General features: G+C 66.1%; 53 protein-coding genes, 2 tRNA genes and 1 pseudogene (2 of these 56 only partly in view). 30 read left to right on the forward strand and 26 right to left on the reverse strand.

What is annotated here, in order from left to right; genetic code table 11:
• The 3 genes from EP28_RS01365 to EP28_RS01375 form a co-directional block, all read right to left on the reverse strand.
• On the reverse strand, window positions 1-278 hold the 5' portion of the coding sequence (locus tag EP28_RS01365) for a ubiquitin-like small modifier protein 1 (protein WP_049982215.1). Its footprint begins 4 nt before the window's first position; the window shows 278 of its 282 coding nt (coding positions 1-278); its start codon is at window positions 276-278; its stop codon lies beyond the left edge, outside the window.
• 80 nt (window positions 279-358) lie between these two features.
• Entirely contained in the window at window positions 359-742 is a 384-nt protein-coding gene (locus EP28_RS01370; protein WP_049982216.1) for a DUF7971 family protein, read from the reverse strand.
• Window positions 743-803: 61 nt separating this feature from the next.
• Window positions 804-1802 carry a phosphate signaling complex PhoU family protein gene (locus EP28_RS01375; protein WP_049982217.1) on the reverse strand — a complete coding sequence of 333 codons (999 nt, stop codon included), beginning with the start codon at window positions 1800-1802 and terminating at the stop codon, window positions 804-806.
• A gap of 358 nt (window positions 1803-2160) precedes the next feature.
• Here EP28_RS01375 and EP28_RS01380 point away from each other — a divergent pair.
• The 3 genes from EP28_RS01380 (at window position 2161) to EP28_RS01390 (ending at window position 3996) form a co-directional block, all read left to right on the forward strand.
• A tRNA-Glu gene (locus tag EP28_RS01380) sits at window positions 2161-2271 on the forward strand.
• Window positions 2272-2368: 97 nt separating this feature from the next.
• Window positions 2369-2857, forward strand: a complete 489-nt coding sequence (locus tag EP28_RS01385; protein ID WP_049982218.1) for an Lrp/AsnC family transcriptional regulator — start codon at window positions 2369-2371, stop codon at window positions 2855-2857.
• The gene (locus EP28_RS01390; RefSeq protein WP_049982219.1) at window positions 2854-3996 is read left to right on the forward strand and encodes a pyridoxal phosphate-dependent aminotransferase; all 1143 of its coding nucleotides are present in this window, start codon (window positions 2854-2856) and stop codon (window positions 3994-3996) included. Before EP28_RS01385 ends, EP28_RS01390 begins: the two co-directional genes overlap by 4 nt.
• Before the next feature lie 47 nt (window positions 3997-4043).
• Here EP28_RS01390 and msrB read toward each other — a convergent pair whose 3' ends face one another.
• Entirely contained in the window at window positions 4044-4466 is a 423-nt protein-coding gene (gene msrB / locus EP28_RS01395; protein WP_049982220.1) for a peptide-methionine (R)-S-oxide reductase MsrB, read from the reverse strand.
• Between the two features lie 110 nt (window positions 4467-4576).
• On the opposite strand from msrB, the gene EP28_RS01400 reads away from it, so the two are divergent.
• A complete protein-coding gene (locus EP28_RS01400; protein ID WP_049982221.1) occupies window positions 4577-4813 on the forward strand; it encodes a CDGSH iron-sulfur domain-containing protein in 237 nt (78 codons plus the stop codon).
• Window positions 4814-4858: 45 nt separating this feature from the next.
• Here EP28_RS01400 and EP28_RS01405 read toward each other — a convergent pair whose 3' ends face one another.
• Window positions 4859-5944 (reverse strand): DNA topoisomerase IV subunit A, encoded by a 1086-nt coding sequence (locus EP28_RS01405; protein WP_049982222.1) that lies wholly within the window; start codon window positions 5942-5944, stop codon window positions 4859-4861.
• The gene (locus tag EP28_RS01410; protein ID WP_049982223.1) at window positions 5945-8401 is read right to left on the reverse strand and encodes a DNA topoisomerase VI subunit B; all 2457 of its coding nucleotides are present in this window, start codon (window positions 8399-8401) and stop codon (window positions 5945-5947) included.
• Window positions 8402-8708: 307 nt separating this feature from the next.
• On the opposite strand from EP28_RS01410, the gene EP28_RS01415 reads away from it, so the two are divergent.
• From EP28_RS01415 to EP28_RS01425, 3 genes are all read left to right on the forward strand, one after another.
• Window positions 8709-9422, forward strand: coding sequence for a haloacid dehalogenase type II (locus EP28_RS01415; RefSeq protein WP_049982224.1), 714 nt, complete (start codon window positions 8709-8711; stop codon window positions 9420-9422).
• A 54-nt stretch (window positions 9423-9476) separates the two neighbouring features.
• A complete protein-coding gene (locus tag EP28_RS01420; RefSeq protein ID WP_049982225.1) occupies window positions 9477-10556 on the forward strand; it encodes an aminopeptidase in 1080 nt (359 codons plus the stop codon).
• A gap of 193 nt (window positions 10557-10749) precedes the next feature.
• A complete protein-coding gene (locus tag EP28_RS01425) occupies window positions 10750-11031 on the forward strand; it encodes an amphi-Trp domain-containing protein (protein ID WP_049982226.1) in 282 nt (93 codons plus the stop codon).
• Window positions 11032-11068: 37 nt separating this feature from the next.
• Here EP28_RS01425 and EP28_RS01430 read toward each other — a convergent pair whose 3' ends face one another.
• A complete protein-coding gene (locus EP28_RS01430; protein ID WP_049982227.1) occupies window positions 11069-11626 on the reverse strand; it encodes a response regulator in 558 nt (185 codons plus the stop codon).
• A 411-nt stretch (window positions 11627-12037) separates the two neighbouring features.
• Between EP28_RS01430 and EP28_RS01435 the strand changes: the two genes are divergently transcribed.
• The 4 genes from EP28_RS01435 (at window position 12038) to EP28_RS01450 (ending at window position 15587) form a co-directional block, all read left to right on the forward strand.
• Window positions 12038-13261, forward strand: a complete 1224-nt coding sequence (locus EP28_RS01435; protein WP_049982228.1) for a proteasome-activating nucleotidase Pan2 — start codon at window positions 12038-12040, stop codon at window positions 13259-13261.
• 63 nt (window positions 13262-13324) lie between these two features.
• Window positions 13325-13885 (forward strand): pyruvoyl-dependent arginine decarboxylase, encoded by a 561-nt coding sequence (locus EP28_RS01440; protein ID WP_049982229.1) that lies wholly within the window; start codon window positions 13325-13327, stop codon window positions 13883-13885.
• A 124-nt stretch (window positions 13886-14009) separates the two neighbouring features.
• Window positions 14010-15161: a cobalamin-independent methionine synthase II family protein gene (locus tag EP28_RS01445; protein WP_049982230.1), complete on the forward strand. Its 1152-nt coding sequence runs from the start codon at window positions 14010-14012 to the stop codon at window positions 15159-15161.
• A 48-nt stretch (window positions 15162-15209) separates the two neighbouring features.
• A complete protein-coding gene (locus EP28_RS01450) occupies window positions 15210-15587 on the forward strand; it encodes a DUF5811 family protein (protein ID WP_049982231.1) in 378 nt (125 codons plus the stop codon).
• 19 nt (window positions 15588-15606) lie between these two features.
• Here EP28_RS01450 and EP28_RS01455 read toward each other — a convergent pair whose 3' ends face one another.
• Entirely contained in the window at window positions 15607-16437 is an 831-nt protein-coding gene (locus tag EP28_RS01455; RefSeq protein ID WP_049982232.1) for a M14 family metallopeptidase, read from the reverse strand.
• Between the two features lie 115 nt (window positions 16438-16552).
• Between EP28_RS01455 and EP28_RS01460 the strand changes: the two genes are divergently transcribed.
• Window positions 16553-16756, forward strand: a complete 204-nt coding sequence (locus EP28_RS01460; protein WP_049982233.1) for a hypothetical protein — start codon at window positions 16553-16555, stop codon at window positions 16754-16756.
• A gap of 41 nt (window positions 16757-16797) precedes the next feature.
• On the opposite strand, the gene EP28_RS01465 is transcribed toward EP28_RS01460, so the two are convergent.
• Entirely contained in the window at window positions 16798-17217 is a 420-nt protein-coding gene (locus tag EP28_RS01465; RefSeq protein ID WP_049982234.1) for a universal stress protein, read from the reverse strand.
• Between the two features lie 78 nt (window positions 17218-17295).
• Window positions 17296-17826 carry a CinA family protein gene (locus EP28_RS01470; protein WP_049982235.1) on the reverse strand — a complete coding sequence of 177 codons (531 nt, stop codon included), beginning with the start codon at window positions 17824-17826 and terminating at the stop codon, window positions 17296-17298.
• A 58-nt stretch (window positions 17827-17884) separates the two neighbouring features.
• Here EP28_RS01470 and EP28_RS01475 point away from each other — a divergent pair, with 58 nt between their 5' ends.
• Both EP28_RS01475 and EP28_RS01480 read left to right on the forward strand, forming a co-directional pair.
• Window positions 17885-18436: a transcriptional regulator FilR1 domain-containing protein gene (locus tag EP28_RS01475; RefSeq protein WP_049982236.1), complete on the forward strand. Its 552-nt coding sequence runs from the start codon at window positions 17885-17887 to the stop codon at window positions 18434-18436.
• Window positions 18437-18494: 58 nt separating this feature from the next.
• Complete coding sequence (locus EP28_RS01480) at window positions 18495-18758, forward strand: hypothetical protein (RefSeq protein ID WP_049982237.1); 264 nt, start codon at window positions 18495-18497, stop codon at window positions 18756-18758.
• 181 nt (window positions 18759-18939) lie between these two features.
• On the opposite strand, the gene EP28_RS01485 is transcribed toward EP28_RS01480, so the two are convergent.
• Window positions 18940-19013, reverse strand: a tRNA-Lys gene (locus tag EP28_RS01485).
• A gap of 193 nt (window positions 19014-19206) precedes the next feature.
• Between EP28_RS01485 and EP28_RS01490 the strand changes: the two genes are divergently transcribed.
• Complete coding sequence (locus EP28_RS01490; RefSeq protein WP_049982238.1) at window positions 19207-20670, forward strand: DHH family phosphoesterase; 1464 nt, start codon at window positions 19207-19209, stop codon at window positions 20668-20670.
• A 151-nt stretch (window positions 20671-20821) separates the two neighbouring features.
• A complete protein-coding gene (locus EP28_RS01495) occupies window positions 20822-21040 on the forward strand; it encodes a DUF8145 family protein (RefSeq protein ID WP_049982239.1) in 219 nt (72 codons plus the stop codon).
• On the opposite strand, the gene EP28_RS01500 is transcribed toward EP28_RS01495, so the two are convergent.
• A complete protein-coding gene (locus tag EP28_RS01500) occupies window positions 21037-22011 on the reverse strand; it encodes a nucleotidyltransferase family protein (RefSeq protein ID WP_049982240.1) in 975 nt (324 codons plus the stop codon). The genes EP28_RS01495 and EP28_RS01500 overlap by 4 nt on opposite strands.
• A 164-nt stretch (window positions 22012-22175) precedes the next feature.
• A pseudogene (locus tag EP28_RS01505) lies at window positions 22176-22469 on the reverse strand (DUF5779 family protein); the annotation flags it as partial.
• 105 nt (window positions 22470-22574) lie between these two features.
• On the opposite strand from EP28_RS01505, the gene EP28_RS01510 reads away from it, so the two are divergent.
• Complete coding sequence (locus EP28_RS01510; protein WP_049982242.1) at window positions 22575-23261, forward strand: DsbA family protein; 687 nt, start codon at window positions 22575-22577, stop codon at window positions 23259-23261.
• A gap of 26 nt (window positions 23262-23287) precedes the next feature.
• On the opposite strand, the gene truA is transcribed toward EP28_RS01510, so the two are convergent.
• Window positions 23288-24256: a tRNA pseudouridine(38-40) synthase TruA gene (truA, locus tag EP28_RS01515; RefSeq protein ID WP_049982243.1), complete on the reverse strand. Its 969-nt coding sequence runs from the start codon at window positions 24254-24256 to the stop codon at window positions 23288-23290.
• Window positions 24253-24714 carry a universal stress protein gene (locus EP28_RS01520; protein ID WP_049982244.1) on the reverse strand — a complete coding sequence of 154 codons (462 nt, stop codon included), beginning with the start codon at window positions 24712-24714 and terminating at the stop codon, window positions 24253-24255. The genes truA and EP28_RS01520 overlap by 4 nt, the downstream gene beginning before the upstream one ends.
• A gap of 819 nt (window positions 24715-25533) precedes the next feature.
• Here EP28_RS01520 and rdfA point away from each other — a divergent pair.
• Together rdfA and EP28_RS01530 are read left to right on the forward strand one after the other, a co-directional pair.
• Window positions 25534-26145, forward strand: a complete 612-nt coding sequence (rdfA, locus tag EP28_RS01525) for a rod-determining factor RdfA (protein WP_049982245.1) — start codon at window positions 25534-25536, stop codon at window positions 26143-26145.
• A gap of 67 nt (window positions 26146-26212) precedes the next feature.
• Window positions 26213-28171 carry an archaea-specific SMC-related protein gene (locus EP28_RS01530; protein ID WP_049982246.1) on the forward strand — a complete coding sequence of 653 codons (1959 nt, stop codon included), beginning with the start codon at window positions 26213-26215 and terminating at the stop codon, window positions 28169-28171.
• 65 nt (window positions 28172-28236) lie between these two features.
• Here EP28_RS01530 and EP28_RS01535 read toward each other — a convergent pair whose 3' ends face one another.
• Window positions 28237-30741 carry a heavy metal translocating P-type ATPase gene (locus EP28_RS01535; RefSeq protein ID WP_049982247.1) on the reverse strand — a complete coding sequence of 835 codons (2505 nt, stop codon included), beginning with the start codon at window positions 30739-30741 and terminating at the stop codon, window positions 28237-28239.
• A 74-nt stretch (window positions 30742-30815) separates the two neighbouring features.
• A complete protein-coding gene (locus EP28_RS01540; protein WP_049982248.1) occupies window positions 30816-31574 on the reverse strand; it encodes a helix-turn-helix domain-containing protein in 759 nt (252 codons plus the stop codon).
• A gap of 184 nt (window positions 31575-31758) precedes the next feature.
• Here EP28_RS01540 and EP28_RS01545 point away from each other — a divergent pair, with 184 nt between their 5' ends.
• Window positions 31759-32526, forward strand: a complete 768-nt coding sequence (locus tag EP28_RS01545; protein WP_049982249.1) for an IclR family transcriptional regulator — start codon at window positions 31759-31761, stop codon at window positions 32524-32526.
• Between the two features lie 323 nt (window positions 32527-32849).
• Here the strand turns inward: EP28_RS01545 and ddh are convergent, their stop codons facing one another.
• Window positions 32850-33788: a D-2-hydroxyacid dehydrogenase gene (ddh, locus tag EP28_RS01550; RefSeq protein WP_049982250.1), complete on the reverse strand. Its 939-nt coding sequence runs from the start codon at window positions 33786-33788 to the stop codon at window positions 32850-32852.
• Between the two features lie 158 nt (window positions 33789-33946).
• Between ddh and EP28_RS01555 the strand changes: the two genes are divergently transcribed.
• From EP28_RS01555 to EP28_RS01565, 3 genes are all read left to right on the forward strand, one after another.
• Window positions 33947-35560, forward strand: coding sequence for a thiamine pyrophosphate-requiring protein (locus tag EP28_RS01555; protein WP_255358260.1), 1614 nt, complete (start codon window positions 33947-33949; stop codon window positions 35558-35560).
• 119 nt (window positions 35561-35679) lie between these two features.
• A complete protein-coding gene (locus tag EP28_RS01560; protein ID WP_049982252.1) occupies window positions 35680-37938 on the forward strand; it encodes an NADP-dependent malic enzyme in 2259 nt (752 codons plus the stop codon).
• Between the two features lie 218 nt (window positions 37939-38156).
• Window positions 38157-41120: an FAD-binding and (Fe-S)-binding domain-containing protein gene (locus EP28_RS01565; protein ID WP_049982253.1), complete on the forward strand. Its 2964-nt coding sequence runs from the start codon at window positions 38157-38159 to the stop codon at window positions 41118-41120.
• An 89-nt stretch (window positions 41121-41209) separates the two neighbouring features.
• Here EP28_RS01565 and EP28_RS01570 read toward each other — a convergent pair whose 3' ends face one another.
• Entirely contained in the window at window positions 41210-42415 is a 1206-nt protein-coding gene (locus EP28_RS01570) for a CaiB/BaiF CoA transferase family protein (RefSeq protein WP_049982254.1), read from the reverse strand.
• Window positions 42412-43194 carry an enoyl-CoA hydratase/isomerase family protein gene (locus EP28_RS01575; RefSeq protein ID WP_049982255.1) on the reverse strand — a complete coding sequence of 261 codons (783 nt, stop codon included), beginning with the start codon at window positions 43192-43194 and terminating at the stop codon, window positions 42412-42414. The genes EP28_RS01570 and EP28_RS01575 overlap by 4 nt, the downstream gene beginning before the upstream one ends.
• A gap of 104 nt (window positions 43195-43298) precedes the next feature.
• Here EP28_RS01575 and EP28_RS01580 point away from each other — a divergent pair, with 104 nt between their 5' ends.
• Window positions 43299-44354: a 3-isopropylmalate dehydrogenase gene (locus tag EP28_RS01580; protein WP_049982256.1), complete on the forward strand. Its 1056-nt coding sequence runs from the start codon at window positions 43299-43301 to the stop codon at window positions 44352-44354.
• 177 nt (window positions 44355-44531) lie between these two features.
• Here EP28_RS01580 and EP28_RS01585 read toward each other — a convergent pair whose 3' ends face one another.
• Window positions 44532-44963 carry a universal stress protein gene (locus EP28_RS01585; RefSeq protein ID WP_049982257.1) on the reverse strand — a complete coding sequence of 144 codons (432 nt, stop codon included), beginning with the start codon at window positions 44961-44963 and terminating at the stop codon, window positions 44532-44534.
• Between the two features lie 373 nt (window positions 44964-45336).
• Here EP28_RS01585 and EP28_RS01590 point away from each other — a divergent pair, with 373 nt between their 5' ends.
• The 5 genes from EP28_RS01590 to EP28_RS01610 all read left to right on the forward strand — a co-directional run bounded on the left by EP28_RS01590 (window position 45337) and on the right by EP28_RS01610 (window position 50528).
• A complete protein-coding gene (locus EP28_RS01590; RefSeq protein WP_049982258.1) occupies window positions 45337-46473 on the forward strand; it encodes a Bug family tripartite tricarboxylate transporter substrate binding protein in 1137 nt (378 codons plus the stop codon).
• Between the two features lie 75 nt (window positions 46474-46548).
• Window positions 46549-47187: a hypothetical protein gene (locus EP28_RS01595; protein WP_080506018.1), complete on the forward strand. Its 639-nt coding sequence runs from the start codon at window positions 46549-46551 to the stop codon at window positions 47185-47187.
• Window positions 47188-48687: a tripartite tricarboxylate transporter permease gene (locus EP28_RS01600; protein WP_049982259.1), complete on the forward strand. Its 1500-nt coding sequence runs from the start codon at window positions 47188-47190 to the stop codon at window positions 48685-48687. It begins immediately after the preceding gene.
• Window positions 48688-49005: 318 nt separating this feature from the next.
• Window positions 49006-50205 carry a thiolase family protein gene (locus EP28_RS01605; protein ID WP_255358261.1) on the forward strand — a complete coding sequence of 400 codons (1200 nt, stop codon included), beginning with the start codon at window positions 49006-49008 and terminating at the stop codon, window positions 50203-50205.
• Window positions 50202-50528: a Zn-ribbon domain-containing OB-fold protein gene (locus EP28_RS01610; protein WP_049982261.1), complete on the forward strand. Its 327-nt coding sequence runs from the start codon at window positions 50202-50204 to the stop codon at window positions 50526-50528. The genes EP28_RS01605 and EP28_RS01610 overlap by 4 nt, the downstream gene beginning before the upstream one ends.
• 8 nt (window positions 50529-50536) lie before the next feature.
• Here the strand turns inward: EP28_RS01610 and EP28_RS01615 are convergent, their stop codons facing one another.
• A complete protein-coding gene (locus tag EP28_RS01615; RefSeq protein ID WP_049982262.1) occupies window positions 50537-50926 on the reverse strand; it encodes a VOC family protein in 390 nt (129 codons plus the stop codon).
• 99 nt (window positions 50927-51025) lie between these two features.
• Between EP28_RS01615 and EP28_RS01620 the strand changes: the two genes are divergently transcribed.
• A complete protein-coding gene (locus EP28_RS01620; protein WP_049982263.1) occupies window positions 51026-52009 on the forward strand; it encodes an NADPH:quinone reductase in 984 nt (327 codons plus the stop codon).
• A 13-nt stretch (window positions 52010-52022) separates the two neighbouring features.
• On the opposite strand, the gene EP28_RS01625 is transcribed toward EP28_RS01620, so the two are convergent.
• The 4 genes from EP28_RS01625 to EP28_RS01640 form a co-directional block, all read right to left on the reverse strand.
• A complete protein-coding gene (locus EP28_RS01625; protein ID WP_049982264.1) occupies window positions 52023-53279 on the reverse strand; it encodes a CaiB/BaiF CoA transferase family protein in 1257 nt (418 codons plus the stop codon).
• Window positions 53280-53332: 53 nt separating this feature from the next.
• Window positions 53333-54652, reverse strand: a complete 1320-nt coding sequence (locus EP28_RS01630; RefSeq protein WP_155118399.1) for an MFS transporter — start codon at window positions 54650-54652, stop codon at window positions 53333-53335.
• Between the two features lie 67 nt (window positions 54653-54719).
• The gene (locus EP28_RS01635) at window positions 54720-55481 is read right to left on the reverse strand and encodes an IclR family transcriptional regulator (protein ID WP_049982266.1); all 762 of its coding nucleotides are present in this window, start codon (window positions 55479-55481) and stop codon (window positions 54720-54722) included.
• A 442-nt stretch (window positions 55482-55923) separates the two neighbouring features.
• Window positions 55924-56634, reverse strand: partial view of a glycerate kinase type-2 family protein gene (locus EP28_RS01640; RefSeq protein ID WP_049982267.1) — the 3' portion only. It continues 645 nt past the right edge of the window; only the last 711 of its 1356 coding nucleotides appear in the window; its start codon lies beyond the right edge, outside the window; its stop codon occupies window positions 55924-55926.

Raw genomic sequence — 56634 nt, forward strand, 5'->3', positions numbered from 1 at the left:
ACGCCACCCGCGACAGGCGGGAACACGGAGAGCCTGTCGCCGTCGGCAAGCGACGTGTCGAGGCCGTCGAGGTGCAGCACCTCTCGTCCGTTCTTTAGGACGTTGATCTGCGGGGCCAACTCGCCGTCGACGATCAGTCGACCGGCCATCCCCTCGTACTCCGCTTCTAACTCGCGTAACACCTCGCCGACGGTCGAGCCATCAGCGAACGACTCCTCGACGGTCTTCCCGCCGGCGGCCTCGCGAAACGTGGCGAAAAATCGCAGTTCGATCTCCATGTACCAACATCGGGACGCGACGGCTTAAAAACGGGCGGCAGCGGAGAGCGCTACAGGTCCGGGAGCGGTATCCGCGGCCGCTACAGGTCGGAGAGACGGATCCCGTCTTCGACGAGCCGGAAGTTCCGCTCGCGGTCGAGGTCGTCGCCGAGCCACTCGTGGTCGTACAGCTGGCCGATCAGTTCGACGTAGAGGTTTCGCCACGCGATCGCGTAGATGGGCGATTGCCCCCACGCGCGCAGTTCCGGAACGAACTCGTGGTACGTGCTCGCCTGTTGTTCCATGCGCTCTACGGCGTCGGCGACGACCTCGGCCGCCGCCGCGGCGTCGTGTCCCTCGATCTCTTGGTTCAGCCGCGACTGGATGCCGGCTATCGCCCTGCGCATGTCGCGTTCTGCGGTTCCGTCCTCGTCGGGCAGCGACTCGACGACGCCCTTCGGTACGCCGAGGTCGATCTGTGGCATACTTCGCCGTTGGTCGGAACGGTGAAAAACCCACGCGAATCGGCCGCCGCCTCCCTCTCGATCACGGCGTCGGAGCCGCCTTCTGGAGGGCCGTCTCCGCGATGTTTCCGCCGTAGTCGGCCGACCGGAGCACCGAGTCCACGACGAGCCCGAGCAGTTGGGCGCGGGCCGGGTCGAGATCTCGGAGCAGTTCGTCGATGGCGCGCACGCGCTCGTCGATCGCTCTGACGCCCGTCCGAGCCTCGTTCGCGCGCCGTGTGGCCGATTCGCTGTCCTCGTCGAACAGCGCGTCCATGGCTGTGTCTATCACCTCGACGGCGTCCGCGTGGAGGTCGTCGACGGCGTCGACGACGTCGTCGGGAAGCGGGTCTTCGATGTTCAACGTTAGGTGTGCGATCTTCGTCGCGTGGTCGCCGATCCGCTCCAGTTGCCGGGCGCTGGAGTGGTAGTCGAAACACGCCTCACGCGGGAGTCCGAGTTCTTTCACGGCCTTCGGCGTGCGAAGCGTCGCCCGGAAGATCCGTGAGACGACGAGCCACAGCCGGTCGAGATCGTCGTCGCGGCCGATCACGTCGCGGGCGAGGTCGTGGTCGTGGTCTGAGAGCGCGGCGATCGCGTCTTCGAGCATCGAAAGCGAGATCAGCCGCATGCGCGTGACCGCGTTGTGGATCGACAGCTCTGAGGAATCGAGGAGGTCTTGGATAACGACCGTGTCACGCGTCTCCTCTAGCACCTCTAGTCCGACGAGGCTCTGTACCGCGTCCCGGATCATCGACCGCTGCTCTGTGGTGATGTCTTGGCTCGTCAGCTCGATGGTGTCGAATCCGCTGACGTACATGGTCGTCACGGCCCGAGCGAGCGCCTGTCCAGACAGATCCGAGATATCGAGCGTCCCGCGAGTTCGCTCCGACTCGGACCGCGGCGTGAGAAACAGCGAGTCACCGTCCGGGTGGAACTCGATTTCGGTTCCGGCCTCGACGTCGTTGTCGGTCGCCCACGTCTTCGGAATCGAGACCGTGTACGTCGAGCCGCCGGTGACCTGCACCTTCCTCGTCTCCATACATCCCACTATCTGTCTATTCACTATAAATCTGTCTTACGATATATACTCTCAAATGTCTCTATTAGCCGATCTAACGGGGCCTCAAGCGATACACCGGATAAGTGATCCCGTGATATCGTGTCTGATCGGTACTGTTCATATAACTATATAGTCCTACATAGTTTTACAGCGTCGTCTCGACCGACGTTCATACCGACCTCGCACGAGACGAGAGCAATCGGAACGGACCCGTCGAGCCGGTCCACAGGCGGAACCGAGGAGTGGAATCGACGGGGCGTCTCCCACCCTGTCTACGATTCACATAGAGGCGGGAGTTGAGAAGAGTTAAATCGGGTGCTCCGTTAGCGTAAATCGCGCTCGGTTGGTGTAGTCCGGCCAATCATGTTGGCCTTTCGACAGACTCGGTGTGACGGCACGCCGGTTTGGAAGACAGCCGACGACCAGGGTTCAAATCCCTGACCGAGCACTTCTCTGCGACGACGTCAACACGCCGAGCGGCCGCTGTTTCTCGTCCGTCTTGCGCGGGTCGCTACTACTAAACCGCCTCCGATCGATCGTCGGGTATGGACGCCGAGCGCGAGGTACTCGACGTGTTGGCGCGGAACGCCCGCGAGGACATCGACGACATCGCAGCCCAGACGGGCCTCGACGCGGCCGCCGTCGAGCGAGCGATCGAGACGCTCGAAGCGGACCACGTCGTCCACGGCTACCAAGCGGTGATCGACTGGGACCGCGTCGACGAGGGGAAGATACGGGCGGTCGTCGAGATCAACGTCGAACTCGACCGCGAGACGGGGTACGAGGAGGTCGCAGACCAGATCGCGAAGTTCCCGGCGGTCGACGCCTTACACCTCGTCTCCGGCGATTACGACTTCGCCGTGGAGGTGCTCGGCGAGACGATGCAGGACGTCTCGCAGTTCATCTCCGAGCAGGTCGCGCCCATGCCGGAGGTCACCCAGACGGTGACTCACTACATCATGGAGACGTACAAGGACGGCGGGGTGCGGTTCGAGGACGGCGACGACGACGACCGCCTCTCCGTGTCGCCATGAGGCTGTCGGACCGCGCCCGCGAGATTCCCGAGTCGGGAATTCGAAAGTTCTTCGAGCTGGCGGAGGCCCGCGACGACGTCATCTCGCTCGGGGTCGGCGAGCCGGACTTTTCGGCACCGTGGGCCGCCCGCACCGCCGCGATCGATTCGCTGGAGCGGGGGAAGACCTCGTATACGTCTAATCGTGGGATGGCCGCGCTCCGCGAGCGGATCGCCGTCCACCACGAGCGGTACGACCAGCGGTACGATCCCGGCGACGAGGTGCTCGTCACGACCGGCGCGAGCGAGGCGGTCGATCTGGCCCTCCGCGCGCTCGTCGATCCGGGAGACACCGTGGCGATCCACGAGCCGACGTACATCTCGTACGCACCCGGCGTCGAGCTGGCCGGCGGCGACCCGCTCGCCGTCCCGACCCGGGCCGAAGACGACTTCGCGCTGACGCCGGAGCGGCTGGAGGCTGCGGGTGCCGCCGAGGCCGATCTGCTCGTCGTCTGTTACCCGAACAACCCGACCGGCGCGACGATGAGCGACGAACAGTTCGCCGAACTCGCCGCGTTCTGCCGCGACAACGACCTGCGAGTGATCGCCGACGAGATCTACGCCGCGCTCACCTACGGCGACGACCACGCGTCGATCGCGACGCAGCCGGAGATGCGCGAGCGCACGGTCGTCGTCAACGGGTTCTCGAAGGCGTACGCGATGACCGGACTCCGCCTCGGCTACGCGCTCGGTCCGGCCGACGCGATTGACGCGATGAACCGGATCCACCAGTACACGATGCTGTCGGCCCCGACGACGCCCCAGTACGCGGCCATCGAAGCGCTCGACCGCTGTGACGACGAGGTCGAGGAGATGGTCGACGAGTACAACCGCCGCCGCCGGCTCGTCGTCTCGCGGTTCAACGAGATGGGGCTCGACACGTTCGAGCCGGGTGGGGCGTTCTACGCGTTCCCAGACTGCGGCGGCGACGACGAAGTCTTCGCGGAGGAGCTGCTGGAGGCGGAAGGGGTCGCCGTCGTCCCCGGGTCCGTCTTCGGTGCCGGCGGTGAGGGACACCTCCGCGTCTCGTATGCGACCTCGATGCGCGAACTGAAGGAGGCGACCGATCGGATCGCGTCGTTCGTCGACGAGCGCTGGTGACTCCTTGATCAGCTCGATTCGGGCGGCTCGATCCGCCGACTGATCGCCTACGCGTCGCCGTCGAACTCCATCGCGACGGAGTTGATACAGAACCGCTTACCGGTCGGTTCGGGGCCGTCGTCGAACACATGGCCGAGGTGGGAGTCGCAGGTCGCACACCGCACCTCCGTGCGTCGCATCCCGTGGCTCGTGTCGAGCGTCGTCATCACCGACTCCTCCTCAGCGGCGTAGAAGGCGGGCCAGCCGCAGCCCGACTCGTACTTGGTCTCGGCGTCGAACAGCACGGTCCCGCAGGCGGCACAGCGGTACTCCCCGTCGTCGGGATGGTGGTCGACGTACTCGCCGGAGAACTTCGCCTCCGTGCCGCTCTCACGGAGGATCCGGTACTCCTCTTCGGAGAGCCGTTCGCGCCACTCCTCGTCGGTCAGATCCCCGATGTCAGCGGGGTCGGGCTCGTCTGTCTCGCTCATACCGCGCGTACGTCCCGCACGCTCAAGGCGGTTGCGGCGGGCCTACTGACACCGGCGGGGCGCTTCAGACGGCCACAACTCGTTTCCCGGCGGCCGCCGAGAGTCGAGACATGGCACGCGAAGTCACGCACGAGGCGCGCGGACCGGCGAAGCTCGACGAGTCCGACATGGGCGACGACGACATGATCTACGTCTGTCAGTGCGGACTCTCCGGAACGAAGCCGCTGTGTGACGGGTCGCACAACGCGACCGCGGACGAGGAAGACGGCGTACGGTACAAATACGAAACCGACGACCCAGAGAGCGAGCGCCGCGAGATCGACGAGATCGTCTACGTGGACGAATGAGCGTCGTGTAGCCGCCGAGCGAGACGAACCGGGTGGTAGCCGGCCTCACAGAACGCCCATCTCGCCGAGCCGCTCGGGGAGGTAGGTGTCCGTCACGAAGTCGAGCCCCCGGCTCGCGAGCGACTGCTGTTCGGACTTCTTGCCGATGTCGAGCTGGAGTTCGATCTGCTCTTCCCAGTAGTCGGTCTGGAAGCGCGGGTCCTCAAGCTCTGATTCGAGGGCGTTCACGTCGGAGTCGGAGAGGGGATCGCTGGGAAGGTCGTACTCGACGATGTCCTCGGGCTGAATCCCGATAAACCGAGCCTCGGGCGTCGCGAGGTACTTCGAGAGGTGCGCGGACTTGATGGAGCCGTACGCGACGGAGCCGAAGATCCGATACGACCACGGGTCGCCGTCGGTGAACACCACGACGGGGAGATCGAGCTCATCGCGGAAGCGCTTCGTCAGCCGGCGCGTGGCGCGCGCCGGCTGTCCGCCGAGGTGAACGACAAGGGCGTCGTGCGCCTCGTCGAACCCGTTCTCGACGAGCCGGTCGCGCATCCCGCCGGTCTCGACGCAGAGGACGAACTCGGCGTCGTTATCGAGGAACTCGATCGTGTCGGGGTTGTTCGGAATCTGATAGCCGCCCTGGCCGACGTCAAGCTGGCAGTGGATGTCGCGGTCGCCGCGGTTGGTCTGCTCGCGGAGCCGCAGCGGCCCCATCACCTTCGCACCCGACTCTTCCGGGCGCATGTGGAAGTCCTCGCGTGTCGCGCCCGTGACGATCTCTAAGTCCTCCACGAGGTCGTTCGACTCGTCTTGGCTCTTGAACTGCGCCTCGTCGTTGTCCCACGACTCAGAGAGGTAGTACAGCTCACGCAGGGTCGACGAGCGGTCCTCGTCGAGCTGGTCGGCCAGGAACTCGATCGTGTAGGCGGCTTTCAACAGCTTGCGCGCGCCCCGGACCGAGTTGGCGCTCCGCGTCGACGTGCGGTCCCCGTAAGTCCAGACGCCGCTCGCCTCGTCGTACTCGATGTTGGTCTTCGTCCGCGTCGGCAGCTCCATCTCCGGTATCTCTCCGGCCGCGAACTGGTCGTAGAAGTCCGCGGCCAGGTCGATCAGCTCGTCTCGTGCGTCGTTTTGGGTCGTCATTTACGCGTTCACCGTGAGTTTCTCCGTTTCGACGCCGCCGACACTTACCTCGAAGTCGGCGTCGTCTGCTACCCGATACGTCAGCTCTCGCTCGTCGCCCGCGGGGATCTCAGGCGTCCACTGGACGAACCACTCGCCGTCCATGTCCACGACCGTCCCGTCGGACAGCTCCGTCGGTTCCGACGAGACGATGTCCGTGATCTCCACCTGCTCGTTCACGCCCGAGTGGTTCTCGACGACGAGCGTCACCGTCCCGTCGTCGACCTCGCGCTCGACGCTCACGTTGTTCATGATCCGCGCGAGCGCCCCGCTGATGTCGGGGCGGGGGCGCTCCGTCACCTCCGAGACCTTGTCCGCCATCTCGGGCAAGATCGTCCCGAGGACGTTCTGTTTCTCGCGGCGCTGCTGCATCGAGCGCCGTTTTTTCAGGAACGACTTCAGCTCGCGGGCCGCCTCCCTGATCGCGAGTTCGATCTCGTCTTCGATCGCCGGGACGTTCGCGATCGCGTCCTTCGACTCGCTCGTGAACGGGACGTTCGTCGAGGCGACGTGGATACTTATGACGGCCGGGCCGTTCGGCATCCCGGAGCCGCCCGGCTGGTCGAGTCCGTAGTTGCGCCAGCCGATCGACTTTATCACGTCGGTCGTCGCGCACGCGCCCCGCTGGTAGACGAGCGGGACGCGGTTCGCGAAGCGCAGGAGGTCGACCGACCCCTCCGCCGGGATCTCCCCGCCGTAGGCGATCCCGGCCTCGACGATGAACGGGTCGCCGCCGTGGACCTCCGCGTCGCGGGTCGCGGCCGCGTAGAAGTCGGCGTCATACTCCTTTCGCAGCCCCGCCTCCACGAGCTCGGCCGTGATCGGGGCCAGACAGTCGGTCGGCGGCGCGAGGATGTCCGTCTCGCGCATCGCCTCCAGTAGGTCCGCCGCGGCGTCGCGGTCGTCGGCGATCTCCCGCACCTTCGGAGGGTCGTCGGGGACCGTCCGCGCCCGCGACCACACCGCGTCGGCGACGTTCTCGCGTGCGGTCTCGCCGAACGTCGCATCGTGCTGTTCGGCGACAAAGCTCGCGGCGTCCGCGACGAGCCGGTCGAGGTCGTCACGCGTGATCCGAAACGCGTCGCCGTCGAGGTTCAGGAACCGCCGCGCGAGCGCGTCGGCCATCGCCTGCACCGCGGCGTCGTCCTTGCGCGTCGAGGTCGCCTCGTCGACGAGGGCGTACGTATCGGCGACGAACGGAGACTCGCTCGGATCGTCGTCGCGTTCCTCGGCGGTGTCGACCGCCTCGCCGTCGGCGTCGACCCCCGTGATCGCGGCCCACGCGGCGTCGACCGCGTTCTCGCGGACGGTCTCGCCGAACGTCTTTCCCGTGTCTCCCTCGACGGTCTCTGCGACGTTCCGGACGACGGTCGCGAGCTCCGAGCGCGTGATGTGGTCGTGGTTCGCGACGGTCTCCGCGACCCCCTCGGCGAAGGCGGTTGTGGCCTCCGCGCCCTTGTTGGCGACCGCGTCCGCGACCGCGCGCTCGACGTCGCGGTCGTCGTGTGCGCGCGGCGGTGACCACGAGAGTTCGCGACCATAGAAGACGTCGCGGAAGCTGTCGATCACGCTGTCCGCGGTCTTCTTGCCGACGCGAGTGAACTCCTCCTGTAAGAACCCGGAGAGCGAGTACGACTCGGTCGCGGCGAGCATCTTTATCAGCGCGCCGAGTTCGACGCCGTGCGGGTGCGGGCGGATCTCCTCCGTCTCCGCGGGCAGCTCGTCGGTCGCGCGCTCGAACTTCATCGGTTCGTCGAGCCCCGGCTCCCGGAGTTCGATCCGGGCGTGGGGGTTGACGACGGCCGTGTGTTTCACGTAGTCGTGGAGCTGGCCGCGAGCGCGCATGTTCGCTTCCATCTCCAGTTCGATCCGCGTGCCGTGCGGCCGGTCCCACGTCGTCTCCTCGTCAGCTCTGATCTCCGGCTCGTTCGTGTCCGTGTCGATGATCAGCTCGAAGTACTGCGCCCGCGACTGGCCTTTCGGCCGCGAGGTGATCTTCGCCGGCTGGCCGGAAGTCAACTGCGAGTACAGTACAGCAGCTGAGATACCGATCCCCTGTTGTCCGCGATTTTGTTCACGGGCATGAAAACGACTCCCGTACAGGAGCTTCCCGAAAACTTTCGGAAGCTGTTCTTTCGTGATTCCCGGCCCGTTGTCCTCGATCACGAGCCGGTAGTAGTCGCCCACCTCCTCGATCTCGATATAGATGTCGGGGAGGACCCCGGCCTCCTCGGTCGCGTCGAGAGCGTTGTCGACCGCCTCCTTGACGGCGGTGACGAGCCCGCGAGCGCCCGAGTCGAACCCGAGCATGTGTTTGTTCTTCTCGAAGAACTCGGCGATGGAGATCTCGCGCTGGCCCTCGGCCAGCTCCTCCGCGATCCCCTCCTCGTCGCCGATCGTCGACTGGAAGGACGTCATTCGGTGTCTCCTCCTTTCGCCGAGGCACCTAAAAACGCACCGCCAGCGGGGTGAAAGTGTACGCACCCGCCAGAGACTGTCTCTCAGGCGATCCGGCGTCGCCGTCGGGTGCCACCCCGGTAGAGAGCCGTCGCGAGAGACGGGAAGCCGCGCTCGGCGACGGCGAGCCGACCTGACGCGAACGGGCGGTCGGCGATGGCGAGTCGCCATCGCCCGTGTCGATCCCTGTCCGACAGGGCGAGATATTCGGCGTCTGTTCCGCAGACGGCAGTTTCATACCCCATCGAACCGCCCAGTCAGTCGTTACATGTCCACAGTTGCAGCAGAGACGATCCGCGAGGAGGCCGACGTGATCGCGTTCGACCTCTGGGACACGCTGCTCGACCGCGAGGCGACGCTTGTCCCGGCGCTGGACGCGCTGCTCGACGACCACGACAGCGACTACGATCCCGAGATCCTGCTCCGACGGTACCTGGCGATGCACTTCCGCGACTCGATGATCGACTCGCTTATCCCGGGACCGCACACGCCGTTCAAGGAGATCAGCCGCCGCGCTCTCGCCTACCGGCTCGACCAGATCGGTCTCGACGTCCCCGACGAGGAGGTCCGCGCCGTCATCCGCCAGTGGAAGACGCTCCAGCCGTATCCGGACGTCGACGCCGCGTTGGACCGGCTGAGCGACGAGTACACGCTGGTCGGGCTCTCGAACGGCGACCCGGACATGTTGGAGGCGGTCCGCCCGAACTTCGAGACGGAACTCGACGGCGTCGTCTCGGTCGCCGACGCGGGCGCGTACAAGCCGCACCGGGCGTCGTACGATCTCACATGTGAGGTCTTCGACGTGGCACCGCACGAGGTGGTGTTCGCGACCGCTCACACGTTCGACCTCGTGGGCGCGAAGGCGGTCGGGATGCGCGGTGCGTTCCTGAACCGACACGAGAACCCGTACGGCGGCTGGCCACAGCGCCCCGACATCGTCGTCGAGGCAACGGAGGCGCTCGCGGATGTGCTCACGGAGTGAGTCGGTCGCGGCCGCTTCCAAAAGGAGTAATCCGCCCGGGACGCGAGTACTCGTATGGACGCACGCATCCGCGAGCACGCCGAGACGATCGCCGACCACTCTACGGGCATCGAGGCGAGCGATAACGTCGTCATTCAGCTTCCGAGAGAGGCCGAGGAGCTGGCGGTCGCGCTCCACGAGATCTGCGGCGACCGCGGTGCCAACCCGGTGTATCTCAACTACTCGAAGCGAGCGCAGCGGGCGTTCAAGCGCGCTTCCGGGGAGTTCACCGAACCCGGGCACCGCCGCGCGCTCTACGAAGAGGCCGACGTGTTCGTGATCGCTCGCGGCGGGTCGAACGCGACGGAGGACGCGGACGTGGATCCGGAGACGAACGCGGCGTATAACCGCGCGATGGAGGAGGTAAAGCGGACGCGGCTCTCGAAGACGTGGTGTCTCACCCAGTACCCGACCGCGAGCCACGCGCAACTCGCGGGCATGAGCACCGAGGCGTACGAGAACTTCGTGTGGGACGCCGTCTCGCTCGACTGGGACGCCCAGCGCGAACACCAGGCGCAGATGGTTGATATCCTCGACGACGCGGACGAGGTCCGGATTCGATCGGGCGAGGAGACCGATCTTACACTCGACGTCTCGGGGAACCGCACGCTCAACGACTACGGCGAGAAGAACCTCCCCGGCGGCGAGGTGTTCACGGCACCGGTTCGCGACGGCGTCGACGGCGAGGTGTACTTCGATCTCCCCTTGTACCGCTACGGACGCGAGATCGAGGGCGTCAGGCTCCGATTTGAGGACGGTGAGGTCGTCTCACACTCCGCCGAGCGCAACGAGGATCTGTTGACAGGCATCCTCGACACCGACGAGGGATCGCGGCGGCTCGGCGAACTGGGGATCGGCATGAACCGCCAGATCGACCGGTTCACCTATAACATGCTGTTCGATGAGAAGATGGGCGACACCGTTCACATGGCGGTCGGGTCCGCGTATCCGGAGACAGTCGGCGAGGAGAATGCGGTCAACGAGTCCGCAGAGCACGTCGACATGATAGTCGACATGAGCGAGGACTCCGTGATCGAGATCGACGGCGAAGTCGTGCAGCGAAACGGGACGTTCGCGTTCGAAGAGGGGTTCTGAGAGCGCCGCGGTTCGAATCGGTAGGCCCCCGGTTCGAATCGGTAGGCCCCCGGTTCGAATCGGTAGGCCCCCAGTTTGGGTCGATAGCCGTCCTTGAACGTGCGTTTTTTCGTGCAAATCCCCATGCAGATTCCCGTGCGGATTTTGTCGGCCGGCACGCGACGTTTATCACTCGGGCAGCCGTACGCGGGGTATGGTAGAAGACGTCCTGTTCGAGTCCGAGAGCCGACGGAGCCGCGAAGAGATCGCCGCGTATCTGCGAACCGTCGCCGATTCGTTGGAGGCGGGAGAGGCGCTCACGCTGCGGCAGGGTGACGACTCGGTGACCGTCGACCCGCCCGCGCGGCCGACTTTCGAGGTGAAGACGGAACGTGAGGGGCCCGCGGACGGCCCCGGTGAGCTGAGCGTCGAGTTCGAACTGGAGTGGGACGAAGAACGCGCGAGCGACGCCGCGGGCGATCTCGAGATCGAGTAGCAGTTCGGAACACGCGAGATCGGGGTGGTCTCGGGCCTCAGGGGACGCTGCCGGGTACCTCGACGAACGCGTCGCGCGCGGAGAGTCGATCGAGCGCGTCGTCGACCTCGACCCGGACCGCTTCCATCTGTTCGAGGAGGTCCTGGTACTCCTCCGAGTCGGTCGCGCCAGACGCCTCCAGCGCCGCCTTCTTCGACGCCAGCGCGAAGAACTCTTGGCTCCGCTCGTCGAAGTTCGCCCGGTGCAGTAACACTTCGACCAGCGTGAGGATGTCCTCTTTCGTCACCGGCTTGGTCTTGTAGTCGTCGAACGGCATGTCGATGATATCGACGTCCGGCTCGACCGCGGTCAACATCGCGATCCGAGCGTCGTAGCCGGCCGCGCGCATCTGCCCGAGGACCTCGTGGCCGGTCATGTCGGGCATCCGCCGGTCCAGAAGCACCACATCGACGGAGTCGTCCATCTTCGAGAGCGCCTCTTCGCCGCCGGTGGCGATCCGAACGTCGTAGGCCTCGGCGAGATACACCCGATACAGCTCTGCGAGGTCGGGCTCGTCGTCGACAGCGAGCACCGTGGGTGTGTGATCCCCACTCATGGACTGAGCCCCCCGATTCCGGACGCCACAGCGGTGCTCGCCGCGGGATCGCTCGCCGCGAGGCGGCTCGCGACGACACTGAACGAAACACGGTCGGCGGGCGAGCGGACGGTCATGCAGGAACCAAGACGCATCTCGGGTTAAAGTCTTGAGCCCCCTGTATCAAATGTGATATTTTGACGGTGTGACTCGCAGACGACGGGGCCACTCGCCGATGTGAACGACCGATCCTCGGTCGCGGACGGCACGGACGGTCGGTGACGTCGCGGTGACTCCCACGGAGCGGTCCTGTGATGAACTGCGGGCTGGCGTAGCCGGACGGAAACGGAGGTCTGGCGTGGCCGGACGGACGCCTCGGAGTGTCGTGACCCAAAGGCACATTTACGCGCGCGCCATATCCACCAGCAACGAATGTCTCACAGTCCCTCATTGCCCGACCGTCCTCGTCTGGAGCTCGATCCGGAGATGAGCGAGACGGAGCGGCTGGAGGCGATCCGCCAGCACTACCGGCGGATCCTGCAGGTAAACACCGAGCTGGAAGACCGGCTCGACGACGCACAGGACCGACGCGGCGAGTTGAAAACCGACGTCGACGAGCTGAAACGCGAGAACGAGGTGCTGAAGACGACCTCGCTGTACATCGCCTCCGTCGAAGAGATCACCGACGACGGCGTGGTGATCAAACAGCACGGCAACAATCAGGAGGTGTTGACGCAGGCGGCCACGCGGCTCGACGAGGATCTCCGTCCCGGCGACCGCGTCGCGATCAACGACTCGTTCGCGGTCCAGCAGGTGCTCGACGATGAGACCGACTCGCGCGCGCAGGCGATGGAAGTCACCGAGTCCCCGGACGTCGAATACGCCGACATCGGCGGCATCGACGACCAGATCCGCGAGGTTCGCGAGGCCGTCGAAGACCCGCTGGAGAACCCCGAGCAGTTCGAGGCCGTCGGCGTCGAGCCCCCGAGCGGCGTCCTGCTTCACGGGCCGCCGGGCACGGGGAAGACGATGCTGGCGAAAGCCGTCGCGAACGAGTCGGACGCGACGTTCATCAAGATGGCCGGCTCCGAGTTGGTCCGGAAGTTCATCGGAGAGGGGTCACGGCTCGTCCGCGACCTGTTCGAACTCGCTGCCGAACGCGAGCCGGCCGTCATCTTCATCGACGAGATCGACGCGGTCGCCGCCAAGCGGACGGACTCGAAGACGAGCGGGGACGCCGAGGTCCAGCGGACGATGATGCAACTGCTCTCCGAGATGGACGGGTTCGACGAGCGCGGGGAGATCCGCATCATGGCCGCGACCAACCGCTTCGACATGCTCGACGAGGCGATCTTGCGTCCCGGGCGGTTCGATCGGCTCATCGAGGTGCCGGAGCCCGACGTCGAGGGTCGCGCGCGCATCCTCGAGATCCACACCGAGGACATGAACGTCGCAGATGGGACGGACGTGAGCGAGGTCGCGGCAGATCTTGAAGGGTACAGCGGTGCCGACATCGCCTCGCTGGCGACGGAAGCCGGGATGTTCGCGATCCGTGACGGCCGCACCGAAGTGACGCAGGCCGACTTCGAGGCGGCCCGCGAGAAGCTTCGAGACGCCGACCAAACCGAAGAGCGGGTCATCAACTACCAGTACTGATCGGTCGCGATCGACATCGCCGGTTCGTAACTCCTTAGCGGTCTGCCGGCGGAGCTATCGGTGATGAACACCATCCACGTCGCCGGCGGCGTCGGCGTCGCCGACACAGCGATGGCCTCCTACGACGCCGCGCTCGCGGACGCGAACCTCCACAACTACAACCTCGTCGCCGTCTCTTCCGTCGTTCCCGCCGAGGCGACCGTCGTCGCGGTGGACGAGGCTCCCAACCTCGGTCCCGCCGGCAACCGGCTCACGGTGGTGGAAGCCCGGCGGACGATCGGCCCGCGAGAGGAGGTCGACTTTCGGGAGGGCGGTCGCGCCGGCGCGGAGGACGCGGAGTCGAAGCGCGCGCCTCGGCGTCATCCGGACGTGGCGGCCGGTCTCGGGTGGGCGACCGGTCCCGGTCCCGGACTCTTTTATGAAGTGACGGGCGAAGACCGCGACGCCGTCCGCGAGCGTATCGAGTCCGGACTCGACGCCGGCAGCGACCTCCGCGAGTGGGACCTGCCGGACCGGGCGTACCGCGTCGAGAGCGCCGCCGCCGAGCCGGGAAGGTACACGACGGCGGTCGTGATCGCCGCGTACGGCGAGTCGGAGCCGATCCTCTCTGCCGCCGAGGAGTAGGCCGTCGTCGCGGTGGGCGGAACCCGACAGAACGGAACTGAAGAAAATTCCGGTCAGATCGAACCGGATCGGATTGTGCGTTCCGCGACCTTTAGGCGACGTGAGCGGCGAGAGGCGGGTACCGATGACGGCCAACCAGATCCAGACGACGCACATCGGCAGCCTTCCGCGGCCGCCCGAACTGCTCGAACTCCTCACGAAGCGGCAGGACGGCGACCCCGTCGACGAAGCGGAGTGGGACGCGACCGTCGCTGACGCCACGCGCGACGTGGTCGAGCGGCAGGCCGAGGCGAACGTCGACATCGCGAACAACGGCGAGCAGTCCCGCGTCTCGTTCAACTGGTACGTCGCGGACCGTCTGAGCGGCATCGAGGGGAAACGCGAACAGGAGCTGTGGGCGGACTTGCAAGAGTTCCCCGACTACGCCGAGGAGACGTTCAAGACCGACGTCATCGATCTCTCCGAACACCCCGTCGTGACCGGGTCGGTCGAGTACACCGGCCGAGACGAGGCCGAGGCCGAACTGTCCGCGTTCCGCGAGGCGCTCGACGCCGTCGACGCCGACTTCGCGGACACGTTCGTCACCGCGGCGTCGCCGAGCGTCGTCACCGCCACGCACGTCGACGACCACTACGGCGACTACGAGGAGTACCTCTTCGCCGTCGCCGACGCCATGGCCGAGGAGTACCAGATCGTCGCGGACGCGGGATTCACGCTCCAGATCGACGCGCCGGAACTCCTGACGGTCGGTCACACGGCGGCGTACGCGGACGAGCCGCTCGCGGAAGTGAAGGGCGCGACGCGGCTCCACGTGCAGGCGCTCAACGAGGCGCTCTCTGGAATTCCAGCTGAGCAGGTCCGACTCCACACCTGCTGGGGGAGCTACGAGGGACCGCATCACCTCGACACGGATCTGGCTGACATGCTTCCCGAGATCTACGAGGCCGACATCTCCGGCCTGAGCGTCGAGCAGGCGAACCCCCGACACCAGCACGAGTACCGCGCGTTCGCGGAGCATCCGGTTCCCGACGGCTGGACGCTGATCCCGGGCGTCGTCGACGTGAAGACGAACATCATCGACCACCCCGAGACGATCGCGGACCGACTGGAGCGCGTCGCCGACGCGGTCGCGGACGGAACTCCGCTCGTCGCCGCACCCGACTGCGGGTTCGGCACGCAGGCCGGGCTCGGCATGGTCGACCCCGAGATCGCGTGGGCGAAGCTGGAAGCCTTAGACGAGGGGACCGCGATCGCGACCGAGCGGATCTACGGCTGACCCGGCGACGCCTTTTTGAGTGGCCTCCGCGTACTCGGTGTGTCTTCGATGAACGGCAACAACCCGTATGCCGGGGCACCGGGCGTGACGAACGCGGGCGAGCCCGCGGCCGTCGACCTCACCCCCGACCAAGAACGGCGTCTCCGGCGCGCGGTAGCCGGGATCGTCACGCGAACCGAGTCGTATCTCCCCAACAGCTACGCCGTCGGATCCGAGCTGTCCGTCGGTACGAACGGGCCGCAGGCGACCGTCGCCGTCAACCCGCCGGCCGGACATCCGGTTTCGGCCGGCTTCACACCCGACCCCGACGACTTAGACGCCGGTATCGCCGACGCAGACACCGACGAGGTCGCGCGCGGTCTCGCCGCGAGCGCCGCGATGCAGGTAATGGAAGCGGTCGGTGACGTGACGCCGACCGCGAAGTGAAGTAACTGCGCCGGAACCCTCAAACGGGACCGTCTCCCGCCGCGTCCGGCGGCTGCAGCGTGCGCTGCACTCGGCCGTAGATACCGAATATCTCTTCGTACCCGTGCTCGCTCGCGAGGATGGGGACGACGCCCTCCTCGTCGACCCGGTGCGTGTACACGTCGTCTTCCGCGAACACGGCACCGCGGGGTATCGGCTCGAAGTTCTCGAAGTACACATGGGGCTCGCCGCCGCCCTTCGGCACCTCCTCGTCGCCCGCCACGACCGTCGTCTCCGTGAACGCCGGCGGCTCGTCGTCGAGCGCGCCGTGCGCCCGCAGGAACGCGAGACACGCCTCGTAGCCGAACTCGACGGCCTCCTCGCTGCCCTGTCGACCGACCTCGATCGAGACGGCATGTGGGACGACGGAGTCGAGCGTGGTCGATCGGAGATTCCCCGAGTCGAGGGCGTAGTCGATCGGCATGCCGGTCACGCTCCGACGGACGGACGGAGTCAAGTCGCTGTAGATCGCGAACGGCGGCGGCGCGCTGTGTGAGGTGTGGAGCGCCAACACGGCGTCCATCCCGTCGACAGCCGCCGCGACACGAGGCGCGAGCGCGCGCTCGTACTCGTCGCTCTCGGGATCGCCCGGGAACGCCCGGTTCAGGTCCGCGTCCGTGTAGCGTGTCTCCGCCGCCAGCGCCGGCTCGTTAGCGATGACGAGTCGGACGGTGCCGTCTCCCGATCCCTCCGCGTCGAGCGTCGCGGCGAGTCGCCGCACGATCGTTTCGCCCGCGGGTTCGTCGCCGTGAATTCCGCCGACGATCGCGACGCGGGACGTTCCCGCTGACCCGCGTTCGATCGTTTCCATACGAACCGTACGCGCATGTTACGTGAAAAGGGTGCCCGTTCCGACCGCGGCGAGCGGTCGAGCAGACGGCGAGCCGCGGAGATCCATTTATTTATTCTCCGGCCGCAGGCGGCGTATGGACTCGACCGACTCCGCGCTTCTCGGCGTCGCCGGTGTCGTCGCCGCGCTCGTGGTAGCGGCCGCGTTGGCTGCCGGCGTGCTGTTCGGTTTCGACGAGTCGGTCGCCCGACCGGTCGGGCTGCTCGCGGCCGAGCCGCTGTCGTGGATCGTCGTCGCCGCGCTGCTCGTCGCCGTCGTCGGCCACGCGTATATCGAGTGACGGCTCGCCATCCGCCCCGCTCGCCATCCGCCCCGTCTGTCTCACCGCACGACGGTCACCGGAACGGGTGACCGACGGAACACCGTCTGTGCCACGTTACCGACGAGCAGCCTGTCTGCGAGTGACCCGCCGTGCGTACCCATCACGACCGCGTCGAACGACTCGGCCCGATCGAGGATCTGCCGCGCCGGCGACCCGACTTCGATCTCTCCGTCGACGGTCGTGTCGTATTCGTCCGCGATCTCGCGGGCGCGATCCAGCACGTCCGCCGCGAGTTCACGGATCCGCTCGTCGCTGTCATCGGAGAGAGCTATCTCCGTCGCTACCCCCATCATTCGCGACGGCTCACCCACGACGTGTAACACGGTTATCTGTGCGTCGCTGTGAACGTCGAGCGCGTACCGCAGCGCCCGCTCGGACAGCGCGGAATCGTCCATCGGGACCAGTACGCGATCGATCATAGGTGACGTACGCGGGGTGAACGGATAAACGCTCGCGCGATCCGTCCGATCGATGCCGGTGTGTCTGCGGGACCCCCGCTACCTCTTGCCGTCGACGTCGCGGATCCCGCGGGCGAGCACGTCTAAGGCCGCATCCGCGGACCGTCGTTTCACCGCGGCTCGATCCCCGTCGAGACGGAACCGTTCGCTCCGAACGAACGAGTCCTCCGTTCCCCACGGCGCGGCGTACGCGACCCCGACGTACACGAGTCCGACGGGCTTCTCTGCGGTCCCGCCGCCGGGTCCGGCGATGCCGGTCGTCGACACCGCCCACGTCGTCCCCGCTCGGTCGCGCGCGCCGGCCGCCATCTCCTCGGCGACGGCCGCGCTCACCGCCCCCTCACCGTCGAGCGACTCGCGGGAGACCCCGAGCAGTTCGCGCTTCGCGTCGTACGCGTACGTGACGAAGCCGCGGTCGAAATACGCGCTCGCGCCCGGGACGTCCGTCACTCGCGATCCGACGAGCCCGCCGGTCAGCGATTCGGCGACAGCGAGGGTCTCGTCTCGCTCAGTGAGACGCTCTCCGATCGACTTCGCTTCGTCCGCGTTGCCCGCGTCGCGTTCGGCCATGCGGACCCCTCGATACGCCGGGCCTTGGGTTTACCTCCACGGGGACGAAACGCGTCGTATGGCAGACGACGACCCGGGTGCCGCGCTTCGGTCGCTCGTCGAGCGCGCCGTCGACGGCGGCGACGGCGGAGATCGAGCGACGGACGGCCGCGGCGTAGTCGTGACGGAGCGCGGAGACGACCCGGGACCGGTCGGCGTGCTCTCGGCGATCGTGAAAGGGACCGGATCGAGTTCGATCGTCGGCGTGGTCCCGCGGCTCGACGCGACGACGGTCAGTCGGCTCCGCGACGCGGTCGGCGGACCCGACCCCGACAGGACGGTGCGGCTCGTGTTCACCGGATCCGCGGCCGAGCGGTTGTCGGGTCGGTCCGGAGCCCCGTTCCGGGCGGCGCTCGCGCGACGCGGGATCGAGGTGTCGGTTCACGCCGCCGACTCGTCGGTCGCGGTGCTTCTCGTCGGCGAACGGGCGGTCGTCGGACTGTTCGACGAGGCGGGGCTCGCCGCGCTCCTCTCGACTTCCGCGCCGGCAGTGCGAACGTGGGCCGCGGGCGTCTATCGGCGGTACGCCGCGGCCGCCGCAGCCACCGACGACGCCGACGACCCCCCGTAGCCGTCGACCACCCGTTAGCCGCCGCATCGCTTTTGGTCGCACCCGGCGAAAGGCAGGTATGAAAGCCCTACTGCTTCTGGCGGCCGGCGTCGTCGGACTCGTTGAATCCGTCGCACCGCGATTCGTGGTCCGCGCGTGGACCCGCGCCGCGTTTCGAAATTCCGAAGACGTCGAAGCGCGCGAGTGGGTGTACGCCGGCGCACGCGCCGAAGGCGCGGTCTTCGTCGCCGGCGCGCTTCTCGGACTGTACCGCCTCGCCGTCGCAGATGAGTCGACGACGACAGACGCCCTCGACGCCGCTGTCGAACCGGACGAGAGCTAAGTCTTCTTCTCGGCGAACGCTTCGGATTGGGGACGTCCCGAGAGGGAGGCACTCGCCGCGTTCTCTCCGGGATCGAGATCTATGTCGATGCCCCGATCGACGCTACTCATGACGCCACCTCCGGAGACCCTCTGAACGACCGAAAATACAGGTAGGATGCCTCTACCGTTCATTAACAGAGCGGGCCGGGCGCGATTTGAACACGCGACCGACGGATTAAGAGTCCGTCGCTCTCCCTAACTGAGCTACCGGCCCTCACCGAGTCGTACCGCGGTCGCGGTAAAAGGCCTTTTCATTCGCCGATGCGCGAGCGGTCTCCGGCGAGTCCCGCCCGTCGCCGTCACGGAGTTCTCTTCCGGTTCCGCCGGATCAGCGAGACGCGCGCATCGGCTGGACCGACGTGAGAGAGAACGGACTCGTTAAGTGTCGTCCCGCGGAACCACCGCCAATGAGTGGGGCATCCGGATCGGCGCAGACGCGGTACGCCATCCTCGGCTGTGGAAGCGTCGGGCACGCCGTCGCGGAGGAACTCACGGGCCGCGGCAAGGACGTGCTCATCCTCGACCGAGACGAGAGCCGCGTCGAGGCGCTCCGCGATCAGGACCTCAACGCTCGCGTGCAGGACATCGCCGAGCCCGACGTGACCGAGGAGCTTGTCGACCGCGACATCGTGTTGATCCTCGCCAGCGACGTCGAGGCCAACAAGGCGGCCGTCTCGGCGGTTCGCGACACGGGCGGAGACCACTACGTGGTCGTCCGGGCGTCGGATCCGGTGAGCGAGGACGAACTCCGTGATCGGGGCGCGGACGTGGTCATAAACCCCTCGACGGTGATCGCGGACAGCGCGCTCCAGTCGCTCGAAACGGGCGAACTGGAGTACATGGCTCGCCAGCTCGCCGAGATAATCGAGGCGGGCGACGGACGGATGGCGATCCTCACACACGACAACCCGGAACCCGATTCCATCGCGTCGGCGACCGCGTTACAGGCTATCGCGGACGCGTTCGGCGTCGAGGCGGACATTCTCTACTCCGGCGACGTCGGCCATCAGGAGAACCGCGCTTTCGTCAACCTCCTCGGGATCGACCTCGTGGCGCGGTCTGAGGCCCCGAAGCTCGCGGAGTACGGGACCATCGCCGCGGTCGACCTCGCGAAGTCCGCCGACGACGGGTTCGACTTCGATACCGATATCGACATCTACATCGACCACTTGGAGGCCGACGTGCCCTTCGACGCGCGGTTCGTCGACGTGCGCACGAACGTCTCCTCGACGTCGACCATCCTCACGAAGTACCTACAGGAGTTCGACCAGTCGCCGTCGGAGGCGGTCGCGACCGCCCTCCTCTACGGTATCCGAGCCGAGACGCTCGATTTTAAACGAGATACGACGCCAGCGGACCTGACGGCGGCCGCGTACCTCCACCCGTTCGCCAACCACGACACGCTCGAACAGGTCGAATCGCCGTCGATGAGCCCCGAGACGCTCGACGTGCTCGCGGAGGCGATCCAGAACCGTGAGGTGCAGGGGAGCCACCTCTTTTCGACCGCCGGGTTCATCCGCGACCGCGAGGCGCTCGCGCAGGCTGCCCAACACCTCCTTAACCTCGAAGGGATCACGACCACGGCCGTGTTGGGTATTGCCGACGACACGATCTATCTCGCGGCGCGCTCGAAGGACATCCGCCTGAACATCGGAAACGTCCTCGACGAGGCGTTCTCGGAGATGGGCGACGCCGCCGGTCACTCGACGCAGGGGTCACTTGAGATCCCGCTCGGGATCTTCACGGGCATCGAGGCGAGCGGCGACAACCGCGACACGCTGCTCGAACTCACCGAGGAGGCCGTTCGGCGGAAGCTGTTCGACGCACTCGGCGTCGAGGGGGGAGGCAACGAGAGCGGCAACGGCTCGTAGCGTCGCGCTCGCCGTACGTTCCGTTGTTCCGTTCGGTGTACTTCGCCACGGAGACGGAGGATCGTCCGCGTGCACTCACACGGCCCGTTCACGGGGCGTGGCGGAGCGGTTTTGCTCGTTCGGCACTGACAGAACGCAAACGGCGACACTCATGCACGTTCCAGCCGATCCGCCCGCACGCTGTCCCGCCTGCGACGACTCCTACGAGTCGGTGTCGCGTCACGCCGACGAGTTCGTCGTCAATCTCCTCGACAACGAGCGGTACCGCCGCGTGTGTTTCCAGCCGGTGGACGATGCAGGCAGTCCCGCGCTCGACTGCTACCACCACACGCACGGACAGGCAGACGGGGAGGTCGACGACCCGCGTTAGAACCCGTCGCCGTCGGTGATCGAGGTGTACGCGCCGATCAGCGAGCCGGAGAGGTCGACGCCCGTCAGTGTCGCGCCCTCGTCGATCACGGAGTTGCGAATAGACGAGTCGGCGATGGTCGCGTCTTCGAAGACGACCGCTCGGTCGAGCGTCGAATCGGTGACCGTCGCGCCGTCCATCACGTGGACGACGTCGCCGATCTCGGAGTCCTCGACGGTCGCGCCGTCGGCGACGAGACTTCCGCCGTCGAGCGCGTACTCGACCGCGTCGAGGTAACTGTCGGCGGTCCCGATGTCGAACCACGCGCCGTCGAAGGTGAACGCGTGGACCGACCCGCGCCCTTGGAGCCACTGGAGGAACCACCCGGGCTCGTCCGGGTTGTTACCGTCTTCGAGGTACGTCGAGAGGTCGGGCAGCGTCTCGGCCGGAAACGCGTAACAGGCGATAGAAACGAGCGTCGTCTTCGGGTCGTCGGGCTTCTCTTGGAAGTCGATCACCTCGTCGCCGTCGAGGTCGACGAGCCCGTACGACTTGGCGCGCTCGCGGTCGCCGACGTCGTAGGCGGCAAGCGTCGGCGTCCCCTTCGATTCGAAGAAGTCCGCGAACTCGCCCAGATCGAAGCTGATCATGTTGTCCCCGGCGACGACGATCAGGTCGTCGTCGACGCCCTCACGGTCGACGAGCTGTGCGAGCGCCCCCACGACGCCGAACTTCTCGTCTTCCTCGACGGTCTCTTCGACCGAGAGCGTCGGCTTCTCGAAGGGGCTATCGGCGAGATACGCTGCGAACGTGTCGGCGAACCGCTCGTTCGTCGAGACGAACACCTCGTCGACGCGGTCGTCGGCCTCCAAGTCCTCGAATATCTCGTCGATGACGGTGTTTTCTCCCACCGGAAGGAACATTTTCGGTCGGTGGTGAGTGATGGGCCAGAGTCTGGTCGCGTATCCCCCCGCGAGTACGACGGCTTTCATGGGGACACCCTCTCACCGAAGCGTGATACTTCTTGTGCTGCTGTCACCCGTCAGAAATGCCGACGAAACCGACCCTGTCGTTCGGAAGGGCCGGTGGAGATCTGATTTGGCACTCGATCGCTCAGTCGATCGCTCAGCCGGTCTCTCGGTTGCCCGGTTAATCAGTCGCTCAGTCGGTCGGTGTCGATGGCGACGCCGGGCGGCGTGACGACGAGGAAGCCGCGGAAGTGCATGAGTTCGCCGCCCATGTCTTTGACGTCGCGGGCGAATCCCGCGGCGAGTTCGTTGAGATCGCCGTCGATGGTCAACACGAGGGTGTTGCCGTAGTCGACGCTGCGGACCCACTCGTCGGGATCGGTAGTCCCGTCGAGGACGCCGAGGACGACGTCGCCGCTGGCCGCGAACGCCTCGTCCATCTCCGCTTCGGCGTCTCGGAGGTCGAGGTCCCAGTCGCTCATACTACAGCGTCACGAGGCGACGGCAAAAACGTTCGGACCGGTGTCGGTCCGGTCACCACCGCCCGATCGCAGTGTGGTTAAGTGCGTTCCGAACAGATCTCGCGTATGACACACACGCGACGGTCCCTGCTCGCGGGCGCTGCGGCTATCGGCGTCGTCGGCGCGGCCGGGTGTCTCGGCGGTAGCGGCAACGGCGGCGACAGCGGGACCACGGTCGGCCTAGACACGGGCGAGTACGACTGTGACCTAACCGCGCCCACCGACCCGGATCTCGACTTCCGGCCGACGCTCGGCGACCCGGAGGCGGACGTGCGCGTACAGGCGTTCGAGGACTTCACGTGTCCCCACTGTGCGACTTACACGCTCGAGGAGCTTCCGACGATCCGCGAGGAGTACCTCGCGTCCGGCGACATCCGGTATGAACACTGGGACTTCCCGATTCCGGTCAACGAGACGTGGGCCGTCCCCGTGGCTAGCGCGGCGCGAGGAGTCGGTGCCCGCGGCGGTGATGAGGCGTTTTTCGACTTCTCGACGGCGGTTTACGAATCGCAGGGGAGCTACAGCGGCGAGGCGATAGGGGCGGCCGCCGAGACAGCGGGCGGCGACCCCTGTGCGGCCATGGCCGACGCCGAGTTCTCCGCCTACGAGGAAGCGTCGATGAGCGATCGGAGCGAAGGCGAGTCGATCGGCGTCTCCGGAACGCCGGCCATCTTCGTGAACGGCGAACCCGTCGACGGATACGGCGCAGACGCCATTTCGGCGGCAATCGAGTCCGCACTCTCTGACGGCTGAGTCGCGACAGCTGCGTCCCCGGCAGCTCACCGGCCGCTGCGATCGCGATCGCTTTCCGCGATCCGATCGCGTATCGCTCCGGTCGCTGCGGCCGCACGACGCGCATCTCGATGACGCTCGTCGAACGCGGCGCGCGCGCTCGCCGCGGCCTCGCGGTCGACGGAGAAAGAGATATCGTCGTACGCGACGTCCCAGAGGACCAGCGGTTCGGGCGGTGCCGGTCCCACGCCGAGTTCCCCGGGAACGGACTCTGCGGCGAGCAGCCGGTCGGCGTAGGCGGGGTCCGCCGTGCCCCGACCGATCGCTTCGACCGCGGCGACGAGCCGCCGAACGAGCGCGCGGGGAAATCCGTCGGCCGACACCTCGACGACGAGCACGTCGCCGTCCCGCGTCGCCGTCGCGTGGAGGTTGCGGGCGGTCCCCGTCTCGTCGCTCGTCAGGTTGTGAAAGTCGTGCTCACCGGAGAACCGGGTGAGTGCGTCACGGACGCGCTCGTCGTCGACGGGAGCGCGGGCCGCGCCGTCGCGCCCGTTCCCGTCCCGCGCGCTCGCTTCCGCACCGCGTTCCCCACCGGCCGGCGCGTAGAGGTGGTACCGATACGTTCGGCAGAGCGCGTGGTGTGTCGCGTGGAAGGCGTCGGGCGCGTCCGCGGCGGCCCACACCCGAACGGATCCGGGGAGCTGGCCGTTGAACGCCCGGGGAGTGAGCCAATCCGGAGCCGCGAACGCGACCGTTTGTGCCACCGCAGAGACGCCCGCGTCGGTGCGTCCCGCGGCGGCGTAGTCCTGTGGCGTCGCGTGTGTCGGCCCGTCGCCGCGGTCGAGGATCCCGTGTTTCGCGAGCGCGCGCAACAGTGTTCCCTCGACCGTCGTCGCGTGGGGCTGGCGCTGAAACCCCGCGTATTCGCGGCCGTCGTACGCGACTCGAAACGCGCGTCGCCGTCCCGCGTCCCCCGTCGGAGCGGCCCCGTCCGCGGCCGCCGGCTCGTCCGTCACGCCGCGTCGTCCCGACCGGCATCCGACTCGTCCTCGCGGATCGGCACCGTGATCACCGGGACCGACGAGACGCGAACCACCTTTTCAGTGACGCTCCCCAAGAGCACGCGTTCGAGTCCCGTACGAGCGTGGCTCGGCATCACCACGAGGTCGGCGCCGCTGTTACCGATAGCGTTCTCGATCACGTCGAGCGGCTCGCCGTGCACGACGTTGCCGACGACTTCGACACCCGCCGCCTCCAGTTCGCCCGTGACTTCCTCGACCCGCGCCTGCGCCGCGTCCTCGACGCGCTCGGCGAACGCGCCGGCCTGTGGGCCACGCAGCGTCTGTGCCACGGTGTCGATCGCGCTCACGACGTGGACGGTCGCGTCGTAGCGGTCGGCGAGGCTCGCCACATGGGGCACCGCGTCGTTCGCCTCTCCGCCCGGCGCGACGGGAAGCAGGATCGTATCGTACATACGTTAGGGTCGTCCGGCCGGACGCAAAACGATACCGGCTGTCTCACCGAGGCGGAGACGCATTCCCGCGGACCAGGTCGCAGATGCGACTCCTCTCAGTCTCACACCACGTATATACCTAATTTTTCTGTGGGAAAAACAAATACATTTGAAAGATTATGTGTTGGAATGATATTATATCTCGCAAAACGAGTAGGCCGAATCGGTCCGCGGCAGACCGTCGGCCATGAGTGACGTATCGCTGCGCCACGAGCGATCCGACCGGGATCGATTTCACTGAAACGCGAGGTTCGAAGATTGAAAGGGGATAATTCGACACAGTTCGGCGAGCAAAGTCATGAATCGTCGAACAGATATCCTACAGTGATCGAAGCGAGTCGGACGGACAGCACGGATCGGCGGCCGGTCAGTGCTGCTTTTTGTGACCCCTCGAAAGTCTCGTTTTGGGCCTCGAAATCGCCTCTCGATGCGTTTCACATTCCAGAGAGGCCGGCGGCCGGTTGATCGGTCGTGATGGGGTGGAAGTCGCACCGCTTTCGGAGCGATATCTGACTAGTAACCAGAATCGTATGTATTATATATTTCTGACTGTTTTTCGTTTAGTGCGGAACACTAATCGGGACGCTACCGTTCCGCTCGATCTGATCGGGAAACGGACGGAGCACAGCGGAGCGCGTTCGCGACAACGCGGGCTCGCGCCCGCCGGTAACACAGGTTCGTGACCGCCGATGACACGGGTTTGTTACCGCCGTGAGGAGGTACGCTCCGACCATTATGTTACACCGCTATTTTTGTAAAGGCTGAGCGCGAAGGTGGGGCATGACCGATACGTCGTCGCGGCCGAACAGCAAAGTGGCGCGGGTGATCGAGGCGTACGAGTTGGACGGTCTAGGCGCGGAGTTGGAACGTCGGTGGATCGGCGAGAACGGAGACCGGACGAGCCTCCGCGACCTCGCGGACGTGTTCAACCGTCGCGTCCTGGCGGCGGCGATGCGTGAGGCGGGCTACTCGGCGGTGGAGAGCGACGTCGAGAGCGCGTACGCGGCCCTGACAGACGAGGAATCGGGTAGTGCAGACCGGATGCGAAAGCGGCGCGACTTGGAGCAGGCCGGTGTCGACGTCGACGCCGTGCTCGGTGATTTCGTCACCCACCAAGCCGTCCACACGTACCTCACGAGCTACCGCGATGCGGAACTCCCCGACCGGTCCGACGGGCGTATCGATCGCAAGGTAGAGACGCTCGAACGCCTGCAAGGACGGACCGCTGCCGTCACCGAGTCCACCGTCGAATCGCTCGTCGAGGCCGGCGAGTTGACCGATCACGACTACGAGCTATTGGTCGACGTGCGCGCGATCTGTCCGGACTGCGGATCCGATTACCCCGTTGGCGACCTGCTTCGGTCGGGCGGCTGTGACTGCGGCGACTCCTAGCGGCGTCGCGCTCGTGAGCTTGCGATTACATAACAATTATATCAGTCGCACCGGTAAGGTTTGCATAATGGAGTCGACGATGCTTTCGGAGTCGCCCGTCCGCGTTCACGCGAGCAACGTGGGGGGAATAGACGAAACAGAAGTCGAGATTCAGCCCGGAGTGACGGTTCTCAGCGGCCGTAACGCGACAAACCGGACGTCGTTTTTGCAAGCGCTCATGGCCGGACTCGGCAGCACCCGTCCGTCGCTGAAAGGCGACGCGACAGAGGGCCGCGTCGAACTCACGGTCGGTGACGAAACGTACACGCGGACGCTCACTCGCCGCGGCGACACGATCGCGTTCGGCGGTGACCCGTACCTCGACGATCCGGAGATAGCCGACCTGTTCGCGTTCCTCCTCGAAAACAACGAGTCGCGGCGTGCCGTCGCTCGCGGAGACGACCTCCGCGAAATAATCATGCGACCGGTCGACACGGACCAGATCGAAGCGGAGATCCGGGAACTCGAGAGCGAAAAAGACGACCTCGACGACCGAATCTCGGGACTCGATCAGCTCGAATCGACGCTGCCTGACCTGGAGACGAGGCGGGACGAGATCGAAACCGAACTGGAGGAGGCCCGCGCGGATCTCGCGGAGGCGCAGGAGGCGATCGACGAACTCGACGCGGACCTCGAAGAGAGCCGCTCTCGGAAAGAAGAACTCGAAGCGGCGTTTCAGCGGGTCCGCGAGGCCCGGTCGGAGGTGGAAGATCTCACCTTCGAGATCGAAACCGAAGAATCGACGCTTTCGGAGCTTCGCTCGGAGCGCGCCGACCTCGAAGCGACGCTCGAAGAGTCGGAGCCGCCCGACGAGGACCCGGAGCGGATCGACGGCCGGCTCACGGAACTCCGCGAACGCAAGCGCGCGCTCGACGAGACGGTGAACGAACTCGGCAGTGTGATCAGCTTCAACGAGGAGATGCTGGAGGGCGACGGGCTCGACGTGGCGTTCGGACAGCGCTCGACCGACGACGCCGACGACTCGGGGTCGAACTCCGTCACGGACGAACTCCTCGGCACCGACGAGGTCGTGTGTTGGACCTGCGGCTCCGAGGTCGAGCGGGACCGGATCGATGAGACCGTGGACGCGCTCCGAGACCTTAGAGGCGAGCGGCTGGAGGAGCGAAACGAGGTTCGAGACCGAATCTCGGAGCTCACGTCGAAGCGGTCGTCAATCGAGGCGCAGCGGGCCGAGAGGCGGCGGGCCGAAGAGCGCCTCGACGCGGTCGAAACGGAGATCGAGGACGTGAAAGACCGGATCGAATCGCTCGAAGCCGAGCGTGAGGCCGCCGAGGGGCGCGTGCGAGAGCGCGAGTCCGAGACGGAAGACGTCGGGGCCGGCGAGTACGACGAGGTGATAGAGCGTCACCGCGAGGCCAACGAACTGGAACTGCGCGTCGATCGACTGGAGTCGGACTTGGCGGAGGTGGACGCGGAGATGGAGGAGACGGAAGCGAAGATCGACGAGCGCGAGACGCTCCGCGAGCGGCGCGAGGCGGTGGCCGACGAGCTGACCGATCTCCGCACGCGCGTGGACCGGATCGAAGCGGACGCCGTCGAGGCGTTCAACGAGCACATGGCGGCGGTGTTGGACGTGCTCGGATACGACAACATCGACCGAATCTGGATCGAGCGCCGAGAGTCGGAGGTCCGAGAGGGACGCCGCAAGGTCTCGCGCGCCCGGTTCGACCTCCACGTCGTCCGTTCGACGGACGACGGAAGCGCCTACCGCGACACCGTCGACCATCTCTCGGAGAGCGAGCGAGAAGTGACGGGACTCGTCTTCGCCTTGGCCGGGTACCTCGTCCACGACGTGTACGAGACGCTTCCGTTCATGGTGTTGGACTCGCTCGAAGCGATCGACTCGGACCGCATCGCCGCGATGGTCGAGTACCTCCGCGAGTACGCCGGCTACCTCGTCGTCGCCCTGCTGCCAGAAGACGCGGCGGCCATCGACGACGACCACCACACGGTCGAGTCGATCTGACCGGCGAGGATCGCCGTTCGGCGCGATGGACCGCCCGAGGGCCGCTCCGCGGACTCGTCGCCGGTTCACTCGTAGCGTTCGGGATCGATCCCCGAGAGCCGCATCGCGTTGCCCGTGACGCCGAGGCTCATCCCCATGTCGCCGACGACGACCGCCACGGCGACGCTCACGAGCCCGAGCGGCACCCCGAGCGCTAACAGGAACTTCACGGCGAGGCTGGCCCAGACGTTCTGACGGATGACGCCGTTCGCGGTGTTAGAAAGCGCGTAGAGGTACGGGAGCTTCCCGACGTCGTCGCTCATCAGCGCGACGTCCGCGGTTTCGAGCGCGGTGTCGGTGCCCGCCGCTCCCATCGCGACGGCGACGTCGGCAGTCGCCATCGCCGGCGCGTCGTTGATCCCGTCGCCGATCATCGCGACCGCCCCGTACTCCGCCTGAAGCGTCTCGACCGCCTCGACTTTCTCCTCCGGTAGCAGCCCGGCGCGGTACTCGTCTATCCCCGCGCGCTCCGCGACCGTGCTCGCGGTCCCCTCGTTGTCGCCGGTCAGCATGACGACGCGCTCGACGCCGAGTTCGCGCAGTCGGGAGACGACGCGGGGGGCGTCCGGACGCACCTCGTCGGCGACCGCGATGGCCCCGAGGAGCGCGGAGTCGGTGCCGACGAGCACCACCGTCTTCCCCTCGCGCTCGACGGCCGCGAGCGTCGCCGCGTCGAGGGAGCCGGACCTGTCGGATCGCGCGTCTCCCGCGCCGTCGCCCGTCGCCGCCGGGTCGCGGTCAGCGTCGGGTGCGGTCCGCCCGCTCGGCGTCGCCGCCTCGCCGCCGTCGGTCGCCGCCCGTTCCCGTCCGAGGTCGAACCCGAGATCCTCGAACAGCGCCGGCTTGCCGGCGTAGTACGTCTCGCCGTCCACGACGGCGCGGACGCCCTTACCGGTGAGGCTCTCGAACTGGGTTGGCTCCGGATCCGCCGGCGTCGCACCTCTCGACGCGCCGGCGTCGGCTCCGGCAGCGGCGGCCTCGGCGCGCGCGAGGATCGCGGCGGCGATGGGGTGTTCGCTACGCCGCTCCACGGCGGCCGCGTATCGGAGCAGTGTCGCCTCGTCGGTTCCGTCGGCGGTGAGCACGTCGGTGACGGCGAGTTCGCCGCGGGTGAGCGTCCCCGTCTTGTCGAAGGCGACGACATCGACACCCCCCATCGCCTCCAAGTGGTTGCCGCCTTTGATCAGGACGCCGTTTTTCGCGGCGCTCGTGATCCCCGAGACGACGGAGACTGGCGTCGAGATGACGAACGCGCAGGGGCAGGCGATGACGAGCAGGGTGAGTCCGCGGACGAACCAGGTGCCCCAGTCGCCGACGAACGTGACGCCGTAGCCCGCGACGTTGACCGCGATCGGATCCGAGATCAGGAGCGGCGGGAGCGCGGCCGTCGCGATCGCGAGGACGACCACGACGGGCGTGTAGTAGCCCGCGAAGCGGTCGACGAACCGCTCCGTCTCCGTGCGCTTCGACTGTGCGCCCTGCACCATCCCGATTATCCGCGCGAGCGTCGAGTCGCCCGCGGTCGAGGACACCTCGATCTCGAGGTACCCCTCCGCCGCGATGCTGCCGGCGAACACGTCGTCTCCGGGCGTCTTGTCGACCGGGACGCTCTCGCCCGTGATCGGCGACTGGTCGACGGCGCTTTCGCCCTCGATGACCGTTCCGTCGAGCGGAATCTTCTCGCCGGGTCGGACGATCACGGTCTCGCCGACCGCGACCTCGTCCGCGGGAACGGTGACTTCCTCGCCCTCGCGGCGGACGGTCGCCTCGTCGGGCGACAGTTCCATCAGTTCGCGCAGCGAGTCGCGGGCGCGGTCCATCGCGTAGTCCTCGAGCAGCTCGGCGATACTGAAGAGCACCGCGAGCGTCGCGGCCTCGACGAAGTAGCCGATCCCGCTGGCCGCGATGATGGCCGTCCCCATCAGCAGGTCGATGTCGAGGCTCCGGTTGCGCGCGGAGTAGTAACCGTCGCGGATCACCGGCAAGCCGCTGGCCGCGACCGCACCGAGGAACAGCGCGTCCGCGACCGTGATCGGCGCGCCGAGGACGCTCGCCACCGAGACGTTCTGTCCGGTCGCTGCGAACTCGAAGCCGAGCCCGAGCGCGACGAGTACGGCACCGACCCAGGTCTTCTTCGCGCGCGTGCTCGTCCACACCTCGGTCGGCGGCGCGACGGCGACCCCACCCGAGTCGCCGTCGGCGGTCTCGGAAGCGTCGCGGTCGGCCGCGCCGTCGTTCCGCTCGCCGCCCGCACTCGTTTCCCGCCGGCCTCCCGTCACCTCGTAGCCCGCGCCCTCGACGGCGGCGACCACGGCGGCCTCGTCGGTGCGATCGGCGTCGTAGGCCACCGTCGCGGTCCCCGCCGTCGGATTGAGGTCCACGTCGACCACGCCGTCGACGCGGGCGAGAGCGCCGTCGACCTTCCGGGCGCACGAGGGGCAGTCCATCGCCGGCACGGCGAGCCGAGCGGTCAGCTCTCGCCGCCTCGCCCCACCGATGTTCTCGCCGTCCGCGTCCGAGTCGTCTGTCATTACCCGACCGTACGAGCGACATCAGGGTAAGTCTTGGTTGGAATATTCCAAGTGATCCAGAGGGCGGTCGCTCGTTAGGCTCCGGCGGCCGAGTCGGGCAGGCGGGCCTCCGTGACGAACCGCTTCGCCAACTGCTCTTCGGCGCGGCGGAGCCGGTACGTGAGCGTCGAGCGCGGAACGCCGAGGTGATCGGCGAGATCGCCGACGTCGGTCTCTCGCGGCGTCTCGTAGTAGCCGTGCTCGACGGCGGCGCGGAGTGCGGCCTCCTGTTCTGCCGAGAGGTCGCTCTCGTCGCCGTCGGTTCCCTCGCCACTGCCGGCGGCGGCCGCGGACGTGCTCCCGGTCTTGAGGAGTTCCGTGCGGGCGCAGTCGCCGACGGCGTCGCGGATCGCGTCGAAGAACGCACCCACGTCTCCCGTTCCGGGGTGGATGAGCCGCCATGTGTAGTGGCGGCCTTCGTGTCGCGTCTCGAAGAGCACGCCCTCTCCGAGGTGCTCGCGGGCGATGTGCGGGACCGACGCACACCGCGGCGTGCGTTCCCAGTCGGAGTACAACACGAGGGTGTCGCCGTCGCGGTCGAGCACGCGCGTGGTCTGGGTCGCGCCGCAGTCGCCGGTCGCGAGGCAGTCCGCGTAGTAGTCGGCGTCGCGGAAGGCCGCCTCCAGACCGTCGAGCGCGGCCGGTGTGCCGGTCGCGTGGTCCACCCGCCAGAGGCGGTCAGCGGTGGCGTGGAGCGAGAGCGATCGGACCCGGGCGTCGGGGTGTTCCGCGAGCGCGTCGGCCACCCGGTTACACCCGGGGCGGTATTCTAACGCGAAGACGAGTTCTCGCATACGCGATCGTACGTGTCTCACGGGTATAAGGCGTGTCGACGCGGCCGGCGGCGACACGCCACTAGCTAGTTCGAATATAAGAAACACTGATGGGTCACGGCCGGCACTGGACTGATCCCCGGTGCCGATACTGAAGTGTACTGCCCTCACAACCCTTATTACCCGTCTCGCGCCAAGTACGCGCATGACGGGGGCAAAAACGAAGTCGGTCGCGGCGACGGGAACCTCGATGCGGATACTGACCGCTATCGCCGAAAGCGAGGGCGGTGTCCCCATGGCGGAGTTGGTCGACCGGCTGGATCTGGCCAAGAGCACGGTGTACAAACACCTGATAACGCTCGAAGAGCACGGCCTCGTCGTCAACCACGAGACCGGGTATCGGCTCGGCCTCCGGTGTCTGGAGTTCGGCGGCACGGCCAGACAGTACGACGGCGTGTTCGACGTGACGAAACCGGAACTCGACAAGCTGGCCGAAGCGACCGGCGAACTGACGAACCTGATGTTCGAAGAGCAGGGCAAGGGCGTCTACGTGTACACCGCCCGCGGCGACCAGGCGATCACCCTCGACAGCCGACTCGGCCGACGCGTGTACCTCCACACGACGGCGCTCGGCAAGGCGCTTCTGGCCAGCCTCGACGACGACCACGTCGACAAGATAGTCGATCGACACGGACTTCCGGCTCGGACCGACGAGACGATAACCACGCGCTCCGGGCTGTTCGAAGAACTCGCACAGATCCGTACGGAGGGGTTCGCGTACAACGAGGAGGAGCGACTCGGCGGCGTCGGGTGCGTCGGAACGCCGCTCGACACGGGCGACCGGCGGAACGCCGCGATCAGTATCATGACGCCGATCAGCCGCCTGCGCCCCGACGACACGCGGCACGAATACACCGAGATGCTCAACCAGACGGCGAACGTCATCGAAGTCACCCTCGCTCACGGTCAGTGACCGCCGATCTAGATTACAATTACAAAGGTAGTAATGTAAGAGATGCCGCCACTCGGCGCGTGTGTGGTTCGAACATACGAAACTAATTCCGCCGCGAGTCGGTGTCCGAGAGAGAGAATCTCGCCGAGCAGTCGCCCAACGCGGGCGTCCGTTCGGAACTTGGGGTGGCCCGCTCTCTGGGGGTCGATGTCCGTGATTCGAGAGACCGAGGCGACTCGAACCGCCGGCGACGGCGATGGATCTGGCGCGTGATGCGGGAGCCGATCGGCTGTTGAGAGCGTGGGCCGATCTCCAGTTCGCAATAACGAAACCGAATGGACCGGTCAGGCGACGCGGTTCCGCAGCGTCTCGCCCGTCTGGTAGCGCTCGACGTTTTCTGCGACGAGGTCGGCGATGTCGAGGTGGTAGCGGTTGGTCGCCGAACCCTTGTGTGGCGAGATCATTACGTCTTCAAAGTCCCAGAGCGGCGAGTCGTCGGGGAGCGGTTCGGTCTCGAACACGTCGAGGCCGGCACCGGCGATGGCGTCCCGCTCCAGCGCGTCGACGAGCGCGTCCTCGTCGACGAGCGGGCCGCGGGCGACGTTGACGAGGTAGGCGTCATCGCGCAGCACGTCGAACTCCGCCTCGCCGATCAGGCCCTCGGTCTCTGGCGTGTGTGGGAGCGCGAGTGCGACGAACCGCGCGTCCGCGATCGCGTCGTGGAGGTCCGCGGGGTCGAAGATCTCCGAGACGCCCGGGACGGACTCGTCAGAGCGCCGGACGCCGACCACGTCCATGCCGAGCGCATCGGCGCGCTCCGCGATCCCCTGGCCGATGGTGCCGAGGCCGACGACGCAGAGCCGCTCGTTCTCCACGGTGAACGGGCGCTCGTAGTCGGGCGTGTACCAGTTCCGCTCGTTCTGGTTGTCGCGATACACATGGAGGAGCCGCGCGAGCGACACCATGTACCCGATCGCGACCTCGCTGACCGTGGTGTCGTGGATCCCGGTGCTGTTCGTGAGGGGAACGCCGGCGGCGTCGTACGTCTCGGTGTCGAACGCGTCGTACCCCGCGCGGATGCAGTGGACCCATCCCGCATCGAGGAACTCCGGCTTCGGGACGTACGTGGCGACCGCGTCGGTCTCGTCGTACGACTCGCCGTCGCCGACTAACTCGACGGAGATGTCGAGGTGATCGAACGCCTCGACGAACGCCTCGGGCGGGATGACGTTCTCGACGGATTCGTGGACGTACAGGTGATCGAGTCGTGTTCGCTCGGACATGGAGGCACCGTCGTCACAGTGGCATATCAGTCCTTCGGGAGGCGGCAGGCAACCGTGTCTCACCGTCTGTGATACACAACAAGTCACACGACAACAGGCCACACAGATACTTTTATATCCTATCGTGCCGGAGGTCGGTACATCCGCAAGAGAGACTAGTGATGAACGTAACTGAAGCAATTGCACACGCGCTGAAAGAGGAAGGAGTAGAGTACGTATTCGGATTCCCGAGCAACCCGCTTTTCGACACCGGGGCCGCAGAGGAGGCCGGACTTCGAACGATCATTACCCGCCAAGAGCGGACGGCGGTCCACATGGCCGACGCGATCGGGCGGCTCACCTCCGGTAACGAGGTCGTCGCGTTCGCCTGCCAGCACGGCCCGGGAACGGAGAACTCCATCGGTGCCGTGGCGCAGGCGTACGGCGAGTCCGCGCCGCTCGTGGCGATCCCGGCCGGCTACGACCGAGCAAAGACGGACGTGGATCCGAAGTTCAACTCGCTCGTGAGCTATCAGAGCGTGAGCAAGACCTGCGAGCAGCTCACCGACCCCGACGCAGTCGGCGAGACGTTCCGCCGGGCGTTCACCGCGGCCCGGAACGGCCGCCCGCGCCCCGCGGTCGTCGAAGTCCCGAAGGACGTCTTCTGGGAGGACGCGCCCGAGGACTTCGAGTACGTCCCGTCGAGCGCCAACCGAGCCGGGGTCGACCCCGAGGCCGTGCCGGCAGTCGCCGACGAACTCGTCGACGCCGAGAATCCGGTCATCTTCGCGGGGCAGGGCGTCCACTACGCCGAGGCGTGGGACGAACTGAAAGAACTCGCCGAGACGCTCGAAGCGCCCGTCGCGACCAGCCTGAACGGCAAGAGCGCCTTCCCGGAGAGCCATCCGCTCTCGCTCGGAGCCGGCAGCAAGAGCGAGCCCGGACAGCTCGCGCACTTCCTCGATGAGTGTGACGTCCTGTTCGGCGTCGGCTGCAGCTTCACCGAGACGGCCTACGGTATCACCGTCCCCGAGGGGAAGACGGTCATTCACTCGACGCTCGACCCCACCGACATCGACAAGGACGTCGACTCCGAGATGGCGCTCGTGGGCGACGCACAGATCGTCCTCGACGCGGTGGTCGACGCGGTCGCGGAACGCGTCGATGACGACCGCGGTCGCTTCGACGACGTCGCCGACGAGATCGCCGCGGTCAAAGCCGACTGGCTCGACGAGTGGGAGGGCAAACTCACGTCCGACGAGACGCCGATCAACCCTTACCGCGTGATCCACGAGATCACGAACGTCGTCGACGAGTCGGAGACGATCATCACGGCTGACGCCGGCAACCCGCGCGACTTCCTTGCGCCCTTCTACGAGACGGACGAGCCGCTCTCGTACATCGGCTGGGGGAAGACGACGCAGCTCGGCTACGGGCTCGGGCTCGCGCTCGGCGCGAAGGTCCGGTTCCCGGAGAAGCTCTGTATCAACATCATGGGTGACGGTGCCATCGGGATGACCGGTCTCGACTTCGAGACGGCCGTCCGCGAGGACGCCCCGATCTTGACCATCCACCTGAACAACTACGAGATGGCGTCGTACGACACGCCGTTCAGCGGCGACTTCGCCGACGTCGGCAAGGCGCTCGGCGGCTACGGCGAGCGCGTCGAGGACCCCGCAGAGGTCGCGCCGGCGCTCGAACGCGCCATCGAGAAGACCGAGGAGGGGACGCCCGCGTTACTCGAGTTCATCACCGCGAAGGAGACCGAACTCTCGCGGCCCGACCTCGAGTAAGCGACGCCGGAAAGCCGCTCGACAGAGCGCAGTCGTGCTGTTTTTGTGTTTGCCATACTGTCAGCGGCCCCGCCGTCTGTTCCCCATAAATATATAAGCAGGTCTGACAACATACCGGTATGACTCTGGAAGACGATTCACTGGAGTATCACGAGGCTGACCCGCCGGGGAAAATCGAGATCGCGACCACGAAACCGACGAACACGCAGCGTGACCTCTCGCTCGCGTACTCGCCGGGCGTCGCGGGGCCGTGTCGAAAGATCGCGGAGTCGCCGGAGAAGGCGTACGACTACACCGCGAAGGGGAACCTAGTCGGCGTCGTCTCGAACGGGTCTGCCGTCCTCGGACTCGGGAACATCGGTGCCACGGCGTCGAAGCCCGTCATGGAGGGGAAAGGCGTACTGTTCAAGCGGTTCGCTGACGTCGACGTGTTCGACGTCGAACTCGACATCGACGACACCGACGCCTTCTGCGAGGCCGTCGCCGCGATGGAGCCGACCTTCGGGGGGATCAACCTCGAAGACATCAAGGCACCCGAGTGCTTCCAGATCGAAGAGCGACTCCAAGACGAGATGGACATCCCCGTGTTCCACGACGACCAGCACGGCACCGCCATCATCAACGGATCCGGGCTGATCAACGCGGCCGACATCGTCGACAAGGACCTCGGCGACATGAAAGTCGTCTTCTCCGGGGCCGGCGCATCGGCGCTCGCAACAGCGCACTTTTACGTCTCGCTCGGCGTCGACCCCGACAACATCGTGCTCTGTGACTCGACCGGCATCATCACCGAGGAACGGGCCGAGGCCGGCGACGTCAACGAGTACAAGCGGGTGTTCGCCCGAGACATCGAGGACGGCGATCTCGCCGACGCGATGGAGGGCGCGGACGTGCTCGTCGGCCTCTCGGCCGGCGGCATCGTCTCACAGGACATGGTTCGTTCGATGGCGAACAACCCGATCATCTTCGCGATGGCGAACCCGACTCCCGAGATCGGCTACGAGGAGGGGAAAAACGCCCGCGACGACACCGTGATCATGGCGACGGGCCGCTCTGACTACCCGAACCAGGTGAACAACGTCCTCGGGTTCCCGTTCATCTTCCGCGGCGCGCTCGACGTGCGTGCTTCGGAGATCAACGAGGACATGAAAGTCGCCTGCGCCGAGGCGCTCGCGGAACTCGCCCGCAAGGACGTTCCCGACGCGGTGTTGAAGGCGTACGGCGACGAGCCGCTGCAGTTCGGTCCGGAGTACATCCTGCCGAAACCCGTCGATCCGCGCGTCCTCTTCGAGGTCGCGCCGGCGGTCGCCGAGGCGGCGATGGAGTCCGGCGCGGCGCGCGAGGAAGTCGATCTGGACGAGTACCGCAACGCGCTTGAGGCGCGCGTGGGCAAGTCCCGCGAGATGATGCGGATCGTCTTCAACAAGGCCAAACAGGACCCGAAGCGCATCGCGCTCGCGGAGGGCGAAGACGAGAAGATGATCCGCGCGGCCTACCAGCTCTCGGAGCAGGGGATCGCAGAGCCCGTGCTGTTGGGCGATCAGGACGCGATCACGGCCACGATCGACGAGCTTGGGCTCGATTACGAGCCGATGGTCAACGACCCGACAAACGCCGAGTACGACGCGTACGCGGACCGACTGCACGAGCTCCGCAAGCGCAAGGGTATCACCCGCAGCGAGGCGGGCGAACTCGTCCGGACCAGCACGAACTACCTCGGCAGCGTGATGGTCGACCAAAACGACGCGGACGCCCTGCTCACCGGGCTAACACACCACTATCCGTCCGCGCTTCGGCCGCCGCTTCAGGTCATTGGGACCGCCGACGACGCCGAGTACGTCTCCGGCGTCTACATGCTGACCATCGGGAACCGCGTGGTGTTCTTCGCCGACGTCACCGTCAACCGCGACACCGACGCCGACGTGCTCGCGGAGACGACGCGACACACCGCAGAGCTGGCGCGACAGTTCAACGTCGAGCCGCGCGCGGCGCTGCTCTCGTACTCCAACTTCGGGAGCGTCGAGGGCGAGGAGATGCGAGCTCCACGGGACGCCGCGGCCATGCTCCGCGAGGACGCCGCGGTGGACTTCCCGGTCGACGGCGAGATGCAGGCGGACACGGCGCTCGTCGAGGAGATGCTCACCGACACCTACGAGTTCTCAGACCTCGACGAGCCCGCCAACGTCCTCGTGTTCCCGAACCTCGAGTCCGGGAACATCGGGTACAAGCTGCTCCAGCGCCTCGGCGACGCAGAGGCCATCGGCCCGATGCTCGTCGGCATGGACGAACCGGTCCATGTGCTCCAGCGCGGCGACGAGGTGAAAGACATCGTCAACCTCGCCGCCGTCGCCGTCGTCGACGCCCAAGAGCGCGAGTAGTCCGCTCGCGCCGTCCGCTGTCCCGCTTTTTCGGATCGAGTCGTCCGTGCTCGGCGTGTCGGCCGCCGATGTGAACGCGTGTCGGCCGCCGATGTGAACGCGTGTCGGCCGCCGATGTGAACGCGTGTCGTCAGACCACGCAGATCGCGGTCGGTGTCTGTTGACGCGTAACATTCATACCTCAGCCACACCGAGATTCGCTAATACGACCGACACAGATGGCTTCCAAAAACACACCTCCCGACCCATCCACAGATCCGCGGACGAACTACGATTACCGCGGCGGGGACGACACCGACTCTGCGCTCGTTTCCGACCTCGACGGGCTCGTCGACGGCGACGTGCGCTTCGACGAGTACTCGAAACAGATGTATTCGACTGACGCGTCGGCGTACGAGGTGACGCCGATCGGTGTCGTCTACCCGACCTCGACCGCGGACGTCGCGGCCGTGACGGAGTACTGCGCCGAAGGGGGTATCCCAGTACTGCCCCGCGGCGGCGGGACGAGCCTCGCCGGGCAGTCCGTCAATGAGGCGGTCGTCTTGGATTTCACCCGGTACATGACCGACGTCCTCGACGTCGACCCCGACGGCCGGCAGGCGCGGGCGATGACCGGGATCACGCTCGGCGAGCTAAACCGGACGCTCGAACCGCACGACCTGAAGTTCGCGCCCGACCCGTCGACCGCCGACCGGAGCGCGCTCGGCGGCGCGATCGGGAACAACACGACCGGCGCGCACTCGCTCAAGTACGGGAAGACCGACGCCTACGTCGAGGAGGTCGAAGCGGTGTTGGCCGACGGCAGCGTCGAGACGTTCGGCGAGATCGCGGTGTCGGAGCTGCGCGAGGACGCGGACCCCGACGGTGCGCTCCTCGAACGGATCTACGCCGAGGTCGTCCGCATCCTCGACGAGGAGGCAGACGAGATCGACGACCGGTACCCCGACCTCAAGCGGAACGTCTCGGGGTACAACCTCGACGTGCTGGTCGAGGAGTCCGAGTCGGGAACGGTGAACCTCGCCAAGCTCCTCGTCGGCAGCGAGGGGACGCTGGCGATCGTCACCGAAGCCGAGATCAGCTTGGAGCCGATCCCGGAGACGAAAGGGGTCGGCCTGCTCACGTACCACAGCCTGATGGACGCGATGGAGGACGTGGGTCCCATCCTCGAACACGACGCGGCCGCGGTCGAAGTGCTCGACGGCGTCCTCGTCGATCTGGCGCGCGATTTAGAGGAGTTCAAAGACGTCATCGGTCTGCTCCCGGACGAGACGGACTCGTTCCTGTTGATCGAGTTCTACGCCGACACCGAGGAAGAGGCCAAAGCGCGGGTCGACGACCTCCTCGACGATCGCGTCGGCGATCTGGCGTTCGACGGGATGGCCGCGTACGACGAGGAGACCCAGAAGAAGTTCTGGAAGATGCGGAAGGCGTCGACGCCGATCCTACTTTCGCGGACCGGCGACGAGAAGCACATCGCGTTCATCGAGGACCTCGCGATCCCGCCCGAGCACCTGCCCGAGTACACGAAGGAGTTCAAGCAGATCTTCGAGGACCACGACACGTTCGGGAGCTTCTACGCCCACGCCGGCCCGGGCTGTATGCACGTCCGGCCGCTCATCAACACGAAGACGGCGGAGGGGACGGAGACGATGGAGTCCATCTCCGACGCCGCGACCGACCTCGCCGTGCGCCTCGGCGGGTCGGTGTCGGGCGAGCACGGTGACGGCCGCGCGCGGACGCAGTGGAATCGGAAGCTGTACGGCGATAGGCTCTGGAACGTGTTCCGGGACCTGAAGACCGCGTTCGACCCCGACTGGCTCCTCAACCCCGGCAGCGTCTGCGGCGACCACGACATGACAGAGAACCTCCGGTTCGGCGAGGACTACGAGTTCGACGCCGGCTTCGAGCCCGCCTTGGAGTGGGACAACGACAACGGGTTCCAGGGGATGGCCGAGCTCTGTCACGGCTGTGGCGGCTGTCGCACCAGCCAGGACGGGGCCGGCGGCGTGATGTGTCCGACCTACCGGGCCTCCCAAGAGGAGATCACGAGCACGCGCGGTCGGGCGAACCTCCTCCGGCAGGCGATGAGCGGCGACCTCGACGACGACGAGCAGTTCGACACGGAGTTCATGCACGAGGTGTTAGACCTCTGTGTCGGCTGTAAGGGCTGTTCGATCGACTGTCCGAGCGAGGTCGACATGGCGAAGATGAAAGTCGAGGTGGAGAACGCCCACCACGAGAAACACGGCGCGGACCTCCGCTCGAAGCTGTTCGCCAACGTCGAGACGCTCTCGAAGCTGGGGAGCGCGACCGCTCCCCTCTCGAACCTCGGCACCAAGATCCCGGGCGCACGCGCCGTGATGGAGAAGACGCTCGGGATCGCCCGCGAGCGCTCGCTCCCGACGTTCTATCGGGAGACGTTCGTCGACTGGTGGAGCGCGCGCGGCGGGTCGACGGTGAGCGAGTCGTCCGCGGAACACCGCGTCGTCCTCGTGCCCGACACGGTCACCAACTACAACAACCCCGACGCCGGCAAGGCAGCGGTCCGGGTGCTCGAAGCCGCCGGCGTCCACGTCGAAGTCGCCGAAGACATCACAGACAGCGGTCGGCCGGCCCACTCGAAGGGGCTGTTGGGGAAGGCGCGCGAGACCGCCGAAGCCAACGTCGCGGCGCTTTCCCCTCGCGTCGAAGACGGCCGCGACGTGGTCGTCGTCGAGCCCTCTGATGCCGTCATGTTCCAGTCCGACTACCTCGATTTGCTCTCGTCTGACGCCGCGGCGACCGTCGCCGAAAACACCTACGGCGTGTTAGAGTACGTCGACGTCAACCGGCTTGACGAGGCGCTCGACGCCGACGGCGGCGCAGAGCGGCTCACCTACCACGGTCACTGTCACCAGAAATCGGTGAAGAAGGACCACCACGCGGTCGGCGTGCTCCGCCGGACGGGTTTCCGGGTCGACCCGCTCGACACGAGCTGTTGCGGGATGGCGGGGACGTTCGGCTACGAGGCCGAGCACTACTCGATGAGTCAGGCGATCGGGTCGATGCTGTTCGACCGGATCGACGACAGCGACGGCGACAGCGTCGTCGCGCCGGGCGCGTCCTGCCGGACGCAGATCGGCGACGAATACGACGAGAAGCCGCCGCATCCGATAGAGAAGCTCGCCGACGCGCTCGCGTAACGCGCATCGGCTCGACGGGGCGTTCAGTATTCACCTATCGACGGTCGACGCCGACGAACGAATGTGCCGAGCGCGAATGAGGTAGCCGCCTACTCGCCGCCGAACGCGCCCTCGTCGCGCCACTCGTCGAGCGTGGTCTGGTCGCCGGCGACCTCGGCGAAGACGGACTCCGTGTGCTCGCCGAGTCGCGGTGCTGGCGAACGCACGATGTCGTCGTGGTCGGGAAAGTTGATCGGGTGGCCGGGCAGGAGACACTCGCCCCAGTCGGGGTCGTCGTGCTCGACGACCAGATTGCGCGCCCGCGTCTGGTCGTAGTTGACGACGTCCTCGACATCGTTTATCGGCCCGCACGGGAACCCGTACTCGATGAGTTTGTCGAGCCAGTATTCCGTGGACTCCGTCTCGAACTCCTCTTCGATGATCCCGACGACGGTGTCTGCGTGCTCGAACCGGTCGTCGTTCGTCGGGTACTCGGATAGCTCCTCGCGGCCGACGAGTTCGACGAAGTCGTCCCATCGGTCGTCGCTCGGGACGCCGGTGACGAGCGCACCGTCCGCGGTCTCGAACCGCTGATAGGGGACGAGCGTCTGGTGGGAGGTCCCCTGCGGCCCGGGAACGGACCCGTCCATCGAGTAGGAGGTGAGGTACTCGTTCATCAGCGTCACGATGGAGTCGAACAGTCCTACGTCGAACTTCCCGTTGAACGACTCGTCGTCCCCGTCGCCGAGGTGTCCGCGCTCGTAGAGCCGCGCGAGCAGTCCGATGGCGGTGAACATTCCGGTCGTGAGGTCACCGATCGCCTGTCCGACCTTGACCGGTTCGCCACCCTCCGGTCCGGTGACGCTCATTATCCCGCCTTCCGCCTGCAGGATGAGATCGAGGCCGGCCTGCTTCTTGCGCGGACCGGTCTCGCCGTAGCCTTTGATGCTGGCGTAGACGATCTCGGGGTTCCGCTCCGTCACGTCCTCGTAGCCGACGCCGAGCTTGTCCGTGACACCGTACCCGAAGTTCTCGATGAACACGTCCGCCTCTTCTAAGAGCGACAGCGCGGCCTCGGTGCCCGCGTCGGACTTGAGATCGAGCGTGACCGAGCGCTTGTTCCGGTTGTTCGCCATGAAGTAGCCGGACTTGCCGTCGGGGCCGACGCCTTGACTGCGGGCGGGATCACCCGCGCCCGGTCGTTCGATCTTCACGACGTCGGCCCCCATGTCGGCGAGCAGCGCCCCGCAGAACGGGCCCGCGCGGTGACCGGTCATCTCCACGACGGTGAGGTCGGCGAGCGGCCCCCCCGTCATTGCTCGTTGAACTCGTCGACGAGGCGTTCCCGCTCGTCGGTCGCGAACTGCTCCCACCACACGTCCGACTCGAACTCGCGGTTCTCCTCCGCGGTCTCCGCGTCGACCGCGTGGTTGAACGCGCGCTTCGAGTTCTTCACCGCAGACCGACCCGTGCTCTGGATCGCCTCGACGATCTCCGTCACCGTCTCGTCGAGCTCCTCGCGCGGGACGGCGTGGTTGACGAGCCCGATCCGCTCGGCCTCGTCGGCTCCGATCATCCCGGCCGTGTAGACGAGTTCCTTCGCTTTCGCCTCGCCGACGAGCTCGATCGCTCGCCATGTGGAGTTGCCGGTCGGGATCTGGCCGATGTCGGTCACCGGGACGCCGAACTTGGCGTCGTCGACCGCGATCCGCATGTCACAGTACATCGCGAAGATGAGACCGCCGCCGACGCAGTAGCCGTTGATCTTGGCTATCACGGGCGCGTGACACTCGAACGGCTTGCGATACATCTCATAGAACAACTCTTGGCGGTCCTTCTGTCGCGGATCGTGCTCCTCTGCGGTTCCCGCATACTGGGATATGTCGGCACCCGCGGAGAACGCGTCGTCGCCCTCGCCCGTTATCACGACGACGTCGATGGAGCGGTCGAGCTGGATCTCGTCGAACGCGCGAAGCAGGTCCAGCATGACCGTATCGTTGAGCGCGTTGTACACCTCGGGCCTGTGGAACGCTATCGTCGCCACGCCGTCGGTGACGTCGAGCGAGATACTCTCGAAGGCTGTTTCGCTTACCATGCACCGCAATACCATGAAGGTCGTAAAAAGGGTTGTGAGTCCGAAGGCGGGCAAAGCGTGTCACGTACCAAAGTATTTACTATACGTGACCGAATTTCGAACGCATGTCGTATGAGATAGCGACGATACCAGGCGATGGTATCGGTCCGGAAGTCGTCGACGAAGCCCTGCCACTGCTCCACGAAGCCGCGTCGCGACACGGGGTCGACGTCGAGTTCACCGAGTACGATTGGGGAACGGAACGGTACCTCGAAACGGGTGAGATGATGCCGGACGACGCGCTCGATCAGATCGTCGACGCGGACTCAATTTTGCTCGGCGCGGTCGGTCACCCGGACGTCCGCGACCACATCACGCTTCACGGGCTCCTCTTGCCGATTCGGAAAGGATTCAACCAGCAGGTGTGCAAGCGCCCGTCGATCCTCTTCGACGGCGTCGAGAGCCCGCTCCGGGGCTACGAGAGCGGCGACATCGACTTCGTCGTGTTCCGCGAGAACACCGAAGGCGAGTACTCCGATGCGGGCGGACGTATCCACGAGGGGTTCGACCACGAGGTGGCCGTACAGAGCGCGGTCCACACGCGGGAGGGGACGGAGACGATCGTTCGGGCGGCCTTCGAGGCCGCGACCGAGCGCGACGGACACCTGACGAGCATCACGAAGTCCAACGCGCAGGCGTTCAGTATGACGTTCTGGGACGACGTCGTCCAAGACGTCGCCCCGGACTATCCGGACGTCGAGGTCGAGTCACTGCTCGTCGACGCCGCGAGCATGGACCTGGTTCGCCGACCGGAGGAGTTCGACGTGCTCGTCGCTTCCAACTTGTTCGGCGATATTTTGACCGACATCGGCGCTATCGTCAGCGGTAGCATGGGACTCGCCCCGTCCGGCAACATCAACGTGGACGACGAGTACCCCTCGATGTTCGAGCCGGTCCACGGGAGCGCGCCCGACATCGTCGGTCAGGGCGTCGCCAATCCGATGGCGACGGTACTCTCCGCAGCCATGATGTTCGAAAACCTCGGCGAGGACGCCATCAGTGAGGCGCTCTGGAGCGCCGTCAGAGCGGTGCTCTCTGATGACAACGCTCCGATGACGCCGGACCTCGGCGGGTCGGCCTCGACCGGCGACGTCATCGACGCGATCGAAGACCGGCTGTAGCCACGCAGCTCAAAACGTCCGTTTCACGGACGCATTATTGACGTGGGCGTCCCCATTCGAGCGGATGGACGGCAGATCGCTAAACAGCGCTCACGGGTCGCTCCGTTCCGATGCGCCACCGGGCTCCGGGACGGGCCGCGATCGGCTCGGGTTCACGGACTATCCGGTGCCGACTTGTTAGTCGGCGCGGATCGAGACGACGGGGACATCGGAGTCGAGCATCACGGACTGGACCGTGCTGCCGAAGAGCGCCTTCCCGACGGGCGAGCGCTTGCGGCCGGCGATGACGAGGTATCGTGCGTCGTTGGACTCGGCGTAGTTGACGACCTCGTCGGCCGGATCACCGAGGAGACCGACAGGAGATACGTCGACTGCAGACGAGTCGTCGACCACTTCTTGGGCGATGTCTTCCGCGATTTCGAGAATATCGTCGGTCGGGATCGTGTTCCCCGTGTCGCTGACACTCGTCCGTTCGAGGTCGATGAACGTCTGACGCGTCAAGACGTGCACTACTTCGACGGGCTCGTCGAACGCCTCGCCGAGTTCGACTGCCTCTTCGACGATTGCCGGGGCCCGTTCTGACCGATCAACGGCTGCAACGATCACCATACTGTCCGTATTCAATCCTGTTATATAAAATATTCCACCCGGTCGCCGTCGCGGCCGCCGCAGACAGACCCGGTTTGTGCCACACAGGCTCGATCTGTGCCACATGCAGCCTCCGATCCGCTCGTCTCGCCGTTTCGCCTCCCAGTTCTGACTTATCTCGTCACCGCACACGGACACCGGACACCCCGGCGTGCGACGCCTCGCCACACCGGCCTTTCGCCGTGTTCACGTCACGTCGAACTCGTGTGAGACGGAAACAACGAGGGGAAACATTTATGATATTACCATCTAATGTCACGGTTGGACACGGCAAAGGCAATCCCAAGAAGGCAGTTCCGGCCGACAAAACCAACTATCGAAACTACGTGACAAGATGACAGAGAATACAGCAGACGATACGGGCGAATCGAGTTCGAACACACGACGGCGGTTCCTGCAGGCAGTCGGTGCGACGTCGGCCGTCTCCCTTGCCGGGTGTTCCGGCAACGGCGGCGACGGCGGCGACGGCAGCGACGGCGGGTCCGACGGGTCCGACGGGGGCTCCGACGGCAGTGACGGTGGGTCCGACGGCGGCGACGGCGGCGGATGGTCGCCGGACGGAACCGTGCGCTACATCGTCCCGTACGACGAGGGCGGTGGTACGGACACGTACGCCCGCGGTATTCAGGAAGGGTTCCAGGAGGAACTCGGCGAGTCGCTGCAGATCGATAACATTCCGGGTGCCGGTGGCCTGAACGGCCTCGGCGAACTGTACCGCTCAGAACCCGACGGACAGACCATCGCGGGCAACGCGGGTCCGCTTGAGGTAGCTCCGCAACTGCTCAACGAGCCGAACTTCGACATCCGCGACCTCACCGGCCTCGGTGTCGTCGGGCAGTCGACGTGGTGTCTCGTCGTCAACGAGGAGTACCAAGACGAGGTCGAGACCTTCGACGACGTTCTCGCAAAGTACGAGAGCGGCGAGTGGGAGGATATCGGCGTCCAGTCGTCCGGTAGCTCTCAGGACATCATCGTCCTGCTGTACAAGTACGCGTATTCGGACGAGGTCGGATGGAACTGGCAGAACCGCGTGCAGTACACCGGGACCGGCCCGGTCGCGCAGGCGGTCGCCAGCGGCGAGGTCCCGTGTGGTATCGGGACCGACGCCGGGACGCAGTCGGTCGTCAACACCGGTCGTATCTATCCGGTAACGACGTTCTACGGACCCGGTACCCAGGTCTACCCGGACATCGATTCCGTGACCGACCTCGGTTACCCGCAGATCGACTTCGTGGGCGGTGTCTGGCGTGGCATGTACGCGCCGCCGGAGACCCCCCAAGAGATCGTCGATTTCTACGCGGACACGCTGGAAGCCACGGTCAACAACGAGGCCACGCAGGCGTGGAGCGACGAAACGGGGAACCCGGTCGTGTTCGAGGGGCCGGAGGTCGCAGAGCAGAACTTCGAGGACGCCTTCGCGCAGTACGAAGAGCTCGAGATTCTGCAACTCGTCAACGAAAACCAGCCCTGAGTCGGTCAGGGCCTCGGCGTCGCGTCGTACTTAATTTATTTATACTTGGAGTTCCCCGGATGAGACACCACTGTCATGGTCAATTACTCACAACGGCTTGAAGGCATTACAGCCGAACACGTACTGCTCGTAACGCTCATCGGGCTGTCCATCCTATTCTACGTGGACCCGATACTCAAAGACTATCCCAAAAACGCGGCGATCTTCCCGCAGCTTATGGCACAGGTCGTCGGGATCGGATCGTTCCTCATCCTCATTCAGAACTATCTCCCCGGACCGATCCAGCGGTTTGTCGGCGAAGACGTGAGCATGACGGAGAGCTTCGAGGAGAAGCAAACCGAAGGCGTCGACGCCATCGAAGAGAGCAAGGCCGAACAAGCCGATATCGACGAGAAATACGTCGACACCGAAGACGAGGACGAGACCGGTGATGCCGTCGCGAAGCGCCCGCCTCTCCACGAGAAGTGGGGGATTAACATTAACAACACCGTGATCATGATCATCTTCTCGAGCATTTACTTTGCTCTCGGGTGGGCGGCCGGGTTCCTCTACGTAACTCCGTTGTTCGTGTTCTCGTACACGACGTGGTTCCGGGTGGAGATGTACAAAGGGGCCTTCCTCGCCGCGCTTGCGACAGTCATCGTCTACGGATTCATTATCTTCCTGCTCATGCCGTTCGATCAGGGAGCAATCGTGTTTACGGGGGGACTGTAGATGGCGGTTGGTAGTCTCATCGAAGGCATTTCGATCGCGGTCAGTTGGCCGGTCATCGGCTGGATGGCGGCCGGACTGCTCGCCGGAATCGTCATGGGGGCGCTACCGGGGATCGGTTCGCCCGTCGGGATGGCGATCGTTCTGCCGCTTACCGTGCCGCTCGATCCGACGCCTGCGCTCATCCTCCTCATCTCCATTTACAGTGGTGCGATGTTCGGTGGGAGCATCGCTGCAATCCTGTTGAACGCGCCGGGTACAGAGTCGGCCGCCGCGACGACGCTCGACGGCTACCCGATGGCGAAGAAGGGGCTCGCGAAGAACGCACTCGCGATCGCGACGACAGCCTCCGCGCTGAACGGGTTCGTCGCCGCGATACTGTTAGTCCTCATCTCACCGATCCTCATCGAGGTCGTTCTCCTGTTCGGATCGGTCGAGTACTTCTTACTCGCGATCTTGGGTATATCACTCATCACGATCGTCGCTGACGGGTCGATCGTCAAGGGGATCGTGGCGGGCGCGTTCGGCTTCATGATCTCGACGATCGGCGTCGCGATCATGTCTCCGACCCCTCGCTACGCGTTCGGTCAGCTCGCGCTGTACGACGGGATCAACTTCGTCGCTGCCCTGATCGGCATGTTCGCCTTCGCGGAGATGATGAAGCTCGCGGTCCAAGACCAGATCGCAGAAGACGCCGTCGGCATCACGGGCAGCATCACCGACGGGATCAAGACCGTGTTCCAGTACCCCAAGACGACCATCAAGGCGGGTGTCATCGGGATGCTGATCGGCGCGGTTCCGGGTTCCGGTGCGACCACGTCGACGTTCGTCGCATACGCCGAGGAGGCGCGGTCATCGGCCGCTGACGGGATCTTCGGCGAGGGTGACCCGCGCGGTATCATCGCCCCCGAAGGAGCGAACAACCCGACTGTCAGCGGGTCGCTCGTTCCGACTCTCTCGTTCGGTATCCCCGGCAGTGGATCGACGGCGGTGTTCCTCGGTGGGATCTTGATGCACGGGCTTCAGCCCGGTCCGCAGCTGTTCGGCGAACAGCTCCACATCACGTACGCGCTGTTCGTTTCGGTGTTCCTCGGCAACATCCTCATCCTCGCCGTCGGGTACTCGGTCATCCCGTACGCGAGCGCGATCACGAAGATCGACACCGACATCATCATCCCGATGGTCATCGTGCTGTCGTTCATCGGGGCGTTCAGCCTGCGCCGGAACTGGTTCGACGCCTTCGGTGTCCTGGCGCTCGGGATCATCGGTTACTACATGGTGAAGTACAAGTTCTCGGTGATCGCATTCGTCCTCGGAATCGTTCTGGGGCCGATAGCCGAGGAGAACTTCTTCCGCTCGCTCCAGCTGTCGGGCGGCGGATACGGAATCTTCGTCAACCCGAGCCGGCCGCTCACGCTCAGCATCTCTATCCTCATCATCGTGGTGCTGATCGGGCCGTTCGTCGGGCCGTACGTGAAGAACGCGATAAACAACTTCAGGTAACACGGCGCTATCGCCTCGGAGTAGTCGGATTCGGGCGTCTCGTCGATTTCGGTCTTCGCTTTGATTTTTCTCGACGCGCGGACGTGCTCGACCGCACAGCCGCTGTCTGTCCTTGACAGCCTCCGTGCGCTGAAACGCGAGACGTTCTCCTCGATTCTCCGAAAACAGTAGCAGCGGGTTCGGCGTATCGGGTGGATCTCACCGTCGTTCCCGCGGTATGCGGTCCCGTCGCCTCTGTACGGCACGCGATCTGACTCCGTCCGCAGATGGCACGAACAATACTTATATACATACTTGGTTGCTACCCCCGTACACACGATGACTGCCCAGCACCGGGACGCAGGGGTGCCAGACGCATCACTGGGTCTCGATGATCCCCCGGCTATCGCCGGCGTCGGTATGACGGAGTTCGCGAGCGCGGACGACCGCCCCCTCATCGACCTCCTTCTCGCGGCCGCCGAACGCGCGCTCGACGACGCCGAGTGCGACGCATCGACGGTCGATTCGGTCCACGTGGGAAACATGGCCGCCGAGGCGTTCAACGAGCGCTCGGGGCTCGCGAACGCGCTCACCGGGAGTCTCGGACTGACCGGCGTCACCGCACGCCGGATCGAAAACACCAGCGCGAGCGGTGCGAGCGCCGTTCAGAGCGCGTTCGAAGCCGTTGCAGGCGGCCACAGCACGTACGCGCTGGCCGTCGGCGGCGAGAAGATGTCGAGCGCGGACACCGCGACGGCGACCGAGATAATCAGTCGGATCACACACGACCGCGAGTACGAACAGGGCGTCACCCTGCCGTCGTTCGGCGGCCTCGCGGCCGCCGCGTACCTCGACGCGCACGACGCGGACCGCCGCGATCTCGCGCGGATCTCGGTGAAGAACCACGCCAACGCGGCGGCAAACGAATACGCACAGTTCAGAAAGCGTATCGACGTCGACGACGTCCTCGACTCGCCCGCCGTCGCCTCGCCGCTGCGACTCTACGACTGCTGTCCGACGAGCGACGGTGCCGCCGCGGTGTTGATTACGGCCGAACCGACGCCGGACGCGGTATCCGTGGCAGCCTGTGAGAGCGCGACGGGGACTCACGCGGTCGCCGACCGTACCGACCCGCTCGACATCGAGAGCGTCAGGCTCGCCGGCGAGCACGCCTACGAGACAGCCGGGTTCGGCGCGGAGGCGATAGACGTCGCCTGCATTCACGACGCCTTCAGCATTCTCGAATGGCTGGAGATGGAGGAGTTGGGTCTCGCGCCGGAGGGAGAAGCGTGGCGTCTCACCCGCGACGGCGAGACCGAACTCGACGGGGCGCTCCCGGTGAACCCGGGCGGCGGGCTCAAAGCTCGGGGACACCCGCTCGGCGCGACCGGCGTCTCGCAGGTCGTCGAACTCGTCTGGCAGCTTCGGGGCGACCTTCCAGAGGACCGGGCCGTCGAGGGTGCGGAGCGGGGGCTCGCGGTCAACGTCGCCGGATTCGGGAACAACGCCGTCTGCACGCTTCTGGAGGCGGACGCATGACGCAGCTACTGGAGTGCCACGAGTGCGGCCGGCGAACCTACTACGAGAAGCACCGGTGTCTGGAGTGCGGCGGGTCAGCGTTCGACCGCGTCGACGCCGGGAACGGCGAACTCCGTTCGGTGACGACCGTTCACGTCACGCCCGAGGGTGTTCGGGAACCGAACCGGCTCGGGCTCGCCGCGTTCCCCGGCGGCGCGAACGTCGTCGCACAGCTCGACGAGAACCTCGCTATCGGCGACCCGGTTCGGTTAGAAGGCGGCCACGACCTCCGCGTCACGGACGACGGGACGCTGCGAGGAGCCCGGCTCGTCGACGTGGAGTAACCGGAATCTTACGCTTTCCCGTCGTACCGCGCGAGTTCGACGAGGTTCCCGTCCGGATCCCGGACGTAGACCGACTCCATGGGTCCGCGCGCGCCGACTTTCTCTACGGGGCCGTGGACGATCGCGACCCCGTACTCGCGGAGTTCGCGTCTGAGCTCCTCGACGGAATCCTCGACGAGGAGACAGAGATCGCCACTTCCGGTCGTCGGCTCCGCTGCGTGAGGCGTGTACTCGTCACCCGCCGGATGGAGGTTGATCTTCTGACCGCCGAACGACACCGCCCGCCGACCACCGTCGAAGCTCTCCGGGGTTCCGCCGAGGACGGTCGCGTAGAAGTACACCGCCTGTTCGACGTCCGTGACGGTCAACACCAGGTGGTCGAGGCCGCTGACGTGCATGATGTATGCTTGGGAGACACAAGCAAAAAGCTATCTCATGGCGGATCGGCGAACCACCGCTACCACAACGCTTTGGTCACTGTTCGCACACTGAACGGTATGCGCGCCGTTCGCTACCACGAGTACGGAGACGAGAGCGTTCTGACACTGGAGACAGTCGACAAACCGGAGCCCGCACGAGGAGAGGCGCTGGTCGGGATCGAGGCCGCGAGCGTGAACCCGATCGACACGTACGTGCGCGAGGGGAACGTCCGCCCGCCCTCCGGGCTACCGCACGTCGGCGGGTCGGATCTCGCCGGCGTCGTCGAGGCCGTCGGTGAGGGCGTGACGGCGGTCGAGCCGGGCGACCGCGTGTTCGCGACCGGACTCGGTCTGTTCTCGCCGGGCACGTACGCGGAGTACACCGTTGCGCCGGCGGACCAGCTCGCGCCGCTGCCGGAGGCCGTCTCGTTCGAGGAAGGCGCGGCCACGGCAATGGCGTTCGCGACCGCGTGGCGCGCGCTCGTGACGCGCGGCGACCTCCGCCTCGGCGACGTTGCGCTCGTTCACGGCGCGTCCGGCGGGGTCGGACACGCCGCGGTGCAGGTCGCGGCCGCCGCGGGCGCGACCGTCGTCGGCACCGCGCGCGAGGGCGAGCCGGAGGCGTTCGCGCGGTCGCTCGGAGCCGACGCCGTCGTCGACTACCGGAGCGACGACCTCGCGGGCGAGATCGACGCGGCGCTCGACGGCCGCGGCGTCGACGTGGTGTTCGAACCGCACGCAGACGCACACCTCGACGCGAACCTGACCTGTCTCACTCGGGGCGGTCGGATCGTCGCCATCGGCGAGGAGGGACCGATCACGCTGAACGGCGGCCTGCCGATGGCGGCGAAACAGGCGGACGCGGACCTGCGATTCATGTCGATCGTAGCTTCGGCCGACGATCAGGCGGCGATCCTCGAACGCGTCGGCGAGCGACTCGCGGACGAGACGTTTGCCGTCGAGATCGACTCGGTCTTCGGATTGGAGGCGGTTCCGGAGGCGCTCTCGCGGCTGTCCGCCTCGGGAACGCTCGGAAAAGTGGTGCTCGATACGACGCGCTGATCGCGCGCGCCGCTCAGGGCTCCGGGATCACGTCGTTTTCGACCAGCTCCGCGATGCGGTCGTCGTCGTAGCCGACCGCCTGCAACACGCGAACTGTGTCCTCACCGAGCAGCGGCGGAGCCTTATCGAACCCGGCGTCGGCCTCCGCGTAGTTGAGCGGGTGCTCGATGACGGGGATCTCGCCGGCCGCGGGGTGGTCGATCGAGTCGACGACGCCTCGGGCATTGACCTGCTCGTTGTCGAGCGCCTCGTCTACGTCGAAGACGGGGCCGACGGGGAGCCCGCGCTCTTCGGCGAGCAGTTCGACCCACTCGTCGGTCGGCTTCGTTTCGAGGACGTCGGACAGCTCCGCCTCCAGCTCGTCCATGTTGTTCACGCGGGCGGAATTCGTCTCGAACCGATCGTCCGTCGCGAGGTCTTCGCGACCGATGCCGGCACAGAACTCCTCCCAGAGCTTCTGGTTGCCGCAGGCGACGTTGAGGTAGCCGTCCGCCGTCGAGTACATCTGGTAGGGGGCGAGCACGGGGTCTTTGGTCCCCATTCGAGAGGTCTCCTCGCCGACGAAGCTCTTGCCCGCCTGCTTCGTGAGCCACGGGAGCGCGGCGTCGAGCATCCCCAACTCGACGCGCTCACCCTCGCCGGTGCGCTCGCGGTTGTACAGCGACGTGACGATGCCGAACGCCGACCACATCGCGGTGATCAGGTCCGTCTGCGGGAGTCCGACCTTCGCCGGCGGCGCGTCGGGGTAGCCGGTGACGTCCATCATGCCGCTCATCCCCTGCACGAGGAGATCGTATCCGGGGCGGTCGCTCCACGGTCCCGTCTCCCCGAACGCCGAGATCGAGCAGTAGACGAGGTCATCGTTGTACTCTTGGAGCGTCTCGTAGTCGACGCCGAGCCGCGCCGCGGTCCCGGGTCGGAAGTTCTCGACGACCACGTCCGCCTCGGCCACGAGGTCGTACAGCGCCTGAATCCCCTCGTCTTTCTTCAGATTCAGTTCGATGCTCTGCTTGCCGTAGTTGACCGTCCAGAAGTACGGCGACTCGCCCTCGTCGGCCGCGGCCCGCCCCGATCCCTCGTAGTCGTCCACGTCGACGAACGGCGGTCCCGAGTAGCGGCTGTCGTCGCCCACGCCGGGCCGCTCGACTTTGATCACTTCAGCGCCCTGGTTCGCCAGCATCATCGTCGCGAAGCCGCCCGTGACGAACGTCGTCAGGTCGACCACGACGATCTCTTCTAATAAACGCCGTTGCTTGTCGGTTGAGCTCACATCCGATACTCCGTGGACGACGTGATAAATGTTGGGAGGGACGCTCGCGACGCCTACACCCGCCGCAACGCGACCACGGTGAGTGCCCCGAGTCCGGCGACGCCGCCGAGCACCGAAAACAGCACGGCGCTCGTCGCATTCGTGAGCACGAAGCCGGCGAGCGACGCGCCGAGCGCTCCGACGCCGAACATCGCGAGGTACGTGAATCCGTACGAGAGCCCTTGCACGTCGTCGGGGGCCTCCTCCGAGACGACCACCTGATAGATCGGGGCGGTACCGTACACGAAAAAGCCGAAGAGGAGACAGATCCCGACGAGCGGAACGGTCCCCGCCTCGCGAACGATCGGGAACGAGAGTGCGAGCACGGCCAACGCCGCGAAAAAGCCGAGGAACGCCGTGCGGCTCGGGACGCGGTCGGTCAGCCGTCCCCCGACGTACTGGCCGCCGATCCCGACGGTCAAAAGCGCGGTGTAGACGTACTGCGATGGCTGGACGGTCTGTCCGAGCAGTTCGACGGGAGCGAGCGCCGGCGACTCCGCGAGCACGTCGGGGAGGAACGTCAACAGCCCGCGATAGTACACCCCGTACAGCAGCACCGCGACGAACGCGACGGTGAAAGCCGTCCCGAACAGCGCGCGAGACGACGTGGCCATCTGTCGGAGTTCGGCGGCGATAGACACCGAGGTCTCGTCCGAGTCATCGCCGACCGGATCGGGTTCGTCTGTGCCGTTACCCGACTCGCCTCCCTCCGCTGCCGTGCCGTCGGTCTCGCCGCCGACATCGAACTCGATCTGCGTCCCGGCCACGCCGACGGCGACCGCGACGACCGAGAGCACGCCGGCCGCGAGACGCCAGTCGACGAACATCAGGAGCAAGGCCGTGAGGAGCGGTCCGAAGGCGGTTCCGACGTTACCGCCCACGCCGTGGTACGCGAACACAGTGCCGCGGGCGTCGGCCGTCCGGCTGATGAGAGAGAGGCCAGCGGGGTGGTAGACGCTCGCGAAACAGCCCCACAACAGCACGGCGGCTCCGAGCGTGAACGGTCCCTGCGCGAGCGCGACGATGCCGAACCCGATCCCCATCCCGACGACGGCTCCCGAGATCAGCCGCCGCGCGTCGAGGCGGTCCGAGAGCACGCCGCTCACCGGAGCACCGACGCCGATGACGCCGTATCCAACGCTCACGACCGCACCGATGACCGCGGCGGATACGTCGAACTCCGCCATCCAGAGGCCGACGAAGAGCGGAATCGAGAGTTCGTACGTATGAAAAAGCCCGTGTGCGAGGGCAGTGAACTGCACGAGCGCGCGGTCGTTTTCGTCCATTGATCGAACGTCCACAAAGCAACTAGATAAAATTCGGGGCTGCGTCAAGATATCACCGATCCGGCACGCCGTACCGTCTCGTCCCTCGTCTTCGGGATGGCGTGATGACGCCGACTCACACGGAGTGTTCGATGTACAACTCCAGTTCGTTCACCGCCCCGAGGATGCGCTCCGGGAGGACCTCGGTGAAGCGGTCGTCGGTGATGCGACTCGCCGGGCCGGCAACGCTCAGTGCGCCTATCACCTCGCCGCCGGCGTTGATTGGCGCACCGACCGCGTGAACGCCCGCGGTCGTCTCCTGTCGGTTGAACGCGTAGCCGCGGTCGCGGACCCGCTCAAGCTCCTCGAACAGCTCTTCGCGGCTGACGCTATCGCCGTGGACGCCGTCGAGTCCGCGGGCGTCGATGATCGACTTCACGCGGTCACGGTCGTAGTTCGAGAGGATCGCCTTTCCGGCCGCGCTCGTGTGGAGCGGCCCGCGTTTGCCGACGTGGGCGCCGGTCTGGACTGCGCTCTGTCCGACCTCCGTGTAGAGGTACACTCGCTGTCCGTTCTCCTCCACGAGGAACTGCGCGCGCTCGCCCGTCTCGTCGGCGAGCGCGTCGACTTTCTCCTTGATCATCGGATACGCGGTCACACGGCGCTGTATCTGGCCACCGACCGTGAGAAACTGAAGGCCGAGCGCGTACACGTCACCGTCGTGAACCACGTAGCCGTGCTTCTTGAGCGTCGTGAGGTGTCGGTGGATCGTGCTCGGAGCTAATTCGATATGCTCGGAGAGTTCGGCGATCGTCATCCCATCAGTACCGCGCAGCACCTCGACTATCTGTAACGACGTTTCAGTCGTTTTGGCGACCGATTTGGGCGTGCTTTTCATGCGCGTTCTATCGCTAGCAGATACTTAACTTCCCGGTAACTCGGAGAGTACGCAATTATTCGACCAGAGGTGCAGGCCAGATCGGCCGATAACACGAGCTAATACAGACGATATCCGAGCATATCGAATTTGGATGCGTCTCACGGCCTGTCGAGGGGCGAGACTCGGATCGATCGCCGGCGTGTCACCCGTGCCACGGCGACGGAGTATCTCTCCTCGTCGTTAATGGGGAATTACAGATATATGATTGTAACACCAATGCGGTTCTATCGACAAGATGACCGATACGGTCACAGACTGGCCGATAGGCGCGCGGTACTATCGCGCAGTCAGTATCGCGTCACGCAGTCAGCATCACGTCGCGCGATCAGTATACAGTTTCGACATGCGGGATTCTGTCGGACAGTACAGTTAGACGCCCGCCTGCACCGTCAGACCGCGGTTACTCGGTGACGACGAGCACTCTGAGGTCGTTGACGTTGGTTCCGGTCACGCCCGAGACGAGGAGCGCGTCACGCTCGTCGAGGTACGGATACACGTCGTTGTCGGCCAGCGCGGCGGTCGCCTCCCGCGCGTCTTCGCTGCTCGCCACGGTCGCGGCGGTGACGAGCGCCCCTGCGGCGTCCGTCGCACCGTCGATACCGTCGGTGTCGATGGCACCGAGGACGACGCCGTCGGGGAGATCGAGTGCGGCGCTCACCGCGAACTCCTGATTCGGTCCACCGGTCCCGTCGCCGCGAACGGTCACCGTCGTCTCGCCGCCGGAGAGGATGACGGCCGGCGGCTCGATCGGATTCCCGGTTATTTGTGCTTCCTCCGCGAGCGCGACGTGCGTCTTCGCAGCCTCGCGTGCCTCCCCCCGGACCGACCGCGAAAGGATCAACGGCTCGTAACCGGCGTCGTCACACGCCGCGGCCGCGGCCGCGAGCGCGGTAAATCCGTCGGCGAGGATGTGTACGGACACGTCGTCACACGCCGCGGATGCGTCGTGGTCCGCCTCCGAACCGGCCGTCGCAGCCGACGTCGATTCGAGATGTTCGACGACCGCGCCCGGCGCGTCGATGTCGTAGTCCCCGAGAACGTCCAGCGCGTCGGCGGCAGTCGTCGGGTTCGGCGACAGCGGGCCGCTGGCGACGACGGCGGGATCGTCCGA

This window comes from Halorubrum sp. BV1 (assembly GCF_000746205.1).
Taxonomy (GTDB): Archaea; Halobacteriota; Halobacteria; order Halobacteriales; family Haloferacaceae; genus Halorubrum.

Coding starts and splice junctions, on each gene's coding strand:
- EP28_RS01370 (WP_049982216.1), bottom strand. CDS start 742: ATGCCACAGATCGACCTCGGCGTACCGAAGGGCGTCGTCGAGTCGCTG.
- EP28_RS01375 (WP_049982217.1), bottom strand. CDS start 1,802: ATGGAGACGAGGAAGGTGCAGGTCACCGGCGGCTCGACGTACACGGTC.
- EP28_RS01385 (WP_049982218.1), top strand. CDS start 2,369: ATGGACGCCGAGCGCGAGGTACTCGACGTGTTGGCGCGGAACGCCCGC.
- EP28_RS01390 (WP_049982219.1), top strand. CDS start 2,854: ATGAGGCTGTCGGACCGCGCCCGCGAGATTCCCGAGTCGGGAATTCGA.
- msrB (WP_049982220.1), bottom strand. CDS start 4,466: ATGAGCGAGACAGACGAGCCCGACCCCGCTGACATCGGGGATCTGACC.
- EP28_RS01400 (WP_049982221.1), top strand. CDS start 4,577: ATGGCACGCGAAGTCACGCACGAGGCGCGCGGACCGGCGAAGCTCGAC.
- EP28_RS01405 (WP_049982222.1), bottom strand. CDS start 5,944: ATGACGACCCAAAACGACGCACGAGACGAGCTGATCGACCTGGCCGCG.
- EP28_RS01410 (WP_049982223.1), bottom strand. CDS start 8,401: ATGACGTCCTTCCAGTCGACGATCGGCGACGAGGAGGGGATCGCGGAG.
- EP28_RS01415 (WP_049982224.1), top strand. CDS start 8,709: ATGTCCACAGTTGCAGCAGAGACGATCCGCGAGGAGGCCGACGTGATC.
- EP28_RS01420 (WP_049982225.1), top strand. CDS start 9,477: ATGGACGCACGCATCCGCGAGCACGCCGAGACGATCGCCGACCACTCT.
- EP28_RS01425 (WP_049982226.1), top strand. CDS start 10,750: ATGGTAGAAGACGTCCTGTTCGAGTCCGAGAGCCGACGGAGCCGCGAA.
- EP28_RS01430 (WP_049982227.1), bottom strand. CDS start 11,626: ATGAGTGGGGATCACACACCCACGGTGCTCGCTGTCGACGACGAGCCC.
- EP28_RS01435 (WP_049982228.1), top strand. CDS start 12,038: ATGTCTCACAGTCCCTCATTGCCCGACCGTCCTCGTCTGGAGCTCGAT.
- EP28_RS01440 (WP_049982229.1), top strand. CDS start 13,325: ATGAACACCATCCACGTCGCCGGCGGCGTCGGCGTCGCCGACACAGCG.
- EP28_RS01445 (WP_049982230.1), top strand. CDS start 14,010: ATGACGGCCAACCAGATCCAGACGACGCACATCGGCAGCCTTCCGCGG.
- EP28_RS01450 (WP_049982231.1), top strand. CDS start 15,210: ATGAACGGCAACAACCCGTATGCCGGGGCACCGGGCGTGACGAACGCG.
- EP28_RS01455 (WP_049982232.1), bottom strand. CDS start 16,437: ATGGAAACGATCGAACGCGGGTCAGCGGGAACGTCCCGCGTCGCGATC.
- EP28_RS01460 (WP_049982233.1), top strand. CDS start 16,553: ATGGACTCGACCGACTCCGCGCTTCTCGGCGTCGCCGGTGTCGTCGCC.
- EP28_RS01465 (WP_049982234.1), bottom strand. CDS start 17,217: ATGATCGATCGCGTACTGGTCCCGATGGACGATTCCGCGCTGTCCGAG.
- EP28_RS01470 (WP_049982235.1), bottom strand. CDS start 17,826: ATGGCCGAACGCGACGCGGGCAACGCGGACGAAGCGAAGTCGATCGGA.
- EP28_RS01475 (WP_049982236.1), top strand. CDS start 17,885: ATGGCAGACGACGACCCGGGTGCCGCGCTTCGGTCGCTCGTCGAGCGC.
- EP28_RS01480 (WP_049982237.1), top strand. CDS start 18,495: ATGAAAGCCCTACTGCTTCTGGCGGCCGGCGTCGTCGGACTCGTTGAA.
- EP28_RS01490 (WP_049982238.1), top strand. CDS start 19,207: ATGAGTGGGGCATCCGGATCGGCGCAGACGCGGTACGCCATCCTCGGC.
- EP28_RS01495 (WP_049982239.1), top strand. CDS start 20,822: ATGCACGTTCCAGCCGATCCGCCCGCACGCTGTCCCGCCTGCGACGAC.
- EP28_RS01500 (WP_049982240.1), bottom strand. CDS start 22,011: ATGAAAGCCGTCGTACTCGCGGGGGGATACGCGACCAGACTCTGGCCC.
- EP28_RS01510 (WP_049982242.1), top strand. CDS start 22,575: ATGACACACACGCGACGGTCCCTGCTCGCGGGCGCTGCGGCTATCGGC.
- EP28_RS01520 (WP_049982244.1), bottom strand. CDS start 24,714: ATGTACGATACGATCCTGCTTCCCGTCGCGCCGGGCGGAGAGGCGAAC.
- rdfA (WP_049982245.1), top strand. CDS start 25,534: ATGACCGATACGTCGTCGCGGCCGAACAGCAAAGTGGCGCGGGTGATC.
- EP28_RS01530 (WP_049982246.1), top strand. CDS start 26,213: ATGGAGTCGACGATGCTTTCGGAGTCGCCCGTCCGCGTTCACGCGAGC.
- EP28_RS01535 (WP_049982247.1), bottom strand. CDS start 30,741: ATGACAGACGACTCGGACGCGGACGGCGAGAACATCGGTGGGGCGAGG.
- EP28_RS01540 (WP_049982248.1), bottom strand. CDS start 31,574: ATGCGAGAACTCGTCTTCGCGTTAGAATACCGCCCCGGGTGTAACCGG.
- EP28_RS01545 (WP_049982249.1), top strand. CDS start 31,759: ATGACGGGGGCAAAAACGAAGTCGGTCGCGGCGACGGGAACCTCGATG.
- ddh (WP_049982250.1), bottom strand. CDS start 33,788: ATGTCCGAGCGAACACGACTCGATCACCTGTACGTCCACGAATCCGTC.
- EP28_RS01560 (WP_049982252.1), top strand. CDS start 35,680: ATGACTCTGGAAGACGATTCACTGGAGTATCACGAGGCTGACCCGCCG.
- EP28_RS01565 (WP_049982253.1), top strand. CDS start 38,157: ATGGCTTCCAAAAACACACCTCCCGACCCATCCACAGATCCGCGGACG.
- EP28_RS01570 (WP_049982254.1), bottom strand. CDS start 42,415: ATGACGGGGGGGCCGCTCGCCGACCTCACCGTCGTGGAGATGACCGGT.
- EP28_RS01575 (WP_049982255.1), bottom strand. CDS start 43,194: ATGGTAAGCGAAACAGCCTTCGAGAGTATCTCGCTCGACGTCACCGAC.
- EP28_RS01580 (WP_049982256.1), top strand. CDS start 43,299: ATGTCGTATGAGATAGCGACGATACCAGGCGATGGTATCGGTCCGGAA.
- EP28_RS01585 (WP_049982257.1), bottom strand. CDS start 44,963: ATGGTGATCGTTGCAGCCGTTGATCGGTCAGAACGGGCCCCGGCAATC.
- EP28_RS01590 (WP_049982258.1), top strand. CDS start 45,337: ATGACAGAGAATACAGCAGACGATACGGGCGAATCGAGTTCGAACACA.
- EP28_RS01595 (WP_080506018.1), top strand. CDS start 46,549: ATGGTCAATTACTCACAACGGCTTGAAGGCATTACAGCCGAACACGTA.
- EP28_RS01600 (WP_049982259.1), top strand. CDS start 47,188: ATGGCGGTTGGTAGTCTCATCGAAGGCATTTCGATCGCGGTCAGTTGG.
- EP28_RS01605 (WP_255358261.1), top strand. CDS start 49,006: ATGACTGCCCAGCACCGGGACGCAGGGGTGCCAGACGCATCACTGGGT.
- EP28_RS01610 (WP_049982261.1), top strand. CDS start 50,202: ATGACGCAGCTACTGGAGTGCCACGAGTGCGGCCGGCGAACCTACTAC.
- EP28_RS01615 (WP_049982262.1), bottom strand. CDS start 50,926: ATGCACGTCAGCGGCCTCGACCACCTGGTGTTGACCGTCACGGACGTC.
- EP28_RS01620 (WP_049982263.1), top strand. CDS start 51,026: ATGCGCGCCGTTCGCTACCACGAGTACGGAGACGAGAGCGTTCTGACA.
- EP28_RS01635 (WP_049982266.1), bottom strand. CDS start 55,481: ATGAAAAGCACGCCCAAATCGGTCGCCAAAACGACTGAAACGTCGTTA.